The 55,608-nt window shown below is 71.2% G+C and carries 54 protein-coding genes (2 of these 54 running past the window's edge); 28 read left to right on the top strand and 26 right to left on the bottom strand.

What is annotated here, in order from left to right:
• Window positions 1-652: the 3' portion of a S8 family serine peptidase gene (locus tag BLW84_RS08875; RefSeq protein WP_093263473.1), read on the top strand. 515 nt of this gene lie to the left of the window's left edge; 652 of the gene's 1,167 nt are visible here — the last part of the coding sequence; the start codon falls outside the window, past its left edge; its stop codon occupies window positions 650-652.
• A gap of 21 nt (window positions 653-673) precedes the next feature.
• Here BLW84_RS08875 and BLW84_RS08870 read toward each other — a convergent pair whose 3' ends face one another.
• From BLW84_RS08870 to paaI, 6 genes are all read right to left on the bottom strand, one after another.
• Entirely contained in the window at window positions 674-994 is a 321-nt protein-coding gene (locus tag BLW84_RS08870; RefSeq protein WP_093263471.1) for a hypothetical protein, read from the bottom strand.
• A gap of 133 nt (window positions 995-1,127) precedes the next feature.
• Window positions 1,128-2,090, bottom strand: a complete 963-nt coding sequence (locus BLW84_RS08865) for a phytoene/squalene synthase family protein (RefSeq protein WP_093263469.1) — start codon at window positions 2,088-2,090, stop codon at window positions 1,128-1,130.
• Between the two features lie 84 nt (window positions 2,091-2,174).
• A complete protein-coding gene (locus BLW84_RS08860) occupies window positions 2,175-2,852 on the bottom strand; it encodes a hypothetical protein (protein WP_093263466.1) in 678 nt (225 codons plus the stop codon).
• Window positions 2,853-3,326: 474 nt separating this feature from the next.
• A complete protein-coding gene (locus BLW84_RS08855) occupies window positions 3,327-3,974 on the bottom strand; it encodes a TetR/AcrR family transcriptional regulator (protein ID WP_093263463.1) in 648 nt (215 codons plus the stop codon).
• Window positions 3,975-3,987: 13 nt separating this feature from the next.
• Complete coding sequence (gene paaK, locus BLW84_RS08850) at window positions 3,988-5,331, bottom strand: phenylacetate--CoA ligase PaaK (RefSeq protein WP_093263460.1); 1,344 nt, start codon at window positions 5,329-5,331, stop codon at window positions 3,988-3,990.
• Entirely contained in the window at window positions 5,328-5,729 is a 402-nt protein-coding gene (gene paaI / locus BLW84_RS08845) for a hydroxyphenylacetyl-CoA thioesterase PaaI (protein ID WP_093263750.1), read from the bottom strand. Before paaI ends, paaK begins: the two co-directional genes overlap by 4 nt.
• 245 nt (window positions 5,730-5,974) lie before the next feature.
• Between paaI and paaZ the strand changes: the two genes are divergently transcribed.
• The 6 genes from paaZ to paaE are packed head-to-tail and all read left to right on the top strand — an operon-like array spanning window position 5,975 to window position 11,826.
• Window positions 5,975-8,023 (top strand): phenylacetic acid degradation bifunctional protein PaaZ, encoded by a 2,049-nt coding sequence (gene paaZ, locus BLW84_RS08840; RefSeq protein ID WP_093263458.1) that lies wholly within the window; start codon window positions 5,975-5,977, stop codon window positions 8,021-8,023.
• Window positions 8,020-8,985, top strand: coding sequence for a 1,2-phenylacetyl-CoA epoxidase subunit PaaA (gene paaA, locus BLW84_RS08835; RefSeq protein ID WP_093263455.1), 966 nt, complete (start codon window positions 8,020-8,022; stop codon window positions 8,983-8,985). Before paaZ ends, paaA begins: the two co-directional genes overlap by 4 nt.
• Window positions 8,982-9,293, top strand: a complete 312-nt coding sequence (gene paaB, locus BLW84_RS08830) for a 1,2-phenylacetyl-CoA epoxidase subunit PaaB (RefSeq protein WP_093263452.1) — start codon at window positions 8,982-8,984, stop codon at window positions 9,291-9,293. Before paaA ends, paaB begins: the two co-directional genes overlap by 4 nt.
• A 10-nt stretch (window positions 9,294-9,303) precedes the next feature.
• Window positions 9,304-10,194 (top strand): 1,2-phenylacetyl-CoA epoxidase subunit PaaC, encoded by an 891-nt coding sequence (paaC, locus tag BLW84_RS08825; protein ID WP_093263450.1) that lies wholly within the window; start codon window positions 9,304-9,306, stop codon window positions 10,192-10,194.
• The gene (paaD, locus tag BLW84_RS08820) at window positions 10,188-10,706 is read left to right on the top strand and encodes a 1,2-phenylacetyl-CoA epoxidase subunit PaaD (RefSeq protein ID WP_093263447.1); all 519 of its coding nucleotides are present in this window, start codon (window positions 10,188-10,190) and stop codon (window positions 10,704-10,706) included. Before paaC ends, paaD begins: the two co-directional genes overlap by 7 nt.
• A gap of 1 nt (window position 10,707) precedes the next feature.
• Window positions 10,708-11,826 (top strand): 1,2-phenylacetyl-CoA epoxidase subunit PaaE, encoded by a 1,119-nt coding sequence (paaE, locus tag BLW84_RS08815; protein ID WP_093263445.1) that lies wholly within the window; start codon window positions 10,708-10,710, stop codon window positions 11,824-11,826.
• Window positions 11,827-11,878: 52 nt separating this feature from the next.
• Here paaE and ku read toward each other — a convergent pair whose 3' ends face one another.
• The 3 genes from ku to selA all read right to left on the bottom strand — a co-directional run bounded on the left by ku (window position 11,879) and on the right by selA (window position 16,005).
• On the bottom strand, window positions 11,879-12,841 hold the full coding sequence (ku, locus tag BLW84_RS08810; RefSeq protein ID WP_093263747.1) for a non-homologous end joining protein Ku: 963 nt from the start codon (window positions 12,839-12,841) through the stop codon (window positions 11,879-11,881).
• An 81-nt stretch (window positions 12,842-12,922) separates the two neighbouring features.
• Window positions 12,923-14,716, bottom strand: coding sequence for a selenocysteine-specific translation elongation factor (selB, locus tag BLW84_RS08805; protein ID WP_093263442.1), 1,794 nt, complete (start codon window positions 14,714-14,716; stop codon window positions 12,923-12,925).
• The gene (gene selA / locus BLW84_RS08800) at window positions 14,716-16,005 is read right to left on the bottom strand and encodes an L-seryl-tRNA(Sec) selenium transferase (RefSeq protein ID WP_093263440.1); all 1,290 of its coding nucleotides are present in this window, start codon (window positions 16,003-16,005) and stop codon (window positions 14,716-14,718) included. The genes selB and selA overlap by 1 nt, the downstream gene beginning before the upstream one ends.
• Before the next feature lie 214 nt (window positions 16,006-16,219).
• On the opposite strand from selA, the gene BLW84_RS08795 reads away from it, so the two are divergent.
• From BLW84_RS08795 to BLW84_RS08780, 4 genes are all read left to right on the top strand, one after another.
• On the top strand, window positions 16,220-17,989 hold the full coding sequence (locus BLW84_RS08795; RefSeq protein ID WP_177226366.1) for an SDR family oxidoreductase: 1,770 nt from the start codon (window positions 16,220-16,222) through the stop codon (window positions 17,987-17,989).
• Window positions 17,990-18,005: 16 nt separating this feature from the next.
• A complete protein-coding gene (locus tag BLW84_RS08790; protein WP_093263437.1) occupies window positions 18,006-18,887 on the top strand; it encodes a metal-dependent hydrolase in 882 nt (293 codons plus the stop codon).
• A complete protein-coding gene (locus tag BLW84_RS08785) occupies window positions 18,887-19,945 on the top strand; it encodes a PDR/VanB family oxidoreductase (RefSeq protein WP_093263435.1) in 1,059 nt (352 codons plus the stop codon). Before BLW84_RS08790 ends, BLW84_RS08785 begins: the two co-directional genes overlap by 1 nt.
• Window positions 19,946-20,032: 87 nt before the next feature.
• On the top strand, window positions 20,033-20,659 hold the full coding sequence (locus BLW84_RS08780) for a pyridoxamine 5'-phosphate oxidase family protein (RefSeq protein WP_093263432.1): 627 nt from the start codon (window positions 20,033-20,035) through the stop codon (window positions 20,657-20,659).
• 6 nt (window positions 20,660-20,665) lie between these two features.
• On the opposite strand, the gene BLW84_RS08775 is transcribed toward BLW84_RS08780, so the two are convergent.
• Entirely contained in the window at window positions 20,666-21,268 is a 603-nt protein-coding gene (locus BLW84_RS08775; protein WP_245761031.1) for a TetR/AcrR family transcriptional regulator, read from the bottom strand.
• Between the two features lie 255 nt (window positions 21,269-21,523).
• Between BLW84_RS08775 and fdh the strand changes: the two genes are divergently transcribed.
• The 6 genes from fdh to BLW84_RS08740 all read left to right on the top strand — a co-directional run bounded on the left by fdh (window position 21,524) and on the right by BLW84_RS08740 (window position 30,191).
• Entirely contained in the window at window positions 21,524-24,799 is a 3,276-nt protein-coding gene (gene fdh, locus BLW84_RS08765; protein ID WP_177226365.1) for a formate dehydrogenase, read from the top strand.
• Between the two features lie 4 nt (window positions 24,800-24,803).
• Entirely contained in the window at window positions 24,804-25,664 is an 861-nt protein-coding gene (locus tag BLW84_RS08760) for a 4Fe-4S dicluster domain-containing protein (RefSeq protein ID WP_093263423.1), read from the top strand.
• Window positions 25,661-26,560 carry an NrfD/PsrC family molybdoenzyme membrane anchor subunit gene (nrfD, locus tag BLW84_RS08755; RefSeq protein ID WP_093263420.1) on the top strand — a complete coding sequence of 300 codons (900 nt, stop codon included), beginning with the start codon at window positions 25,661-25,663 and terminating at the stop codon, window positions 26,558-26,560. The genes BLW84_RS08760 and nrfD overlap by 4 nt, the downstream gene beginning before the upstream one ends.
• Window positions 26,561-26,626: 66 nt before the next feature.
• Window positions 26,627-27,151 (top strand): PadR family transcriptional regulator, encoded by a 525-nt coding sequence (locus tag BLW84_RS08750; RefSeq protein WP_093263417.1) that lies wholly within the window; start codon window positions 26,627-26,629, stop codon window positions 27,149-27,151.
• Entirely contained in the window at window positions 27,148-27,858 is a 711-nt protein-coding gene (locus BLW84_RS08745) for an ABC transporter ATP-binding protein (RefSeq protein ID WP_245761030.1), read from the top strand. Before BLW84_RS08750 ends, BLW84_RS08745 begins: the two co-directional genes overlap by 4 nt.
• Window positions 27,855-30,191, top strand: a complete 2,337-nt coding sequence (locus tag BLW84_RS08740; RefSeq protein ID WP_093263415.1) for an ABC transporter permease — start codon at window positions 27,855-27,857, stop codon at window positions 30,189-30,191. The genes BLW84_RS08745 and BLW84_RS08740 overlap by 4 nt, the downstream gene beginning before the upstream one ends.
• Before the next feature lie 173 nt (window positions 30,192-30,364).
• Here the strand turns inward: BLW84_RS08740 and BLW84_RS08735 are convergent, their stop codons facing one another.
• On the bottom strand, window positions 30,365-31,009 hold the full coding sequence (locus BLW84_RS08735; RefSeq protein ID WP_093263739.1) for a DNA alkylation repair protein: 645 nt from the start codon (window positions 31,007-31,009) through the stop codon (window positions 30,365-30,367).
• A 611-nt stretch (window positions 31,010-31,620) separates the two neighbouring features.
• Between BLW84_RS08735 and BLW84_RS08730 the strand changes: the two genes are divergently transcribed.
• From BLW84_RS08730 to BLW84_RS08720, 4 genes are all read left to right on the top strand, one after another.
• Window positions 31,621-32,265, top strand: a complete 645-nt coding sequence (locus tag BLW84_RS08730) for a LysM peptidoglycan-binding domain-containing protein (protein WP_093263412.1) — start codon at window positions 31,621-31,623, stop codon at window positions 32,263-32,265.
• Between the two features lie 573 nt (window positions 32,266-32,838).
• A complete protein-coding gene (locus tag BLW84_RS47340; protein WP_177226364.1) occupies window positions 32,839-33,015 on the top strand; it encodes a hypothetical protein in 177 nt (58 codons plus the stop codon).
• A gap of 63 nt (window positions 33,016-33,078) precedes the next feature.
• Window positions 33,079-34,413, top strand: a complete 1,335-nt coding sequence (locus tag BLW84_RS08725; RefSeq protein WP_093263410.1) for a Mur ligase family protein — start codon at window positions 33,079-33,081, stop codon at window positions 34,411-34,413.
• The gene (locus tag BLW84_RS08720; RefSeq protein WP_425441696.1) at window positions 34,410-35,135 is read left to right on the top strand and encodes a type 1 glutamine amidotransferase; all 726 of its coding nucleotides are present in this window, start codon (window positions 34,410-34,412) and stop codon (window positions 35,133-35,135) included. Before BLW84_RS08725 ends, BLW84_RS08720 begins: the two co-directional genes overlap by 4 nt.
• A 3-nt stretch (window positions 35,136-35,138) precedes the next feature.
• On the opposite strand, the gene murJ is transcribed toward BLW84_RS08720, so the two are convergent.
• A complete protein-coding gene (gene murJ, locus BLW84_RS08715) occupies window positions 35,139-36,764 on the bottom strand; it encodes a murein biosynthesis integral membrane protein MurJ (RefSeq protein WP_093263407.1) in 1,626 nt (541 codons plus the stop codon).
• Between the two features lie 121 nt (window positions 36,765-36,885).
• On the opposite strand from murJ, the gene BLW84_RS08710 reads away from it, so the two are divergent.
• A complete protein-coding gene (locus tag BLW84_RS08710; protein ID WP_093263404.1) occupies window positions 36,886-37,359 on the top strand; it encodes a YkvA family protein in 474 nt (157 codons plus the stop codon).
• A 3-nt stretch (window positions 37,360-37,362) separates the two neighbouring features.
• Here BLW84_RS08710 and BLW84_RS08705 read toward each other — a convergent pair whose 3' ends face one another.
• Together BLW84_RS08705 and BLW84_RS08700 are read right to left on the bottom strand one after the other, a co-directional pair.
• Window positions 37,363-37,794, bottom strand: coding sequence for a DoxX family protein (locus tag BLW84_RS08705; RefSeq protein WP_093263402.1), 432 nt, complete (start codon window positions 37,792-37,794; stop codon window positions 37,363-37,365).
• A gap of 143 nt (window positions 37,795-37,937) precedes the next feature.
• A complete protein-coding gene (locus BLW84_RS08700) occupies window positions 37,938-39,095 on the bottom strand; it encodes an acyl-CoA dehydrogenase (protein ID WP_093263399.1) in 1,158 nt (385 codons plus the stop codon).
• Between the two features lie 133 nt (window positions 39,096-39,228).
• Here BLW84_RS08700 and BLW84_RS08695 point away from each other — a divergent pair, with 133 nt between their 5' ends.
• Entirely contained in the window at window positions 39,229-39,972 is a 744-nt protein-coding gene (locus BLW84_RS08695; protein WP_093263397.1) for a TetR family transcriptional regulator, read from the top strand.
• Between the two features lie 162 nt (window positions 39,973-40,134).
• On the opposite strand, the gene BLW84_RS08690 is transcribed toward BLW84_RS08695, so the two are convergent.
• Complete coding sequence (locus BLW84_RS08690; protein WP_245761028.1) at window positions 40,135-41,148, bottom strand: LLM class F420-dependent oxidoreductase; 1,014 nt, start codon at window positions 41,146-41,148, stop codon at window positions 40,135-40,137.
• Window positions 41,149-41,292: 144 nt separating this feature from the next.
• On the opposite strand from BLW84_RS08690, the gene BLW84_RS08685 reads away from it, so the two are divergent.
• Window positions 41,293-41,820, top strand: coding sequence for a GNAT family N-acetyltransferase (locus tag BLW84_RS08685; protein WP_093263394.1), 528 nt, complete (start codon window positions 41,293-41,295; stop codon window positions 41,818-41,820).
• A gap of 27 nt (window positions 41,821-41,847) precedes the next feature.
• Here the strand turns inward: BLW84_RS08685 and BLW84_RS08680 are convergent, their stop codons facing one another.
• Complete coding sequence (locus tag BLW84_RS08680; protein WP_218157243.1) at window positions 41,848-43,059, bottom strand: threonine synthase; 1,212 nt, start codon at window positions 43,057-43,059, stop codon at window positions 41,848-41,850.
• Window positions 43,060-43,103: 44 nt separating this feature from the next.
• Window positions 43,104-43,265 carry a hypothetical protein gene (locus BLW84_RS47335; protein WP_177226363.1) on the bottom strand — a complete coding sequence of 54 codons (162 nt, stop codon included), beginning with the start codon at window positions 43,263-43,265 and terminating at the stop codon, window positions 43,104-43,106.
• Window positions 43,266-43,674: 409 nt separating this feature from the next.
• Here BLW84_RS47335 and BLW84_RS08675 point away from each other — a divergent pair, with 409 nt between their 5' ends.
• Window positions 43,675-44,148, top strand: a complete 474-nt coding sequence (locus tag BLW84_RS08675; RefSeq protein ID WP_425441695.1) for an MFS transporter — start codon at window positions 43,675-43,677, stop codon at window positions 44,146-44,148.
• Between the two features lie 240 nt (window positions 44,149-44,388).
• On the opposite strand, the gene BLW84_RS08670 is transcribed toward BLW84_RS08675, so the two are convergent.
• Window positions 44,389-45,939 carry an N-acyl-D-amino-acid deacylase family protein gene (locus tag BLW84_RS08670; RefSeq protein ID WP_093263392.1) on the bottom strand — a complete coding sequence of 517 codons (1,551 nt, stop codon included), beginning with the start codon at window positions 45,937-45,939 and terminating at the stop codon, window positions 44,389-44,391.
• An 83-nt stretch (window positions 45,940-46,022) separates the two neighbouring features.
• Here BLW84_RS08670 and lplAB point away from each other — a divergent pair, with 83 nt between their 5' ends.
• Window positions 46,023-47,072 carry a lipoate-protein ligase LplAB gene (gene lplAB / locus BLW84_RS08665; RefSeq protein ID WP_093263389.1) on the top strand — a complete coding sequence of 350 codons (1,050 nt, stop codon included), beginning with the start codon at window positions 46,023-46,025 and terminating at the stop codon, window positions 47,070-47,072.
• 5 nt (window positions 47,073-47,077) lie between these two features.
• Here the strand turns inward: lplAB and BLW84_RS08660 are convergent, their stop codons facing one another.
• The 3 genes from BLW84_RS08660 to BLW84_RS08650 form a co-directional block, all read right to left on the bottom strand.
• Window positions 47,078-47,296, bottom strand: coding sequence for a DUF5703 family protein (locus BLW84_RS08660; protein ID WP_093263387.1), 219 nt, complete (start codon window positions 47,294-47,296; stop codon window positions 47,078-47,080).
• Entirely contained in the window at window positions 47,293-48,273 is a 981-nt protein-coding gene (locus BLW84_RS08655; RefSeq protein WP_093263384.1) for a YncE family protein, read from the bottom strand. Before BLW84_RS08655 ends, BLW84_RS08660 begins: the two co-directional genes overlap by 4 nt.
• A gap of 101 nt (window positions 48,274-48,374) precedes the next feature.
• Window positions 48,375-49,346 (bottom strand): aldo/keto reductase, encoded by a 972-nt coding sequence (locus tag BLW84_RS08650; RefSeq protein ID WP_093263382.1) that lies wholly within the window; start codon window positions 49,344-49,346, stop codon window positions 48,375-48,377.
• Between the two features lie 289 nt (window positions 49,347-49,635).
• Here BLW84_RS08650 and BLW84_RS08645 point away from each other — a divergent pair, with 289 nt between their 5' ends.
• Both BLW84_RS08645 and BLW84_RS08640 read left to right on the top strand, forming a co-directional pair.
• Complete coding sequence (locus tag BLW84_RS08645) at window positions 49,636-50,457, top strand: undecaprenyl-diphosphate phosphatase (RefSeq protein WP_425441700.1); 822 nt, start codon at window positions 49,636-49,638, stop codon at window positions 50,455-50,457.
• A 105-nt stretch (window positions 50,458-50,562) separates the two neighbouring features.
• Complete coding sequence (locus BLW84_RS08640; RefSeq protein WP_093263379.1) at window positions 50,563-51,243, top strand: histidine phosphatase family protein; 681 nt, start codon at window positions 50,563-50,565, stop codon at window positions 51,241-51,243.
• Window positions 51,244-51,249: 6 nt separating this feature from the next.
• Here the strand turns inward: BLW84_RS08640 and BLW84_RS08635 are convergent, their stop codons facing one another.
• The 5 genes from BLW84_RS08635 to BLW84_RS08615 all read right to left on the bottom strand — a co-directional run.
• On the bottom strand, window positions 51,250-52,185 hold the full coding sequence (locus tag BLW84_RS08635; protein WP_093263377.1) for a hypothetical protein: 936 nt from the start codon (window positions 52,183-52,185) through the stop codon (window positions 51,250-51,252).
• Entirely contained in the window at window positions 52,179-52,721 is a 543-nt protein-coding gene (locus BLW84_RS08630) for a hypothetical protein (protein ID WP_143060898.1), read from the bottom strand. Before BLW84_RS08630 ends, BLW84_RS08635 begins: the two co-directional genes overlap by 7 nt.
• 345 nt (window positions 52,722-53,066) lie before the next feature.
• Window positions 53,067-53,339, bottom strand: coding sequence for a helix-turn-helix domain-containing protein (locus tag BLW84_RS08625; protein WP_093263373.1), 273 nt, complete (start codon window positions 53,337-53,339; stop codon window positions 53,067-53,069).
• A gap of 198 nt (window positions 53,340-53,537) precedes the next feature.
• Entirely contained in the window at window positions 53,538-55,307 is a 1,770-nt protein-coding gene (locus BLW84_RS08620; RefSeq protein WP_093263371.1) for a hypothetical protein, read from the bottom strand.
• Window positions 55,308-55,347: 40 nt separating this feature from the next.
• On the bottom strand, window positions 55,348-55,608 hold the 3' portion of the coding sequence (locus BLW84_RS08615) for a hypothetical protein (RefSeq protein WP_143060897.1). Its footprint extends 54 nt past the window's final position; 261 of the gene's 315 nt are visible here — the last part of the coding sequence; the start codon falls outside the window, past its right edge; it ends in the stop codon at window positions 55,348-55,350.

Genomic DNA, 55,608 nt, shown 5'->3' with positions numbered 1-55,608 from the left:
CGGCACCTCCTGCGGGCCGCGCGCCTCGCAGGCCGGGCCCGGCTACGGCATCGCGTCCGAGGCCAGCATCTACGCGGGCAAGGTGCTCGGCGACGACGGTTCGGGCAGCGACAGCGGCATCCTCTCCGGCATCGAGTGGGCGATCTCCAACGGTGCCGCGGTGGTGTCGATGTCGCTCGGCGCGCCGACGCAGCCCGGCGAGGCGTTCTCCGCGGCCTTCGAGCGGGTCGCGCAGCGAGCGATGGAACGCGGCACGTTGATCATCGCCGCGGCCGGCAACGAGAGCGAGCGCTCGACCGGGAAGATCGCGCCGGTCGGCCACCCGGCCAACTGCCCGTCCATCCTCGCTGTCGGCGCGATCGATTCGCAGCTGCAGATCGCGGACTTCTCCAGCGGCACGGTCGACGAGATCGGGCAGGTCGACCTGGTCGGGCCCGGCGTGGACGTCTACTCGAGCTGGCCGGGAGCGGAGCGCTACCGGAAGCTCAGCGGCACCAGCATGGCCACGCCGCACGTCGCGGGTATCGCGGCGCTGTACGCGCAGCAGCACGCGGAGCGGGCGTGGGGCCTGTGGGCGCGGCTGTCGCAGACCGCCCGCCGGCTGCCGCTCGCATCGACCGACATCGGTGCGGGCGTGGTCCAGGCGCCGTAACGGCCGGAGGTCGCCGCGCGGTCATTCGTCGACGATGGCCTGCGCGGCGACCTTCGCGCAGTTGCCGAGGTCCTCCGCGGCGGCCGCGGCCTGGTCGAGCGCGACGTTCAGCTCGGACGGCTCGGCGGAGTTCGGCGCCTCGTAGGCGGCGGCCAGCATGTCGAGCTGCCGGGCCAGCCGGGCGCCCGCCGCGGTGACGGCCAGCAGCGCTTCGCGGGCCGCGGCTGTTCCGCCCGGCGCCCGGCCCTCGCGGGCGGCTTTCTCCAGTTCCCGGCCGGCCTGCGAGATCACTTCGCCTGTCGTGCCGACGTCCTGCCAGCGCGACGGCGTGTCGCTCTCCATCTGGTTTGCCCCCCACGAACACCCGTTCGTCCCGCCCGGGTCAGCTCCGCTGCAGCGCCCGCTCCAGCTCCGACTTCGTCAGCTCGCCTCCGCACGACTTCGACGTGCTTTGCGTACCCGGTGCGGGCGCCGGTCACACGTGGCGGCGGAGGCGCGCGGCGACGACGGAGCCGAGCGCTCCGGCGGCGACTTCCAGGCGGCGCGGGCCGGAAACCGCGAGCCGCCGCCGGAACACGTCGTACCCGGATTCCACGATGCGATCCAGGATCTCGCCGTACAGCGTGAAAGCGGTGCGCACGCACGGCCGGGACCAGGGCGCGAGCAGCGCGATGCCAGGCTCCGCGGCGCGGTACTTCGAGCGGGTACGCGCGACCTGGTCGGCCAGCGCCCGGCGCACCGGGCGGTCCGGGCGGCCCGATTCCCGGCACCAGGCCAGCCGGTCCCGGTCGACGCCGAACACGGCGAGCTCCTCCATCGGCAGGTAGACCCGGCCGCGGTCGAGGTCCTCGCCGACGTCGCGCAGGAAGTTGGTGAGCTGGAAAGCGCCGCCCAGCGCCGCGGCGTAGGGTTCGGCCTCGCCTGCTGGGCCGACCGTGCCGAGCACCGGGAGCAGCTGCAGGCCGATCACCGCCGCCGAGCCGTGGATGTAGGCGTCCAGCGCGGCCCGCGTCGGGTAGGCGCGGACGGTCAGGTCCATCCGCATCGAGGCCATGAAGTCGGTGAACAGCGCCGGGTCGATGCCGTGCCGGGTGACGGTGTCGATGAGCGCGGCCAGGATCGGGTCGTCGCTGGACCCGGCGCGCAGGCCCGCGCGCAGCTCGCCGTCCAGCCGGTCCAGCGCCTGCTGCCGGTCCGCCACGGTCCGCCGCCGATCGGTGTCGTCGACGATGTCGTCCACCCACCGCGCGAAGCCGTAGAGCGCGTGCACCGAAGGCCGTTGCTGCGGCGCCAGCAGCCGGGTCGCGAGGAAGTAGGTGCGCCCGTGGGCGGCGTTGAGCATCCGGCACCGCTGGTAGGCGGGGCGCAGCTGCGGCCGGACGCCCGCGGCGTCGAGCTCGCGGCGCGCCGCCACTCGCGGCCAGGTGCCCGTGTCCATACCGGGAATCTCAGCACACGGAGTGCGCGAGAGTACGCACGGTGGGCATCCGCGGTGAACCCGGTCACTACCGTCGGAGTCCTCTTAGGACGGTTCGGCCGGCCCGCTGCGCTCGCCCCGCGGGATTCCGCCGAGGCCGCTCTCGGCGAGCGCCTCGTCGAGGCCGTCGAGCAGGACCACGCCCAGGGTGTTCGCGACCGAGCCGGAGGCCAGTTCGCTGCGCAGCCGGAAGGCGAGCAGCCGCACCCGGCGCGGATCCGGCCGGTCCTGCCGCACGGCCTCGCACAGCCGCCGGGCGATGAGTTCGATCTCGACGGTGTCGCCGTAGCGCGCGTGCACCGTGGGCAGCGCCAGCAGCACGACCTTGGCCACCCGGGCCAGCCCGGTGAAGTCCAGGCGCGCCGGCGGTGCGGGCGTCGGCTGGGCGGGCACCACGGGATCCGCCGGGCGTTCGTCGAGCACCGCGACCGACTGCGCCCTGGCCCACGAGCCGATGTCGCCGCCGTGCCTGCCCGCGCAGATCAGCCCGGAGCCGGTCAGCCCGGCCCGGGCGGGCGCGCCCTGCCACCCGGTGCCGCTGGTGGCGATCAGCTCGTGCTCGCGCAGCGTCTGCACGACGTCGGCGAGCTCCGCCCACGACGGCTGCAGCGCGGCCGCCACGGCCGCCGGGCTGTTGAAGAAGTCCGCGATCTCGGGCCGGAAGCGGTCGTCCTCGTACAGGTATCGGAGGAAGGCGCGAGCAATCGACTCAAGCCTGGACACGGTTGGCCTCCAGAATGCTCGTCCAGATTGCAGGGCGACGAGGGAGGGCGGACCCGGGTCCTGCCGAAGACTGCAGAACGCACCGGCGCGCAGCCGGTTCCGGATTTGTGGTGCCGCTGTCCCCAGTTTCAGCGGATCCGCCGTGCGGCCGCGGGTCCCGGGCGGCCACATCGCAGCAGCGTAAGCGGAGTGGGGCCGTGATCGCAGGGGTCTTTCGTCACCCACAAGCTGGGGATTTCGGCGCCGCCGCGTGACTGTCCACTGTGTTCAACGCGGCCGGGAATCGCGCCGTTGCGGCGAATGTGACGGGAGTGACTCGGGGGACCGCCGGTCGCGACACACATCCAAGGCGCGACCGACGGCCGGTCGCGCGCACGAAATCCCCTCTGCGTTCCGCGCGCGCGGCGGGCGCTCCAGATCGCCCACGGGATCGAGACCCGTGGGCGAGATCATCATGACGCCAAGAACTGGAATTTATTTCGCACGTGTTCCGGGTTCCTCCGGCGCGCGGTCGTCGGCGGCGGTGCGCAGCCCGTCGAAGGCGATCTTGGTCACCGCGTCGGCGACCTGCGCGGCCCGCAGGCCGCGGCTGGGCCGGTACCACTCGATGATCGAGTTGACCATGCCGAACAGCAGGCGGCTGGTCAGCGCCGGGTCGACGTCCGGGCGGATGCTGCCCTCCGCCTCGGCCTGCCGGACCAGCTCGCTGACCACCTGGTCGAACTCGCGGCGCCGGGCCAGCGCCTGCCGCTCGACCCTGGTGTTGCCCCGCACCCGCAGCAGCAGCGTGACGAACGGCAGCTCGTCGACCAGCACCTCGATGCTGCGCCGGACCACGTGTTCGAGCCGGTCGATGGCCTTGCCGGTGGTCGACGCCGCTTCCTCGGTGACCGCGAACAGGGCGTCCAGGGCCCGGTTGACGCTCAGCCGCAGCAGCTCGTCCTTGCTGGACACGTGGTAGTAGATCGCCGACTTGGTGATGCCCAGCCGCTGGGAGAGGTCCTCCATGCTGGTGCCCTCGTAGCCGCGCTCGTTGAACACCCGGACGGAGACGTCCAGGAGCCTGCCGAGGTCGTAGCCCGGCCGACCTCGGCGATTCGCGCGACCAGCGTTCCCCGACATGGTTCGCAGTATTTCAGCCGGCCGAGCGGGGTTCGCGGCGGTCCACCACGCGGCGCAGCTTGCCCACCGAGCGCTCCAGCGTGTCCGGATCCACCACGGCGACCTCGGTGCTGACGCCGACGCCGTCCTTGATCGCGCGGACCAGCTCGGCGGCGGCGGTTTCGCGGCGGTCCGCGGGGCAGTCGGTGCGTGCTTCGACGCGCACCGCCATCTCGTCCATCCGGCCCTTGCGGGCGAGCACCAGCTGGAAGTGCGGCGACAGCCCCGGCGTGCGCAGCACCAGCTCCTCGATCTGGGTGGGGTAGACGTTGACGCCGCGCAGGATGATCATGTCGTCGCTGCGGCCGGTCACCTTCGCCATCCGGCGCATCGGCCGGGCCGTGCCGGGCAGCAGCCGTGTGAGGTCCCGGGTGCGGTAGCGGATGACCGGCATGGCCTCCTTCGTCAGCGAGGTGAACACCAGCTCGCCCTCGACGCCGTCGGGCAGCACCTCCTCGGTGAACGGGTCGATCACCTCGGGGTAGAAGTGGTCCTCCCAGATGTGCAGCCCGTCCTTGGTCTCCACGCACTCGTTGGCCACGCCGGGCCCCATCACCTCGGACAGCCCGTAGATGTCGACCGCGTCGATGTCCAGCCGCTCCTCGATCTCCTGCCGCATCTGCTCGGTCCACGGCTCGGCGCCGAAGATGCCGATCTGCAGCGACGTGCTGCGCGGGTCGATGCCCTGGCGCTCGAACTCGTCGACGAGGGTGAGCAGGTAGGACGGGGTGACCATGATGATCTCGGGCTTGAAGTCCTGGATGATCTGCACCTGCCGGGCGGTCATCCCGCCGGAGGCCGGGATCACGGTGCAGCCGAGTCGCTCGGCCCCGTAGTGCGCGCCGAGCCCGCCGGTGAACAGGCCGTACCCGTAGGCGACGTGCACCTTGTGGCCCGGCCGCCCGCCGGCGGCGCGGATGGAGCGAGCCACCACGTCGGCCCAGACGTCCAGGTCCCGCTCGGTGTAGCCGACGACGGTCGGGTTGCCGGTGGTGCCGCTGGAGGCGTGCAGCCTGCGGACCTGCTCCACCGGCACGGCGAACATGCCGAACGGGTAGTTCTCGCGCAGGTCCTGCTTGGTGGTGTGCGGGAACTTCGCCAGGTCGGCCAGGCTCCGGCAGTCGTCCGGGCGGACGCCCGCCGCGTCGAACTTGGTGCGGTACAGCGGCACGTTCTCGTAGGCGTGGCGCAGGGTGTGCTGCAGGCGCTCCAGCTGCACCGCGGCGAGCTCGTCGGCGGAGTACCGCTCGGCGGGGTCGAGATCGGCCGGATCCGGCGCGGCTCCGAGCCGGCGCGGGGCGCCCGTTGTCGCGGTCATGGCTTGGCTCCCTCGGGCTGGTTCTCGGGCGAGCCGTTCAGCGTCCGGCTGTGGCCCCGGAATTCGGCGATCGGCTCGTCGCCGCGGTGCACCGACACGTCGTAGATCCCGCTGCGGCCGAACCGGGTCCGCTCCTCGGCGCGGGCGACCAGCAGGTCGCCGGCGCGGGCCGGGCGCATGAAGGTGATGTCCGCGCGCGCCGCCACGGTCGTCGGGCCGTGGCTGTTGCAGGCGCAGGCGAAGGTCGTGTCGGCCAGCAGGAAGATGTAGCCGCCGTGCGCGATGCCGTGGCCGTTGACCATGGCGTCGGTGATCCGCATCCGGGCCAGGGCGAATCCGCCGCCGGTCTCGACGAGCTCGATGCCGAGCGCCTGCGAGGCGCGGTCGTCGTCGAACATGGCCTGGGCCGGGTTGCGCGTCGTCGCGCCGGGCTCCTGCACTGGGTTCACCGCCTCGTAACCGAACGAATAGTCGGTAATTAATACTGCGCAGCCGGACGCTGTCAAGGCTTGCCGTCGGTCGGGCGTTTCTGGCTCGGTAAAGCAGAATTTAGCTGCATCGGGTGGTGTGCGCCGCCGCTCCCCGGTGGTACTTTTTCGAACGAACGGTCAGTTAAAGAACCAGCCGGAGGAGGTCGGGCCGCATGGCTGCCCTGCGGAGCTACGTCAACGGTGCCTGGCACGAGCCAGCGGACAACGGGGTGCCGTTGCGCGATGCGGTGACCGGCGAGGAGGTCGCGCGGGTCTCCTCGGCGGGGATCGACATGGCCGCGGTGCTGGCACACGGGCGCGGCAGCGGCGGCCCGGCGCTGGCCGAGCTGACGTTCCACCAGCGCGCGGCGCTGCTGAAGAGCCTCGCGTCGCACCTGCGCGAGCACCGCGAGGAGCTGTACGCGCTGTCGGCCCGCACCGGGGCTACGCTCGGCGACTCCAAGTTCGACATCGACGGCGGCATCGGGGTGCTCTTCGGCTACTCCAGCAAGGGCCGCCGGGAGATGCCCAACAGCACCGTCTACGTCGACGGCGCGGTCGAGCCGCTGAGCAAGGGCGGCACGTTCGTCGGGCAGCACGTCTGCACGCCGCTGCAGGGCGTCGCGGTGCAGATCAACGCGTTCAACTTCCCGGTGTGGGGGCCGCTGGAGAAGTTCGCGCCCGCGTTCCTGGCCGGGGTGCCCAGCCTGATCAAGCCGGCGAGCCAGACCGCGTACCTCACGCACCGGCTGGTGGAGCTGATGATCGGCTCCGGCCTCCTGCCCGAGGGCTCGCTGCAGCTGATCTGCGGCAGCGTCGGCGACCTGTTCGAGCACCTCACCGACCAGGACCTGGTGTCGTTCACCGGTTCGGCCGCGACCGGGCAGCGGTTGCGCGCCCACCCGGTGGTGGCGGCGAACTCGGTGCGGTTCAACGTCGAGGCCGACTCGCTGAACTGCTCGATCCTGGGCCCGGACGCCGAGCCCGGCACCGCGGAGTTCGACCTGTTCGTCAAGCAGCTGGTCACCGAGATGACGGTGAAGGCCGGGCAGAAGTGCACCGCGATCCGGCGGGCGCTGGTGCCGGCGAACCGGATCGACGACGTGGTGGCGGCCGCCAAGGCGCGGCTGGAAAAGGTCGTCGTCGGCAACCCCGCCTCGCCGGACGTGCGGATGGGCGCGCTGGCGAGCCTGGAGCAGCGGGAGGAGGTCCGCCGCTCGCTCAAGGCGCTGCTGGAGGCCGGCACCCTGGTGCACGGCGACCCCGAGCGCGTCGAGGTCGTCGACGCCGACCCGGAGCGCGGCGCGTTCCTGCCGCCGCTGCTGGTCCGCTGCGACGACCCGGACCAGCCGCAGCCGCACGAGGTGGAGGCGTTCGGCCCGGTGAGCACCGTGCTGCCGTACGAGACGACGGCGCAGGCCGTGGAGCTGGCGCGGCGCGGCCTGGGCAGCCTCGTCGGATCCGTCGTGACCGCCGACGCGGAGTTCGCCCGCGAGGTGGTGCTGGGCGCGGCGTCGCGACACGGCCGGATGCTCGTGCTGAACCGGGAGAACGCAGCGGAGAACACCGGGCACGGCTCGCCGCTGCCCGCGTTGGTTCACGGTGGGCCGGGCCGGGCCGGCGGCGGCGAGGAGATGGGCGGCGTTCGCGGCGTGCTGCACCACATGCAGCGCACCGCGGTGCAGGCCGATCCGGCGACGCTGACCGCGATCACCGGGCAGTGGGTGCCCGGAACTCCGCGCAACACCACCAAGCAGCACCCGTTCCGCAAGCACCTCGACGAGCTGCGCATCGGCGACACGGTGGTCGCCGGGCCGCGCACCGTGACGCTGCAGGACGTCGAGCACTTCGCCGAGTTCACCGGCGACACCTTCTATGCGCACACCGACGAGGAGGCGGCGAAGGCCAACCCGTTCTTCGATGGCCGGGTCGCGCACGGCTACCTCGTGGTGTCCTTCGCCGCCGGGCTGTTCGTGGACCCGGACCCGGGGCCGGTGCTGGCCAACTACGGGCTGGAGAACCTCCGGTTCCTCACGCCGACCTACCCGGGCGACGAGATCACCGTGACGATGACCGCGAAGCAGATCACGCCGCGGGTCGGCGCCGAGCACGGCGAGGTCCGCTGGGACGTGGACGTGACCAACCAGGACGGCGCCTCGGTGGCCAAGTACGACGTGCTGACGCTGGTCGCGAAGCGGCCGGGGGAGCAGGGGGCATCATGACCAGCACGGTGGACCGGCTCGGCGACGCCGAGCTGCAGCAGCACTTCGACGAGCGGATCGCGCACGACCAGCGCATCGAGCCGCGGGACTGGATGCCAGAGGGCTACCGCAAGACCCTGGTGCGCCAGATCGCCCAGCACGCGCACTCCGAGATCATCGGCATGCAGCCGGAGGGCAACTGGCTGACCAGGGCGCCGAGCCTGCGGCGCAAGGCGATCCTGCTGGCGAAGGTGCAGGACGAGGCCGGGCACGGGCTCTACCTGTACTCGGCGGCCGAGACGCTCGGCGTGGACCGCTCGGAGCTGACCGAGAAACTCATCGGCCGCCGGCAGAAGTACTCGTCGATCTTCAACTACCCGACGCTGACCTTCGCCGACATCGGCGTCATCGGATGGCTGGTCGACGGGGCGGCGATCTGCAACCAGGTGCCGCTGTGCCGCAGCTCCTTCGGTCCCTACGCGCGGGCGATGGTGCGGATCTGCAAGGAGGAGTCGTTCCACCAGCGGCAGGGCTACGAGCTGCTGATGACGATGATGCGCGGCACCGACGAGCAGCGGGAGATGGTGCAGGACGCCACGAACCGCTGGTGGTGGCCGTCGCTGATGATGTTCGGCCCGCCGGACGCCGACTCGCCCAACACCCGGCAGTCCATGGTGTGGCGGATCAAGCGGCACACCAACGACGAGCTGCGGCAGAAGTTCGTGGACATGTCCGTGCCGCAGGCGGAGGCGCTGGGCGTCACGCTGCCCGATCCGGCGCTGCGCTGGAACGAGGAGCGCGGGCACTACGACTTCGGTGAGCCGGACTGGTCCGAGCTCAAGCGGGTGATCGCCGGGCACGGGCCGTGCAACGAGGAGCGGCTGGTCCGGCGCCGTGCCGCGCACGAGGAGGGGCAGTGGGTGCGCGACGCGGCAGCCACCCACGCCGCCAAGCAGGCCGCACGCGAGGAGGTCGCGCGATGAGTTCGGACGCCGAGACCGGTGCGCCGCGGTCCGCGTGGCCGCTGTTCGAGGTCTTCGTCCGCGGCAAGCGGGGTTTGAACCACGTGCACGTGGGCTCGCTGCACGCCGCGGACGAGGAGATGGCGCTGCACAACGCGCGCAACCTCTACACGCGCCGCAACGAGGGCGTGAGCATCTGGGTGGTGCGGGCGGACGCGATCACCGCGTCCAGCCCGGACGAGAAGGACCCGTTCTTCGCGCCCAGCGGCGACAAGGTGTACCGGCACCCCACGTTCTACCGCATTCCCGACAACGTCCCGCACATGTGAGGTCGGCCTGATGTCGTTCGACAACGCCTACGAGGCGCTGACCGCGGCGGAGCCGGAGGGCGAGTCCCGCTGGGCCTTCGGCACCGGCTTCGACGATCCGTTGTCCGGAGTGGACACCACGCTGCCGGAGGGCGTCGACGGCGCCGCGTTCGCCCGGTACTGCCTGATGCTCGGCGACGACGCGCTGATCGCCTCGCAGCGGCTGACCGAGTGGGTCACCCGCGCGCCGGAGCTGGAGGACGAGCTGGCGCTGGCCAACATCGCGCTCGACCTGCTGGGCCAGGCGCGGCTGCTGCTGTCCCGCGCCGGGCAGGCCGACGGCAGCGGGCGCGACGAGGACGAGCTGGCGTACTTCCGCGACGAGCGGGAGTTCCGCAACGTGCGGCTGGTCGAGCCGCCGAACGGCGACTTCGCGCAGACCATCGCCCGGCTGCTGGTGTTCGCGACGTGGCGGCTGGCGCTGTTCGCCCGGCTCGCCGAGTCCCGCGACCCGGTGCTGGCGGCGATCGCGGCCAAGGGCGTCAAGGAGCTGGCCTACCACCGCGAGTACGCGGCGCAGTGGGCGATCCGGCTCGGTGACGGAACCGAGGTGTCGCACGCGCGGATGCAGCAGGGGCTCGACGCGGTGTGGCCGCTGGTCGACGAGCTCTTCGCACCGAACGCGACCGACCGGGAGATGGTCGCGGCCGGAGTCGGCACCGATCCGGCGCAGGTGCGCGCCGAGTTCGACGACGTCCTGGACCAGGTCATCACCGCGGCCACCCTCCGGCACCCCGACGCGTCGGCGCTGGCCGGGGTGGCCGGGCGGACCGGCCGCGACGGCGTCCACACCGAGCACCTGGGCTTCCTGCTGGCCGAGCTGCAGAGCCTGGCCCGAGCGCACCCGGAGGCGACGTGGTGACGAGCACGAAGCCGGACCTCCGGCACGCCCGCACGGTCGCGGAGTCGGTCACCGACCCGGAGCTGCCGGTGCTGACGCTGGCCGACCTCGGTGTCCTGCGCGACGTCGAGATGACCGGGGACGGCACGGTGGTCGTGTCGATCACGCCCACCTACTCCGGCTGCCCGGCGATGCGCGAAATGCGCGCGGACCTCAGCGGCCGGCTGCGCGAAGCCGGCTTCGCCGACGTCGAGGTGCGCACCGTGCTGGACCCGCCGTGGACCACCGACTGGATCAGCCCGGCCGGCCGGCGGAAGCTGGCCGACTACGGCATCGCCCCACCGGGCGCCGCCCCGCAGCGCTCGCCCGGCCCGGTGCCGCTGACGCTGACGGCGCCGCGCGCCCAGGTCCGCTGCCCGCAGTGCGGTTCGCCGGACACCGAGCAGGTCTCGCAGTTCGGCGCGACGGCGTGCAAGGCGCTGCGCCGGTGCCGCTCGTGCCGCGAGCCCTTCGAGCACATCAAGGAGATCTGACGTGGTCCGTCCCGCCCCCGTCGACGCGCCCGCCCCGGCCGCCACCGAGCGGCCCGGCCGCCGTCGCACGACCTTCCACCCGCTGCGGGTCAGCCACGTGGAGCGGCTGTGCGAGGACGCGGTCGCGGTCGGCTTCGACGTTCCGCCGGAGCTCGCCGAGGAGTTCGCCTTCCGGCCGGGCCAGTCGCTGACGCTGCGCCGCCGGGTGGACGGCCGCGAGGAGCGCCGGTCGTACTCGATCTGCGCCCCGCACGGCGCGGCGCCGCGGATCGGCGTGCGCCACGTGCCGGGCGGGCTGTTCTCCAGCTGGCTGGTGCAGGAGGTGCGGCCCGGCGACGAGATCGAGGTGCTCCCGCCGGTCGGCGCCTTCAGCCCGGACCTGACCGCGCACGAACGGCACGTATGCGTCGCCGCCGGCTCGGGCATCACGCCCGTGCTGTCCATCGCCGCGTCGGTGCTGCGCGAGACGGACGCGACCGTGACGCTGCTCTACGGGAACCGGCGCAGCGACACGGTGATGTTCGCCGACGAGCTCGCCGACCTGAAGGACCGCTACCCGGCGCGGCTGGAGCTGGTGCACGTGCTCTCGCGGGAGCCGCGTGAGTCGGAGCTGTTCACCGGCCGGCTGGACGCGGCGAAGATCCGGGCGCTGCTGTCCACAGTGGTCGATGCCGAGTCGGTGGACCAGTGGTGGCTGTGCGGGCCGTACGGCATGGTCAGCGACGCCCAGGACGTGCTGCGCGAATGCGGCGTCGCCACCGCGCGGATCCACCAGGAGCTGTTCTACGTCGAGGACGTGCCGCCGGAGCCGGCGCGCCACGAGGAGCCGGTGGCCGAGGGCCCGACCAGCGAGGTCACGGTGGTGCTCGACGGCAGGTCGACGCCGATGTCGCTGCCCCGCGACGTCCCTGTCCTGGACGCGGCCCAGCGGATCCGCCCCGATCTGCCGTTCGCGTGCAAGGGCGGCGTCTGCGGCACCTGCCGGGCGAAGGTCACCTGTGGGGAGGTCCGGATGCGCCGCAACTTCGCCCTGGAGGAATCCGAGGTCGCGGAGGGCTTCGTCCTCACCTGCCAGTCGCTGCCGACCACCGACGAGGTCACGGTCGACTTCGACGCCTGACGGCTAGTCCTGCAGGGCCAGGCGGATCTCCTCGCCTGTGTGTCCACTGTGGTCAGGAGGCCTTGCGGGGACGACGCCCTTCGGTGCCGGTGGGTTTCGCGGCGGCGGCCACCGCCTCTTCGAGCTCGGCGCGCTTCATCTTGGAGCGGCCCTTGATGCTTAGCTGCTTCGCCCGGTCGTCGAGCTCGGCCTTGCTCAGCTCCGACAGGTCCTCCTCGGCCCGCGCGGGCTTGCGGCCCTTGCGGGCCTCGTCGACGCTGCGCCGCAACGCCTCGGTGAGGTCGATGACGTCCGTCGGCTTCGGCGGCTCCTCCGCCGCCGTCACCTCGCCGCCGTGCGCCTTCTCCGCCAGCAGCTCCTCGACCTTCGCGGTGTAGGTGTCCTCGTACTGCTCCGGTTCCCACGGCCCGCTCATCGACTCGATGATCGTGGTCGCCATCTGCAGTTCCTTCTCCGACGGCTTCGCCTGCTCGTCCTCGTCGCCGATCAGCTCGCCCGGATCGCGGACCTCGTCGGCGAAGAAGAGGGTGTTCAGCGCCAGCACGGTGTCGTCGGCGCGCACCGCGGTGAGGTACTGCTTGCCGCGCAGCACGAAGGTCGCGATCCCGGCCTGGCTGGTCTCGTGCATCGCCCGGCGCAGCAGGTTGTAGGGCCGGTAGTGCTCCTTGCTGTTGGGGGCCAGCCAGTAGGTCTTCTGGAAGTGCACCGGGTCGATCTCGGTGAGGTCGACGAACGTGGTGATGTCGATGGTGCGGGAGCGGCCGGGGGCGATCTCGTCGAGTTCGGACTGCTCCACGGTGATGACCCCGCCGTCGAACTCGCGGCCCTTGACGATGTCGTTGAAGCCGACTTCCTCGCCGGTGCGTTCGTTGACGCGCTTGTAGCGGATCCGGTCGGCGGTCCCGCGCTCGTACTGGTGGAACTGGACGGTGTGGTCCTCGGTCGCGGCGTAGAGCCCGACCGGGATGGTGACGAGGCCGAAGTTGATGGAGCCGGTCCAGATCTTCCGCGGCATGGTTGCCTCCCATCGCCCCGGCGCCCGAGCGCCGCCGGTGTTCACCATGCGGTGAGGGACGCAAGATCGCAGAAGTCCTGCTCATCGCCGTGGCGTCGGGTTGCCTCCGGTATTTCCCGGTGCCCGGGGTGGGGAAACAACGCGATGGGTGCCGTCGGCCAGCCGTTGCGTCCGGCCGCGGCGAGCAAGCAGTTCCAGCAAGGGAACCGCAACGCGGCGCGAGGTGTCCAGGGCCTGCTTGGCCTGGCTGAGCGTGAACGGCTCGGGCAGCCGCGCCAGCCGTGGCACGGCGGCCTCGTCGGCGTCCGGCAGGAGCACCAGGCCGGGAGCCAGGCGCAGCAGTGCGCCTGCGTGCGCGGCCGCGGCGAGTTCCTTCTCGCCGAGGCCCAGTTCGGAGAGCTCGCCGGCGGTCGGGGCTTGGAACGGGTGGTCGACGAGCGTGCGCCGGATCGTCTCCACCGCGCGCTGCACGTGCTCGGGCAACCGGCTCCGCCCCTTGTGCAGCCGCCCTTCGCGCAGCGTGATCCCGGCTGCTCGGGCGATCGGGGGCAACAGGTCCGGATCGGGCAGGTCCAGGGCGCGGCGGGCGGCTTCGGTGGGCATGCCGTCGTCCAGCGGGTGCGTCTCGTGGTGCCGCGCCAGCAGGTCGTCGAGGCGGCCGGCGAGCTCGTCGCCGTGCTTCTCGTCCAGCAGCCAGGGCCCAGACCCGGGCGGGGTGGCGCCCATCGCGCGCAGGTCGTCGGCGCGGACCAGGCGGCGGCGCCGCAGCTCGGCCGCGCCGTCGGGCTGTCCGTCCATCGCGGCGAGCTCGTCGGCTCGCTCGCGGGCGGCACCGCGCCTGGTCAACCGCGGTGGGCGGACGTCGAGAACCACCACGCCACCGCAGATGCTCCGGCTTCCCGGATCCCGGAGCAGCGCGCGGTCACCGATGCGCAGCGGCAGCCGGGCGCGCAGCGTCAGGCGCGCGGTGTCAGGGCCGAGCGGCCGGACCCGCGCCCCGACCGCCGCCGCGCCGATGTGCAGCACCAGCTCGCGGGCGGTGCCCGCGGCGGTCGCCGGGTCGATCCGGACGTCGAGCACATCGGTGGTCAGCCAGCGGTCCGGAGCCAGCAGCGCGTCGCCGCGCCGCACCTGGCCGAGCTCGACGCCGCGAAGGTTGACCGCCACCCTGGCGACGGCATCGACCTGCGGTTCCGGCGTGCCCAGCGCCTGCAGGCCGCGGATCGACGCCTCCACGCCGGCGGGATGCAAGAGCAGGCGGGCACCTTTGCGGAGACTGCCCGCCGCGAGCGTTCCGGTCACGACGGTGCCTGCGCCGCGAATGGTGAACGCGCGATCCACCCACAGCCGCACATCGGCCGCCCGGTCCGGCGGCGGCAGCCGGTGGATGAGCTGGTCGAGCCGCAGGCGCAGTTCGCCCAGGCCGGCACCGGTGCGGCCGCTGACGTGCACGACCGGGATGCCAGCGAGCGACGTGCCGCGGAGCCGTTCGCGGGCCTGCTCGGTGGCGGGGCCGGGATCGGCCAGGTCGCAGCGGGTGACGGCGAGCAGGCCGTGCCGGACGCCGAGGGCGGCCAGGGCGTCCAGGTGCTCGCCGGACTGCGGCATCCAGCCCTCGTCGGCGGCGACGACGAACAGCACCGCGGGCACCGGGCCGATCCCGGCCAGCATGTTCGGCACGAACCGCTCGTGGCCGGGCACGTCGACGAACGCGGCGGTGCAGCCGTCCGGCAGCGGGGTCCACGCGAACCCGAGGTCGACCGTCAGGCCCCGGCGGCGCTCCTCCGCCCACCGATCCGGCTCCATCCCGGTCAGCGCGCGGATCAGCGTGGACTTGCCGTGGTCCACGTGCCCCGCGGTGGCGATGACGTGCATCAGGCCACCGCCAGCACCGCGCGATGCAGCAGTTCGTCGTGCTCGGGGGCCAGCGCGGCCAGGTCGAGCAGGCAGCGGTCGCGTTCGATGCGGGCGAGGACGGGCGGGCGTCCTTCGCGCAGGAGTTTCGCGAAGCGATCGGGGAGCGCGACGGCCGCGCTGGGCAGCGCGACGTCAGGGGCTCCGCCGCCGCCGACGGTCGCCTCGCTGCGCCGGGCCGAGGCCGGGATACCTGCGGCGGTCAGCAGATCCGCGAGCCGTTCGGCGCGGCGCAACAGGTCGGCTCGGTCTTGGCGGAGCCGCTGCGCCGTCGGCGTGCTCGGTCCACGCAAGGTGGCCTCCAGCGCGGCGAGGGTGAGCTTGTCGACGCGCAGCGCACGCGCCAGCGGATGCCGCCGGAGGCGGTGCACGATCTCGGCCCCGCCCAGCAACAGCCCGGCCTGCGGCCCGCCCAGGAGCTTGTCGCCGCTGGCGATGACCAGATCCGCCCCGTCGGAAAGCGCCGTGGTCGCATCGGGTTCGCGGGGCAGGGCGGGATGCGGGTGCAGCAAGCCCGACCCGATGTCGGCGACCACGGGCACCCCGAGCTCGCGCAGTGCGGCCACCGGCACGGACGAGGTGAAACCGGTGATCACGAAGTTCGACGGGTGCACCTTGAGGACGAAGCCGGTGTCCGGCCCGAGCGCCGACCGGTAGTCGTCGAGCCGGACCCGGTTGGTGGTGCCGACCTCGCGCAGCCGGGCGCCGGTGGCGGTGAGCAGTTCGGGGATGCGGAACCCGTCGCCGATCTCGACCATTTCGCCGCGCGCCAGCACGATTTCGCGGTCCTGCGCCAGCGCGGTCGCCGCCAGGACGAGCGCTGCGGCGCCGTTGTTGACCACGTGCGCGGCTTCGGCGCGCGGCACGGCGGCCAGCAGCGCGGCGACGGCGGCCGCGCCGCGCGGGCCGCGCCGGCCGGTGTGCAGGTCGAGTTCGACGTTCGTGGTCCCGGCAGCCTGGTGCAGGGCGTGGATCGCCGCGTCCGACAGCGGCGCGCGGCCGAGGTTGGTGTGCAGCAGGACGCCGGTCGCGTTGAGCACCGGCCGGATGCTCGACGCGGATTCCGGTAGTGCGGCAAGGGTTTCCGCGACGATCCGGCCCGGCGAGATCTCGCCGGCGCGAGCCCGTTCCTGCGCCGCGTGCACCGCGTGCTTGACCAGCCGGTGACCCAGCCGCCCAGCCGCGGCGGCCACCTCGGGATCGGCCAGCACCCGGTCGGTGCCCGGCACCAGCTGCCGCGGATCGGCCATGCCCCGGACTATAGGGCCCGGCCCGGGAAATGGTGCGCCTTCGCCGGCCGGTGCGGGGCGAACGGTCCGTTCGCCACTCCGAAGGCACCTCGCGCCACCAGATCTCGAACGGCCTCGGCAGAACGGTCCGCGGTGTCCGGCGAACCCGTCGGCCAGGCGCCGGAACAAGTCGACTGTGACAATGGCTGTTGACAAGATATGTACGCTGCGGGGTATGGCTCGCACGCCGCGCGAAGCGGATTCCGGCAGGTGGATCGACACCGGCGATGGGCTGCGGTTGGCCGTGCGGGAGCACGGCGACCCGGCCGCCCCGACGCTGCTCGCGGTGCACGGCTACCCCGACGACCGCTCGATCTGGGACGGCGCGGTGGCGGCGCTGTCCGGGCGGTACCGGGTGGTCACCTACGACGTGCGCGGGGCGGGGGAGTCCGACAAGCCCCGCGGCACCGACGCCTACCTGCTGGACCGGCTCGCCGACGACCTGCGCCGCGTCGCCGACGCGGTGAGCCCGGACCGGCCGGTGCACCTGCTGGCCCACGACTGGGGCTCGGTCCAGGCCTGGCATGCGGTCACCGATCCGCGGCTGGCCCACCGGTTCGCCTCGTTCACGTCGATCTCCGGGCCCTGCCTGGACCACGTGGGCCGCTGGATGCGGGCCAAGCTGCACCGGCCCACGCCGCGCGGGCTGCGCGACCTGGTCACGCAGCTGATCTTCTCCGGCTACATCGGCTTCTTCCAGCTCCCGGTCCTGCCCGAGCTGGCCTGGCGGACCGAGGCGCTGCCCAAGCTGATCGGTGCACTGGAGCGGCTCGATCCCCGCACGGCGGCGAACCCGACGCGCCCCGCGCTGTCCGACGGCCTGCACGGCTTGCAGCTGTACCGGGCGAACATGCGGTCCCGGCTGGGCAAACCGGGGGAGCGCCGCACCGAGATCCCGGTGCAGGTCCTCGCGCCCGGTGGCGATCCGTTCGTGTCGTCGCCGCTGCAGACCGGGATCGCGCCGTGGGTGCCGAACCTGCGGGTGCGTCGGCTGCCGGGCGGCCACTGGCTGCCGCGGAGCCGGCCCGAACTCGTCGCGCGGTGCGCCGCGGAACTCGTCGACCACGTCGAAGGCGGCGCGGAGCCGCGAGCCCTGCGGGCCGCCCGGATCCGCCCGGGGCGGCACCACTTCCAGGACCGGCTGGTGGTGATCACCGGCGCGGGCGGCGGGATCGGCCGGGCGACGGCGCTGGCCTTCGCCGCGCAGGGCGCGCACGTGGTCGCCGCCGACATCGACGAGGGCGCCGCCAAGGCCACCGCGGAGCTGGTCGCGCGCACCGGCGCGGGCGCCACGCCCTACCGCGTCGACGTGTCCGACCAGGCGGGCATGGAGCGCTTCGCCGAGCACGTGCACGCCGAACTCGGCACCCCGGACGTGGTGGTGAACAACGCGGGCATCGGCGTCGCCGGGTCCTTCGTGGACACCGAGGTGGCGGACTGGGAACGCGTCATCGACATCAACCTGTGGGGCGTCATCCACGGCTGCCGGCTGTTCGCCGGGCAGATGATCGACCGCGGCGAGGGCGGGCGGATCGTCAACGTCGCCTCCGCCGCCGCGTACCTGCCGTCGAAGCTGCTCCCGGCCTACAGCACCACGAAGGCCGCGGTGCTGGCGCTCAGCGAGTGCCTGCGCGCCGAGCTGGCCGCCGACGGGATCAAGGTGACCGCGATCTGCCCCGGGCTGATCAACACCGGGATCACCGGCAGCACCCGGTTCGTCGGCGTCGCCGACGCCGAGCAGGACCGGCGCCGCCGCGCGGCCAAGCAGCTCTACCAGCGGCGGAACTTCACGCCCGAGCGCGCCGCCGCGGAGATCCTGCGCGCGGTCCGGCGCGACGCCGCGGTCGCGCCGATCACCGCCGAAGCCAAGGTCGGCCTGGTGCTGTCCCGCCTGACCCCCGGGCTGCTGCGCGCGGCGGCCCGGGCCGACCTGACACCCCGCTGATCCGAGGAGGCCGGAGATGTCGCAGATCGATCCAGGGGAGCCGGACCGCGTCGCGTTGCAGGCCCGCGACGTCGCCTTCGACTGGGCCCAGCTGCCGATGCACTGGATTCCCGGCGAGCCGTTCGCCACCCACATGATCAACTTCCTGCACCTGGTGCTGCCGGAGGGCGAGCGCTGGTTCGTGGAGGTCTTCAAGCAGGCGATGCCGCTGATCGAGGACGACCGGCTGCTGGAGGACGTCCGCGGCTTCGTCGGCCAGGAGGCGATGCACGCCGAGTCGCACCAGGGCGTGCTGGACCACTTCGACGCGCACGGCCTGGACACCAGGCCCTACGTCGCGCAGGTCGGCTGGATGTTCCGCAAGATCCTCGGCGACCGGCCGCACACCGGCAAGCGCGCCGAGTCGTGGCTGGTGCAGCGGCTGGCGATGATCGCGGCGATCGAGCACTACACGGCGTTCCTCGGCCAGTGGGTGCTGGACGCCGAGGCGCTCGACGCCGCGGGCGCCGACCCGACGATGCTCGACCTGCTGCGCTGGCACGGCGCCGAGGAGGTCGAGCACCGGTCGGTCGCCTACGACCTCTACATGCACGTCGACGGCGGCTACCTGCAGCGCTGCCGGGCGATGGCGATCGCGATCACGGTGCTGGCCATCCTGTGGGCGCGCGGCGTCCGCTTCCTGATGGCGCACGACCCGGTGCTGCGCGGCCGCAGCAAGCCGCGCTTCCGCGACATGCTGCGCACCGGGCGGCTCGGGCTGACGCCCAGCTACTGGCAGATGCTGCGCGCGATCCCGCCCTACTTCCGCCGCTCCTACCACCCGTCGCAGCACGGCTCGACCAGTCAGGCGGTGGCGTACCTGGCGAAGTCGCCCGCCGCGCAGGCGGCCGAGCACTGATGGCCGGTGTCGATCGCGCCGTGCCGCCGGCACTCACCCACGCCGGCCCGGACCGGTTCCTCTGGGCGCTCGACAAGCTGACCACCGCCGTGGAATGGCTGCACCGCAACGACCGCCGCGACCACCCGCCGGTCCGTCCGGTGGACCGTGACATCCCGCTGCTGGTGTCGGAGGTGCGCGCCGAAGCGGACGAGGTGATCAGCCTGCGGCTGACGAGCCCGGACGGCGCGCCGCTGCCGACCTGGCAGCCCGGCGCGCACCTCGACGTCGTGCTGCCCTTCGGCCGCAAGCGGCAGTACTCGCTGTGCGGAGATCCCGGCGAACGCGGGCACTACCGGATCGCGGTCCGGCGGCTGGCCGACGGCGACGGCGGATCGCGCGAGATCCACGACGAGCTCCGCTCCGGCAGCCGGATCATCGCGCGCGGGCCGCGCAATGCGTTCCCCTTCATCACCGCGCCGAGCTACCTGTTCATCGCGGGCGGCATCGGCATCACGCCGATCCTGCCGATGGTCCGCACCGCCGCGGCGCGCGGCGCGAACTGGCGGCTGGTCTACACCGGACGGTCGCGCGAGTCGATGCCGTTCCTCGGCGAGCTGGCGGCGCTGGATCCGGCGCGCGTCTGGATCCGGCCGGACACCGAGTTCGGCATCCCGGCCTCCGGCGCGGAACTGCTGGAGCACTCGCCGCCCGACGCGGCGGTGTACTGCTGCGGGCCGATCCCGATGATCACCGGCGTGCGGGTCGACCTGCCCGGCAGCGGGGCGGATTCGCTGCACTGGGAGCGGTTCTCGGCGCCGCCGATCGTCGACGGCCGCCCGTTCACCGTCGAGCTGGCCCGCACCGGCGAGACCGTCGAGGTGCCCGCGGACCGGTCGGCGCTGGACGTGATCGGCGAGGTCCTGCCGCAGGTGCCCTACTCCTGCCGCCAGGGCTTCTGCGGCACCTGCCACGTCCGGGTCCTCGCCGGGGAGGTCGACCACCGGGGCCGGGCGGAGGAGGACCGGATGGCGATCTGCACCTCCCGCGCGACGGGCCGGGTCGTGCTCGACCTCTGAACCGATCGCAGCGACGAAAACCACTCTCGGCGAGGCTTCTCGGTGCCGTACGGTCAGGGGGCGGAAGATCGATCTCGGGGAGATGCCATGGAGCTCGCTGGTCTGGTGGAGATCACGTCGGTCGACGAACTGCGCGAGATCGTCGGCGAACCGCTGCAGCGCGTCGCGGACAAGGCGCGCCCCGGCCTGCACGAGCTGGACCGGCAGTGGCTCGCGGCCTCGCCGTTCTGCCTGATCGCCACCGCCGCCGCGGACGGCACGTGCGACGTCTCGCCGAAGGGCGACCCGGCCGGGTTCACGCTGGCGCTGGACGACCGGACGATCGCGATCCCGGACCGGCCGGGCAACCGGCGCGTCGACGGCTTCCGCAACGTGCTGTCGAACCCGCACGTCGGCCTGATCTACTTCATCCCCGGCCGCGGCGACACCCTGCGCATCAACGGCCGCGCGCGGCTGGTGCGCGACGCGCCGTTCTTCGACGAGATGGTGGTCAAGGGCAAACGCCCGGCGCTGGCGCTGGTGGTGGAGATCGACGAGGTCTTCCACCACTGCTCGAAGGCGTTCCTGCGCTCCGCGCTGTGGAAGTCCGAAACGTGGGAGCCGGACGCCGTGGCCTCCCGCGCGCAGATCGCCAAGTTCCTGGAGCGCCCGGAGGACTCGCTGGCGGAGCTGGAGCGCTACTACGGCCCGTCCTACGCCAACGGCCTCTACTGACGGCCGTCAGCCCGCCGAACCCCGGATCGCCGAACGGGCCACGTCGGCGGCCTGGGCCAGGCCACCGGCGGTCTCGTCCAGGACCTGGGCGAGGATCTCGCGCAGCGGCTTGCCGCGGGTGCCGACCAGCCAGCCGTGCATGGCCGTGCCGAAGCAGCTCATCAGGGTGATCGAGTAGGCGACCGTGCGCGGGTCGTCGTCGCCGCTGCCCGTCCGTTCCGCGACCAGCGCGGCCATGTCCTGGACCCAGCGCTGCCGGATGAGGTGCATCTCGTAGTCGCCGGCGTGCTCCAGGCCGTCGAGCAGCTCGGCGCGCATCAGGTGCTGCGCGCGGTCGTGCTCGATGCGGTCGGCCGCGTCCAGCAGCGCCGCGGCCAGCGACCGCATCGGGTGCTCGCCGGCGGGCCGGGCGGCCAGCACTTCGCGCATCCGCTCGGCCTCCCGGCCCGGGTCGCCGAAGAGCACGGCGTCCTTGCTGGGGAAGTGGCGGAAGAACGTGCGCGGGGCGATGTCGGCGGCCTCGGCGATCTGCTCCACCGTGGTGTTGGCGAAGCCCTGCTCGGCGAACAGCTCCAGGGCGGCCGCCTCGATGGCCGCGCGGGTGCGCATGGTCCGGCGATGGCGGCGGTCCTGTGGTCGGGAAGCGGGATCCGGCGCCGCAGCGGCCGTCATACCTGCCAGATTCGTCCCGGCTCCGGCCCAGGTCAAGCGCCTTCGACGGGCGCCGCCGAACCCCGTCGGCGCCCGGCCTGAGCCTCCTCGCGGCGCTGATGGCCTGGACCTGGCGGCCAGGTCGGGAGCTCTGAGCTTGCACCTCCGGGCCGCCGGGTTTCTCCTGGAACCACGCGTGTGGGGAGAGCGGCTATGGCGGAGTGGTTGCGTTGGCCGGTGGTTCGCCAGCTGACCGGGACGGATCCGCTGGGCAGGGGCCCGGCGGCCCGGTCGCGGCGCACCGATGAGCTGCGGGCGCGCACCGAGGACGCCGACGCGGTGGTCCGTTCGGTGTGCCCGTACTGCGCGGTGGGCTGCGGCCAGCGGGTCTTCGCCCGGGACGGTGCGGTCACCCAGATCGAGGGCGATCCCGATTCGCCGATCAGCCGCGGCCGGCTGTGTCCCAAGGGCTCGGCGAGCCGCGAGCTCGTGACCTCGGCGCTGCGCCAGACCAAGATCCGCTACCGCCGGCCGCACGGCACCGGCTGGGAGGACCTTGACCTCGACACCGCGCTGGACATGATCGCCGACCGGGTGCTGGCCACCCGGGCCGCCACCTGGCAGGACGCCGACGCCGACGGCCGGCCGCTGCGGCGCACGATGGGCATCGCGAGCCTCGGAGGAGCGACCCTCGACAACGAGGAGAACTACCTCATGAAGAAGCTCTACACCGCCCTCGGCGCGATCCAGGTGGAGAACCAGGCCCGCATTTGACACTCCTCCACGGTGCCCGGTCTGGGCACCTCGTTCGGGCGCGGCGGCGCCACCACGTTCCAGCAGGACCTCGCCAACGCCGACTGCATCCTCATCCAGGGGTCCAACATGGCCGAGGCGCACCCGGTCGGCTTCCAGTGGGTGGTGGAGGCGAAGCGGCGCGGCGCCACGATCATCCACGTCGACCCGCGCTTCACCCGCACCTCGGCGCTGGCGCACCGGCACGTCGCGCTGCGCGCGGGCAGCGACATCGCGTTCCTCGGCGCGCTGATCAACCACGTCCTGACCAACGACGCCTACTTCCACGACTACGTCGTGGCCTACACGAACGCCCCGATGATCGTGGGCGAGGACTTCCGCGACACCGAGGACCTCGACGGCGTCTTCTCCGGCTTCGACGCCGAGGCGGGCAGCTACGACACGACGAGCTGGCAGTACGAGGGCAGTTCCGCGGTGCCGTCGGTCGGCGGCCACGGCCCGGAGACCGCGGTGCCCACGACGCCGCACGGACGCGAGCGCGACGCCAGCCGCCCGGAGAGCACCGGAGCGGGCGGCCCGGTCTACCGCGGTCGCGCCGAGACCGACCCGACGCTGCAGCATCCCCGCTGCGTGTTCCAGCTGCTCAAGCGGCACTACGCGCGCTACACGCCGGAGATGGTGGAGGAGGTGTGCGGGGTTCCGCGCGAGGAGTTCGAGTGGGTGGCCGAGCAGCTCGTGGCGAATTCCGGCCGGGATCGCACCACGGCGATCGCCTACGCGGTCGGCTGGACGCACCACACGGTGGGCGTGCAGTACATCCGCGCCGCCTCCATCCTGCAGCTGCTGCTGGGCAACATCGGCCGGCCCGGCGGCGGGATCCTGGCGCTGCGCGGGCACGCCAGCATCCAGGGCTCGACCGACATCCCGACGCTGTTCAACCTGCTGCCCGGCTACATCCCGATGCCGCACGCGCACGCCGACTTCGACCTCGACACCTTCGTCGCGGCCGGCGAGCTCGCGCGCGGCTACTGGGCGAACATGCGGTCCTACCTGGTCAGCCTGCTCAAGGCGTGGTGGGGCGAGCACGCCACGGCCGACAACGACTTCTGCTTCGGCCGGCTGCCGCGGCTGACCGGCGACCACGGCACCTTCCAGACCGCGATCGATCAGATCGAGGGGCGCTGCAAGGGCTACTTCGTCGTCGGCGAGAACCCGGCGGTGGGCACGGCGAACGCCCGCCAGCAGCGGATGGGCCTGGCGAACCTGGACTGGCTGGTGGTGCGCGACCTCAACCTGATCGAGACGGCCACCTTCTGGCTGGACGGCCCGGAGATCGAGACTGGCGAGATGCGCACCGAGGACATCGGCACCGAGGTGTTCTTCCTGCCCGCCGCGGCGCACACCGAGAAGGACGGCACCTTCACCAACACCCAGCGGCTGCTGCAGTGGCACCACAAAGCCGTTGAACCGCGGGGAGATCAGCGCAGCGACCTGTGGTTCTACTACCACCTGGGACGGCGGATCCGGGAGAAGCTCGGACCCGGCGCCGAGCGGGACCGGGCGCTGCTGGAGCTGACCTGGGACTACCCGGTCGAGGGCGACATCCAGGAGCCGAGCGCGGCGGCCGTGCTGCAGGAGATCAACGGCTTCGACGCCGCCGGCGACCCGCTGTCGTCCTACACGCAGCTGCGCCCGGACGGCTCCACCCGCTGCGGTTGCTGGATCTACTGCGGCGTTTTCGCCGACGGGATCAACCAGTCCGCGCGGCGCCGCCCGGGCCGCGAGCAGTCGTGGGTCGCGCCGGAGTGGGGCTGGGCGTGGCCGGCGAACCGGCGGCTGCTCTACAACCGGGCATCGGCCGATCCGGACGGCCGGCCGTGGAGCGACCGGAAGGCCTACGTCTGGTGGGACGACGAGCGCGGCGAGTGGACCGGCCACGACATCCCGGACTTCGACCGGGCCAAGCGGCCGGACTACCTGCCCGACCCGGACGCCACCGGGCCCGAGGGCATCGCGGGCACCGAGCCGTTCATCATGCAGAGCGACGGGCGCGGCTGGCTCTACGTCCCGGCAGGGCTGGTCGACGGCCCGCTGCCGACGCACTACGAGCCGCAGGAATCGCCGCTGGAGAACCGGATCCACACCGCCCAGCAGCGGAATCCGGCCCGGCAGGTGTGCTCGCGGCCGGAGAACCGCTACCAGCCCAGCGGCGCCGAACCCGGCAGCGAGGTGTTCCCGTACGTGTTCACCACGTTCCGGCTCACCGAGCACCACACCGCGGGCGGCATGAGCCGGTGGCTGGCGCACCTGTCCGAGCTGGCGCCGGCGATGTTCCTGGAGGTCTCCCCGGCGCTGGCGGCCGAGCGCGGGCTGAAGCACCTGGGCTGGGCGACCGTGGTCACCGCCCGCAGCGCCATCGAGGGCCGCGTCCTGGTGACCGCCCGGATGCGGCCGCTGCGCCACGGCGAGCGCACCGTCCACCAGATCGGCATCCCGTGGCACTGGGGGCCGAACGGCCTGACGGTCGGCGACGCGGCGAACGAGCTGATCAACGTGGCGCTGGACCCGAACGTGCACATCATGGAGACCAAGGCCGGTGCCTGCGACATCCGGCCGGGCCGCCGCCCGCGCGGCGCGGCGCTGATCCGCTACGTCGAGGAGTACCGGAGGCGCGCCGGGATCACCGAGCGCACCGGCACGGAGCACACCGACAACCCGAGGCGAGGAGGCGAGTGAGCGCGTGGATGCGAACCGGCTGAGCGGACCGCTGGCGGACCCGGCGGGGGAGGCCGGCTACCCGCCGGACCACCCCGATCGCGTCGGGTTCTTCACCGACACCAGCGTGTGCATCGGGTGCAAGGCGTGCGAGGTCGCCTGCAAGGAGTGGAACCTGCTGCCCGAGGACGGCCTCGACCTCACCGGGATGTCCTACGACAACACCGGCGCGCTCGGCGCGACGACGTGGCGGCACGTGGCCTTCGTCGAACAACACGGGTCCACAGTGGACCTGGGCATGCCGGGCATGGGCGAGGACCAGGTCCGCTGGCTGATGTCCTCGGACGTCTGCAAGCACTGCACCCACGCGGCATGCCTCGACGTCTGCCCGACGGGCGCGCTGATCCGCACCGAGCACGGCACGGTCCTGGTGCAGGACGACGTGTGCAACGGCTGCGGTTACTGCGTGCCCGCCTGCCCGTACGGGGTGATCGACGTGCGGCCGGACACCGGCGGCGCGGCCAAGTGCACGTTGTGCCAGGACCGGCTGGGCGCCGGGCTGATGCCCGCCTGCGCGACGGCGTGCCCGACAGAGTCCATCCAGTACGGCCCGCTCGACGAGCTCCGCGACCGCGCGCAACGGCGCGTCGACGAACTGCACGCCCAGGGCGTCCCCGAGGCCAGGCTTTACGGGCACGACCCGGCCGACGGGGTCGGCGGCGACGGCGCGTTCTTCCTGCTGCTGGATGAGCCCGAGGTGTACGGGCTGCCGCCGGACCCGGTGGTGACGACGCGGGATCTGCCGTCGATGTGGCGGCACGCGGCGGGCGCGGCGCTCACCGCGGCGGCAGTGATCGCCGGGTGCTTCCTCGGGAGCAAGCGGTGAGGCGCGGCGACCGGCTGATGGTGCCCGAGGCGGAGTTCCGGTCCTACTACGGGCGCCCGGTTCTCAAGCAGCCGGTGTGGAAGGTGCCGGACGTTCCCGCGTACCTCTACCTCGGCGGGCTCGCGGGGGCGTCGTCGGCGATGGCGCTGTGCGCGGACCTCGCCGGGTACGGGCGGCTGGCGCGCTCCGGCAGGCTGGCCGCGGCAGTCGGCGCGACGGCCAGCGTCGGGGCGCTGATCCACGACCTCGGCCGCCCGGCGCGGTTCCTGAACATGCTCCGGGTGTTGAAGCCGACCTCGCCGCTGAGCGTCGGGTCCTGGATCCTGGCGCCGTTCTCGGCGTTGTCGAGCGCGGCTGTGGCCAGCGAACTCACCGGTCGGCTCCCGGTCCTGGGGCGCGCGGCGGCCACCACGGCCGGGGTGATCGCGCCCGCGATGACGACCTACACCGCGGTGCTGCTGTCCGATACGGCGGTCCCGGGCTGGCACGAGGCGTACCGCGAGCTGCCGTTCTTGTTCGCCGGGAGCGCCGTGTCGAGTGCCGGGGCGATCGGCATGCTCGCCGCACCGGGCGAGTCCGGCCCGGCGCGGCGGATGGCGGTGGCCGGGGCGGCGCTGGAGTTCGCGGCCGCGCAGCGCATGCACCAGCGGATCGGGCTGGTCGACGAGGTCTACCGGCAGGGGCGCGCGGGCGCGGTGTGGCGCGCCGCCCGGGCGCTGACCGCGTTGGGCGCGGGTGCGGCGCTGTTCGCCGGGCGCAACCGGGCGGCCGCGATCGCCTCGGGGCTGAGCCTGACCGCGGCCGCCGCCGCGACGCGGTACGCCGTCTTCGAGGCCGGTCGCGCGTCGGTCCGGGATCCCCGGTACACCGTGGTGCCGCAACGCGAACGCGCCTGACCAGCGGTTTCGCCTGACCCAGGCATCTATACACTCGCTATATACATCGCGTGTATAGTTGCCGACATGTCGATCAGTCTCACCTTGCTGGGGCTGCTGGAAGGTGGCCCCAGCTACGGATACGACTTGAAGCGCGCCTACGACGAGAGCTTCGGGCACGCGAAGTCGCTGGCCTACGGGCAGGTCTACTCGACGCTGTCCCGGCTGCTGCGGGACGAACTGGTCGAAGTGGACGGAGTCGAGTCCGGCGGGGGACCGGACCGCAAGCGCTACTCGATCACCGAGGCCGGCAGGCGCCGGATCGAGGAGTGGCTGTCCACTCCGGAGAAGCCCGTGGCGGAACTCCACAACACGCTCTACGCCAAGGTCGTCCTCGCCGTCCGCTCCGGTCGTGACGCGACGGAGGTGCTCGACCGCCAGCGCGGCGCACACCTGGCCCGCATGCGCGAACTGACCCGTCGCAAGGTCGAAGCCGAGCCCGGCGAGCAGTTGGTGCACGACTACACCCTCTTCCACCTGGAGGCGGACCTGCGGTGGCTCGAACTCGCCGTGACCCGCCTCGAACCGCTCGCCCAGGAGGTTTCCCAGTGACCGAACCAGCGGTGACCCAGGCGCCCGCAGCCGAACCGCTGCTGCGCGGCACGGACCTGCACCTGTCCTTCGGCCCGACGCCGGCGCTGCGCGGCGTGTCCCTGTCCGTCGAGGCAGGGGAGATCGTCGCGGTGATGGGCGCGTCCGGTTCCGGAAAGTCGACCCTGCTGCACTGCCTGGCCGGCATCCGCCTGCCGGAGTCGGGCCAGGTCAGCTACCGCGGCACGGAGCTGACGACGCTGTCCGACGAGCGGCGGAGCGCCCTGCGCCGCGAGGAGTTCGGCTTCGTCTTCCAGTTCGGGCAGCTGGTGCCGGAGCTGACGGTGCGGGAGAACGTGGCGCTGCCGCTGCGGCTGTCCGGAGTGGCGCGCCGCGAAGCGGAGTCCAAGGCCGCGTTGTGGCTGGAAGAGCTGGGGATCGCCGACGTGGCCCGTTCTCGCCCCGGCGACATCTCCGGTGGTCAGGGCCAGCGCGCGGCGCTGGCCAGGGCGCTGGTCGCCGAGCCCAAGGTGATCTTCGCCGACGAGCCGACCGGGGCGCTGGACTCCGCCGGTGGCGAGCAGGTGATGAAGCTGCTGACGCGCGCCGTGCGGGGCGCCCGCGCGGCGGTGGTGCTGGTGACCCACGAACCGCGCGTCGCCGCCTACGCGGACCGGGAGATCGTGCTCCGTGACGGCAGCACCCAGGTCGCCGGGGTGGCCCGATGACGACTGCGCAGGACTGGATGCGGGACCTGGCCTTCGGGCTCCGCCTGGCGGTGACCGGCCGGCGGGCGTGGGGACGACTGGTGGTCACCGCCGCGGGTGTCGGGCTCGGCGTGGCGCTGCTGCTGGCGGCGGCCTCGATCCCGAACGTCAACGCCTCCAGCGACGCCCGATTCGACGCGCGGTGGGGTGCCGGCGCCGCCGTCGGGGACGGCGCCTCGGTGCTGGTGGCGGAGACCTCAACGCAGTTCCGGGAGGAGTGGGTGCAGGGGGTGTGGGTGCAGAACCTGCGTCCCGACGGGCCGGTTGCTCCCGGGCTGCGCCAGAACCCGCGTCCGGGAGAGGTGGTCGTCTCGCCGGCGCTGCAGGAAATCCTCTCCGGACCGGACGGTGCGTTGCTGCAGCCGAGGTTCCCCAACGTGGTCGGCGTCATCGCCGACGAGGGCCTGATCGCCCCCAACGAGCTCTTCTTCTACGCCGGAACCGACGCGCTTTCGCCGCAGAGCAGCAGCGTCAGCGGGGTGGTGGACCACTTCGGGGAGGCCCCGGGGCACAGTCGCACGACGTTCTCCACGGACGAGTGGCTCATGCTCGCCCTCGGCCTGGCCGCGCTGCTGGTGCCAATCGTGGTGTACGTGGCGGCCACCACGCGATTGGCCGAGACCGCGCGGCAGCGCCGGCTGTCGGCGATGCGGCTGGTCGGTGCCGGCGGCGAGCAGATCCGCCGGATGGCGGCGGGTGAAGCGCTGGCGGGCGCGCTGCTGGGCGTCGTGCTGGGCTGGGCGCTGTTCTTCCTCGGGAGGACGTTGGCCAGTGGGGTGACCGTCGTGCGGACCGCCGTCTTCGAATTCGACATCACCCCGGTGTGGTGGCTCGCCCTGCTCGTGACCGCAGGCATCCCGGCCGTCGCCGTCGTGGTCACGATCGGTTCCCTGGCGCAGGCCATCGCCGACCCGCTGGACGTGACCCGCCGGACGGTGTCGCGGCGGCGTCGCCTGGGCTGGCGCCTGGTGCCGCTCGGGCTGGGCCTGCTGGGATTGCTGGCCGTCGCCGCCGGTTTCGACAGCGTGGACGACCTCCCGCTGTTCGTCGTCTCCGTGGTGCTCGTGCTGGTCGGGATCCCGGTGCTGCTCCCGTGGTGCGTCGAGCGCGCGGTCGGACGCCTGCGCGGCGGCTCGACGGCGTGGCAGCTGGCGATCGGACGGCTGCAGCTGGCCAGCGGCCCCGCCGCGCGGTCGGTCAGCGCGATCGCCGTCGTGGTCGCGGGCGTGATCGCCCTGCAGACGCTGGTGGCCACGGTCGAAGCCGAACGCGCGGACCGCAACACTCCACGCGAAGCGGTGCAACCGGCGTCGGCCGAGGGACGGATCACCGGCGAACGACCCGCCGATGCCGCCGAGATCGGGCGGATCGAGCAGGAAGTGCGGTCGCTGCCCGGCATCGACGACGTGCAGGTCGCGACGACGGCCCAGGTCACGGGAAAGAAGGACCCGGCGACCGGGACGTTGCTCATCGCCGACTGCGCGCAGATCGCCCGGTTGCTCTCGGTGCCGGACTGCCGGGACGGCGACGCGTTCGTCCCGGCAGGGCGCAGCCCGCTGCGACCAGGCGAGCGCGTCGAGCTCGTGGAATCGTCGTTCGGCATGGAATTCCGCGCCAGCACGCCACCGCCGGCCTGGGACGTGCCGGAGTCGGTGCGGCCGGCGACCGTGCCGTTCAGGTTCGGCGCCGACGACATCGCGATGGTCTTGACCCCAGCCGCGGGCGTCCCGGCGGAAGCCCAGAACCTGGAGGCGTACATCCGTCTCAACCAGGCGGCCCCGAACGACCTGAGCGATCGCCTCCGCAACGTCGCCGCGGCACATTTCGCCGATTACAGCGCATGGATCACGACGACCGGAAGCAGCAGCATGGCTGCGGAGGAGGAGTCGGCCGTGGCCGCGATCCGCGCCGCGCTGCTGGCGGGCGCGCTGCTCACCTTCGCGCTCATCGGGTGCAGCCTGTTCGTCTCGGCGGCCGAGCAGATCCAGGAACGACGCAGGCCGCTGGCCGTGCTCGGGGCAGTGGGCGTCCCGAGGCGAACCCTGCGGCGGTCGCAACTCCTGCAGAACGCGGTCCCGATGCTCGTCGCAACGGCGCTGGCGACGGTGGTCGGCATGCTGCTCGGCACGCTGACGGCGGTGGCCACGAACAGCTTGAGAGGACGGATCGTCTTCGACCTGCCCGGCATGCTCGGCCTCTTCGCGTTCGCGGCAGCGGCGGTCCTGGTCGTAACGGCGCTGACCCTCCCGGCGCTCGGCCGAGCCGCCCACCCGACGGGCCTCCGCACCGAGTGACCGCACCGGACGAGTAGCCAGAAGCCGAAAGGGCGCCTCTTGCCGGCATCGCAGGAGGCGCCCTTGCAGGTTTGTAGTATCTATAAGTTCAGTCCTGAATGAAATTACACATCGTTCCGCAACAGCGGCTGGGTAGAGGCCACTGCAGGTTAAAGGCCTCAGCGCGAGGCTTCCTACTCGTCGTGCTGTCGGCGCACCATCTCGGTGATCCAGACGGGTGCGAACGGCGACGTGCAGTTCGGCGGGGTCGGGTAGTCCTTGAGCACCTCCAGGCGCTCACCGATGTCCAGGGCACGGGCGCGGTGCTCGGCGTGGCTGATCCCGATCTGGGCCAGGCAGCTGTTCATCGCCCACTGCAGGCGGTCCGGGGCGTCCTTCATCTCCGCCTCGATGACGTCGAGCAGTTCCGCGAGGTCGAGGCCCTCGGGTTTCTTCGCCACGCGTTCGGTCGTCAGCGCCCAGCCGGCGCTCGCGACCACTGGATCGGAATCGGCGAACCAGGCCAGGCGCAGCTCTTCGGCGTGCGGGTTCTTCTTCACCACGTAGTTCACGAGCCAGTCGTGCACCTTGGGGGTGCGCGCAGCACGCAACATGGCGTCCAACTCGTCGCGCTCGAAAGCCTTCGGGCGGCAGATCAGGGTCGCCAGCAGCTTCGCGGCGGTGTCATCTGTCTCCCAGAGCCGGCGCGCGAGTTCCTGCTGCGTCTTCAGCCGCTTCGCGAGCGCACGCAGCTTGCCGAGGTTCACACCGTGATCGTCACCGTGCTTCTCGTTCACCTTGCGCGCCTTCGGGTCCTCGAGCGCGGCCAGCTCGGCCATCACCTCGGCCACCGACGTCTCAGCCACCTGGGCCTCCTGTCCATCACATGTGGGGTTTCAGCCTACGAAGAAAGCGCGCCGAACAAGGTGATCAGCGAGCGCATGGCCAAGGCCGCTCACCGCTATTCGGCAATTCGGGCTCTTCGGACGAGGCGCAGAGCTTTTGCCCGGCCCGATCGACGTGTCCAGGTGAACTGATCGAATGCGGTCGCGGACGCTCTGTGAGCACTCAATTGGGTGAGTGGTGGCTCATGTCTCACCGTGGGTGATTGGTTTTCCCGGGGCGGGCTCATCGTCGATCAAGAAATGAGCTGGAAAAACCGCGCAATCGCGCCGATCTTGTCGACGTTTCTATGACGATGGCCACTCGCTGATGGTTTGGTCCTCGGTTTCCCGCTACGTAGCGTGGCCCCTCGTCGGCGCCCCCGAGCCGACGAGCAAGACCGGAAGTCCGCTTCGCCGAACCCTGCCCAGCGGGCCTTCCGACCCCCGACACGTGCATCAGGGCAGGGGCTTGACGACGACGGCGAACCCGGCGTCCGGCCGAGCAGTCTTCGGCCGCGTCGATCGCCGCCCCGGCGTCAGCGCAGGCGTCGCTGGAGACGAAGAACATGGCTAGCTCCCGAGGCAAGCACCGCAAGTCCATCACCGGCCGCAACGTCGCGCGGGTCGCCCTCGCCGGCGCGGTCGTCGCCGCCCCGTTCGCCCTGGCCCTGCCGGCCAACGCCGCGTCGCAGTCCACCTGGGACGCCGTCGCGAAGTGCGAGAGTGGTGGCAACTGGTCGATCAACACCGGCAACGGCTACTACGGTGGCCTGCAGTTCAACCAGTCCACCTGGGCCGCCTACGGTGGCACGAGCTACGCCTCGAACGCCTCGCAGGCCAGCCGCGAGCAGCAGATCGCGGTCGCCGAGCGCGTGCTGCAGAAGCAGGGCCCGGGCGCCTGGCCGGTGTGCTCGAAGAAGGCGGGTCTGACGGCCGGTGGCGGTCTGCAGAACCAGAGCGTCTCTTCGACCACCACGAAGAAGACCACTCCGAAGACGGAGACCAAGCCCAAGGTCAAGACCGAGACCAAGAAGACCGAGGTCAAGAAGACGGTCCAGGTCGAGGGCGCCTACACCGTGCAGGCCGGCGACACGCTGAGCTCGATCGGTGCCCAGTTCGGCATCAGCTGGCAGTCGATCTTCGAGAAGAACCACGACGTCATCAGCGACGCCAACCTGATCTTCCCGGGTCAGCAGCTGACCGTGAAGTGACCCGTCCGGTCCGCGAGACCGGGCGACAGCAAGGGACCCCGCCTGCCTCTCTCCGGCGGGGTTCCTTGCATTTCCGGTCGAGGCACGGGGACGGGTTCATTTCAGCTTGCGGCGGCGCAGGTCGCTGCGGATGTCCCACGCGGTCCAGCTGACGCCACCGAGGGCGAGGCCGGACATGAGGATCAGCACCAGGGCTTCGGTCACGGCGGGCTCCCCTCGAACGGGACCGTCGGAATTGCTTCCCGAGCCTAATGACCGTTCCGTTGATCGCCGAGCGTGTCGAGTTTTCAAACCCGATCGGGCGAAGTGTCCACATAGACCGATCGTCGCGGACTCTTCGAATTCCGCGTGCCTGAGGCGAATTCCGCGCGCGGTGCGAACGCGTGCCCCGTCGCTCGCCTTGCACGTTCCGTGTCTTCCGATCACCACCCGGGATGAATGCTGCCCGGCAGGGTGATTCATCGGCATGTTGGGGCCCGTCAAACCGCCCGTTGCCCCGATCATTCTCGTGATCAAGCCCGGCCGCCGCTCGGTGCGGGAAAGGACATGTGCCGCGGTTAAGGGGAGAGCAAGGTGGACGCAGGTCATTACGCCGCGCTGGTCGAGGTGACCACCCTCGGCGGCTGGGTCGGCCCGACGACGATCGTCGCCGGCGCCCTGCTGCTGATCGTCGCGCTGTTTCGCCGAACGCGCGCCACACTGGCGAAGAAGCGACGGGCGGCGCGCCCGAGTGCGGCCCATTGGTGGTGACGCGTTTTCCGGAGCTGGCCTAGGCGTTTCGCGCGTGTGCGGGCGCCGAGGGGGGAGGGACGCATGACCGACACCACGCGGGACTCGAGGGAGGCGGCGGAGCGCGCCCCGACCGAAGGCCTGCCGGCCGATCAGAGCTGGCGGGTCGTTCCGGCACTGCCGACGCGCAAGGCGCACCGCCAAGACCTGCGCACCGCCATCGCCGTCGATCTGGGGCGGCTGGCGGCGTCGATGTCGCGGCGGCTCGGCATGGGCAGCGGCGGGATGATCGGCGGCCGGCTCGCGCTGAGCGTACAACCGCGGGCCCTGCGCAGGTTGGCAACCGGGCGGCGTGTCGTGATGGTCACCGGTACGAACGGCAAGACGACGACCACGCAGATGGTGGCCGAGGCACTGCGCTCGCAGGCTCCCGCCGTCAGCAACGGCACCGGCGCGAACATGCTCGACGGACACGTCGCCGCGCTGATGACCAGGCCGGACGCCCCGTTCGCCGCGCTGGAGGTCGACGAGCTGCACCTGGCGCAGGTGACCGAGCAGTTCGAGCCGGCCGTGATCCTGCTGCTCAATCTCAGCCGGGACCAGCTCGACCGGGTCGGCGAGATCCGCACCGTCGCCGCGAGCCTGCGGCGAGCCCTGGCGCAGGCGCCGGGCGCGCAGGTGATCGCGAACCGGGACGACCCGAACATCGTCTTCGCCGCCGCCGATCATCCCGCGGTCACCTGGATCTCCGGTGGCGTGCGCTGGAAGGACGACGCGCTGAACTGCCCGAACTGCGGCGCGTTCATCGGCGACACCACCCGGGACTGGCGCTGCGCCTGCGGCCTGGCCCGTCCCGCCGCGGACTGGACGGTCAGCGGAACCGGCGTGGTGTCCGCCGACGGCTCCCACCACGAGCTCGCGCTGTCGCTGCCGGGCCACGTCAACCGGGTCAACGCGACGTTCGCGCTGGCCGCGGCGTTGCACCTGGGCTGCGACGAAGACGCGTCGCTGGCGCGGATCGGGCGGATCTCGGAGGCCGCCGGCCGGTACCAGACGGTCCGGCTCGCCGGGCGGGACGTCCGGCTGCTGCTGGCCAAGAACCCGGCCAGCTGGCTGGAGATGCTCGACCTCGTCGACGGCGGCGACGAACCGCTGGTGCTGGTGGTCAACAGCAGGGAGGCCGACGGCCACGACGTCTCCTGGCTGTGGGACGTGGATTTCGAGGTGCTGCGCGACCGGCCGGTCCGGGTGGCGGGGGACCGGGCGCTGGACCTGGCGGTGCGGCTGCGCTACGCCGAGGTGCCCTGCGCCGTGTCGTCCGATGTGGACGACGCGCTGGCCGGGTCGGCCACCGGCGTGCCGGACGTGATAGCCAACTACACCGCCTTCCGCGACCTCGTGACCAGGAGCCGGCGATGATGCGCGACCGCGTCCGGCTCGCGCTGGTGCTGCCCGACCTGCTGGGCACGTACGGCGACCGGGGCAACGTGCTCGTGCTGGCGCAGCGGCTGAAGTGGCGCAACATCGACAGCGAGACGGTGACGGTGCTCTCCGATTCCGACTCGGTGCCGGAGTCCTGCGACCTGTACATGATCGGCGGCGGTGAAGACGTCGCGCAGGTGGCTGCGGTCCGGTTCCTGCACCGCGGACCCGGGCTGCGGCGCGCGGTGGAACGCGGCTCGCCGGTGCTGGGCATCTGCGGCGGCCTGCAGGTGCTCGGGACGAGCTTCGTCACCGGCGACGGCGTGCAGCACGCCGGGCTGGGGGCGGTCGACGCGGACACCGAGCCGGGCAGCGGGCGCGCGATCGGCGAGGTGACCACGCAGTCCACCCTGGGCGGTGTCGGAATGCTCACCGGGTTCGAGAACCACCTCGGCCGCACCCGGGTCGGCCCCGGCTCCCAGCCGCTGGGGCGGGTGACACGCGGCATCGGCAACGGTCACGACGATGCCGAAGGCGCGGTCCGCGGCCACGTCGTGTGCACGTACCTGCACGGACCGGTGTTGGCGCGCAATCCGAAGCTGGCCGATCTGCTGCTGGAATGGGCGATCGGCGAACCGTTGGAGCCGCTGCCCGACCCGCCGGAGCTGCGCGCGCTTCGCGCCGAACGCACCCGGATGCACGTCCGCAACCGCAAGTGACCGTCAGCGGCGGAAGATCCTGGCCACCCGGTCGACTACGGGCCGCAGCTCCGGGGCGCGGAAGAGCGCCAGCGCGCAGAAGCTGACTGCCAGCACCACCACCGTGTGCACCACCAGCGAGAACCAGGCGTCGGAGACCGGCCCGAACGGCCCGAACGCGCTGCGCAGCCCGGCGAGGACGGCGAGCCCGCAGGCGCAGCCGAGCAAGGAGGCGGCGATCGCGCGCCCGATCCCGGCGAGGGTCCGGCGGGTCTGGACCGGGCCGACCCTGCGGTGCAACCAGATCTGGCCGGCGATCGCACCGACCACGAAGCTCACCGACATCGCGCCGGTGACTCCGACGACCAGATCGCGCGGATCCAGCAAGGCGAGCGCGACGTAGCACAGCACGCTGCGGACCAGCACCATGATCACGTTGATCCAGGTGGGCGTGCGGGCGTCCTTCATCGCGTAGAACGCGCGCAGCTGCAGCATCGTGATCGCGAACGGCACCACGCCCAGCGCGGCGGCCGCCAGTGCCCAGCCGAGCCGGTCCGCCGCCGCGACGTCGCTGGCGCCCAGCGAGAAGAACGCCACGCCGATCGCGCCGCCGGCGACCGCCAGCAGCGCGCTGATCGGCATCAGCAGCACGGCGCTCAGCCGGCTGCCCAACGACACGTCGGCGACGAACTCCGCGGTGTCCTTGGCCGCGGCTGCCCGGCTGATCCGGGGCATCAGCGCGGTGAGCAGCGATACGCCGAGCACGCCGTAGGGCACCTGCGACAGCAGCCAGGCGTAGTTGAAGGTCGCGACGCTGCCAGGGGTGCCCTGCCCGGTGACGCGGGTGATCACCACCATGCCGGCCTGGCTGATCAGGGTGTAGAGCACGACCCAGCCGGCCAGCCCGCCGAACTCCGACAGCCTGCGGTCCCAGCCCCACCGCCAGCGGAACCGGAAACCGCTGCGGCGCAGCGAAACGGCCATGATCGCGGCCTGGGCGGCGATGCCCAGCGCGGTGCCGATGCCCAGGATCAGCAGCTTCGGCTCGCCCATGCGCACCGGATGCGTCGAGATCTCGCCGGGCACCAGCGCGTACACCACGACTGTGGTGATCACGACGACGTTGTTGAGCACCGGCGCCCACGCCGGGGTGCCGAACACGCCGCGCACGTTGAGGATCGCCTGCAGCAGCGCAGACATCCCGTAGCAGATGATGCCGGGCAGCAGCAGGTAGGCGAACGCCGTGGTCAGCGCGGTATTGGCCAGGGTGTCGGGGCCCAGGTATAGCTCGGTGAGCAGCGGCGCGGTGGCCACCGCGGCGGTGGTGGCAGCGACCAGCAGCACCCCGCCCATGGTGATCATCCACTGCGCGTAGGCCTCGCCCCGCTGGGCGCCTTCCTGCTGTGCCCGCACCAGGAGAGGCACCGCGATGCTCGTAAGCACCCCACCGAGCAGCAGCTCGTTGACCACCGTCGGGAGCGTGTTCGCGACGGTGTAGGAGTCGTTGACCATGCCGAGCCCGAGAACGGCCACCAGCAGCACCTTCGCCAGCAGGCCGCTGGCCCGGCTGACGGTGGTCGCCACCGCCATCGCCGCGCTGGCCCGGGCCAGCGAAGAGCCGCGCACGCTGGAATCGGCCCGCTCGACCACGACGCTCCCCAGTTCTCGGTCTCACCTGCGCCGACCGTGCCACGAAAACCCGGCCGCCGCCTCGTGACCGCTCGTCCCATGGCAACCTGATCACACCGACGTGGACGGGGGAGGCGCTGCGATGATCGTGATCGGCGGGCTGTTGCTGGTGGCCGGGGTGGTCGTGGCGATCGTCAGCGGCGGGGACATGGCGGGCGGCTGGCTCCTGCCGGTCGGCCTGATCGCCGCGGGCCTCGGGATGCTCGTCGCCGGAATGGTCGCGGCAGCTCGCCGCCGGCTCCCGCTGCGGGCGGCGGTCCGCGCGCACCGGGTGGCGCCGGTGGGCAGCCCGCTGCGGCGGGCCCGCGCGGTTCCGTCGATGATCGCCTCCACCGCGCGGGGCCGGAATCCGGTGCTGCCGCGCTACCAGCTCGCGCTCTGGCTGCTGGCCGCGGTGTACGTGGTCTCGCCGATCGACTTCATCCCGGATTTCCTGCCGCTGCTCGGCATCGGCGACGACATCGGCGTCGGAACCTGGCTGCTGACCAGCCTGTACGCCGAAGCGGGCAACTTCCTCGCCGCCCGGGAGCAGCGGTCCGGAACGGACGCCGAGTAGTCCTCAGGTCGTCGTCTGCTCGGGTTCGGTGGACGTGCGACGGCGGCGGAAGAGGCCGTGGTCGAGCGACCAGTTGCCGCCGTTGAAGCCCAGGGCCAGCGCGGCGACGCCGATGGCCAGCGGCAGCTCGAAGCCCATGGGGGCGAACAGGCCGTAGGGCAGGTGCACGAGCAGCACCGCGCCGGCCATGTCGATGGCGACCAGGACGCCGACCAGCGGCAGCAGCAGCCCGAGGACCAGGAAGACGCCGCCGATCAGTTCGACCAGGCCCGCGTACCAGGCGGACACCTGCGGGAACGGGATCTGCATGCCGGCGAAGCTCTGCGCGACCGCGCCCAGCCCGTAGTCGACGACCTTCTGCCATCCGTGCGCGATCAGGATGATCCCGATGCCCAGCCGGCCGATGAAGGCGAAGAAATCACGAACGACGTGCATGACGTGCCTCCTGTCCTGCGTCGACTCCGCTGGCGGCGCAGCCCCACCTCAAGTCTGGTGGGTGGCCAGGGCACAGTCATCTCGGCGGAGTGCTCGCCGGGCAGGCGGGTTGGGGACCGGCCCGCGGCCCCCAACCCGGTGGTTCAGCCCTTGAGCAGGGAGCGGGCCATCACCATGCGCTGGATCTGGTTGGTGCCCTCGTAGATCTGGGTGATCTTGGCGTCGCGCATCATCCGCTCCACCGGGAAGTCCCTGGTGTAGCCGGCGCCGCCGAAGAGCTGCACCGCGTCGGTGGTGACCTCCATGGCGACGTCGGAGGCGAAGCACTTCGCGGCGGCGGAGATGAACCCGAGGTTCGCCTCGCCGCGCTCGGCGCGGGCCGCGGCGACGTAGACCATGTGCCGCGCGGCCTCGACCTTCATCGCCATGTCGGCCAGCATGAACTGGACGCCCTGGAAGTCGGAGATGGCCTTGCCGAACTGCTTGCGCTCCTTGACGTAGGCCAGCGCCTGGTCCAGCGCGCCCTGCGCGATGCCGACGGCCTGGGCGCCGATCGTGGGCCGGGTGTGGTCCAGCGTGCGCAGCGCGGTCTTGAAGCCGGTGCCAGGCTCGCCGATGATCCGGTCGGCCGGGATGGTGCAGTCCTCGAAGTACAGCTCCACGGTCGGCGAGCCCTTGATGCCGAGCTTCTTCTCCTTGGGGCCCACCACGAATCCGGGGTCGTCGGCGTGCACGACGAACGCGCTGATGCCGTTGGCGCCCTTGTCCGGGTCGGTCACCGCCATCACGGTGTACCACTTGGACTCGCCGCCGTTGGTGATCCAGCACTTGCTGCCGTTGAGCACCCAGTGGTCGCCGTCGAGGCGCGCGCGGGTCTTCATCGACGCCGCGTCCGAGCCGGCCTCGCGCTCGGACAGCGCGTAGGACGCGGTCGCCTCGCCGTTGGCGATCGAGGGCATTACCTTCTGCTTGAGCTCCTCGGAGCCGGCGAGCAGGATCGGCATGGTGCCGAGCTTGTTCACCGCCGGGATCAGCGACGACGAGGCGCAGACCCGGGCGACCTCCTCGATCACGATGCAGGTGGCGACCGAGTCGGCGCCCTGCCCGTCGTAGACCTCCGGTACGTGCACGGCGGCGAAGCCGGCCTTCGTCAGAGCGTCGCGCGCCTCGCGCGGGTACCGCTCCTGCTCGTCCACCTCGGCCGCGTGCGGCGCGATCTCCTTCTCGGCCAGGGCACGCACCGCCTCGCGCAGTGCTTCGTGCTCCTCGGCCAGCTGGTAGGTGCCGAAGCTCGGGTCCACCGGATGCCTCCTAGTTCCCCGGCGCCCCGGCCGGGGTAGTCCTCGCGGTCCGCCCCAGCGGACCCCTGTTCGTGCCGCCATCGTAACGGCACTGAGTGCCACTAGCAATCGTGGCCGGTGCTATATTCCGGCCATGTCCGAGGCAGCGACTCCGGCGCCCAGAACCCGTTCCGGCCGCACCCCGCACGGCCGCCGGCGGGTGCGCAGCTCCCTGGCACTGGCCGCGATGGGGCTGTTCGGCGAGCAGGGCTTCGAAGCGACCACTGTGGACCAGATCGCCGAAGCGGCGGGCGTCGGCCGGCGCACCTTCTTCCGGTACTTCCGGTCCAAGGAGGACGTCGTCTTCCCCGGTCACGACGAGCGGCTGGCGGAGGTGGTCGAACTGTTGGCGGCCGCCGACCCGGCGGCCGATCCGCTCGCGGTGCTCGGGCGGACCGCCGAGGTGGTGCTGGAGATGTACCTGGCGGAGCCGGAGGTGTCGCTGAAGCGCTTCGAGCTGACCCGAGAGGTTTCCGCGTTGCGGGACAAGGAGATCGCCAGCATCGATCGCTACCAGCGGGTGTTCGCGCGCTACCTGCGCGGCCGCTACGCGGGCGAGCCGGGCGGCGACCTGCGCGCCGCGGTGGTGGCCTCGGCGGTGGTCGCCGCGCACAACCACGTGCTCCGCCAGTGGCTGAAGAGCGGGGGAGAGCTGGAGGCGAAGGCGCTGCTGCGCGAAGCCCTGCAGCAGGTGACGGTCGCGATGTCGGGGCAGTGGGGTCGCGACGATTCCGCCGTCGACGCGGGGGAGAGCGTCGTGGTGGGCGTGGTGCGCACCGCGGCGCCTGCGGGCGTTGTCCTCAAGCATCTCGAAGAGGCGCTGCGGGACATCCGCTAGCGGTAGTTCGGCACTCAGTGTCAGAGAGTATGTGGGGGATGCCACGATTAAAAATTTTAGATTAGATCTATCTTTTCAGTGTTAAATGAAATCGACCTCCGATCCCACCCAGCACAGAGGCAAGAGGAGCGGCCGGTTACGAGCTTCGCCGCACGAGTCCGCTCAGCTGGTCGCCGAGCGGACTCGCTCGATAACCGGTGCGAAGGCGTCCATGTACGGGCCGTGGACGGTGTAGTAGGTGAAGCCGTAGCGCTCGCGGTTGCGCAGCACTTGGTCGGCGATCTGCTCGACGCTGCCGATGAAGGCGAACGGGGTTTCCAGGAGCTCGTCGGCGGTCATCATCGACCCGAACCGCTCCAGCAGCTTCTCGGCGGCGACCGCCCGGTCATCGGTGATCACGACCAACTGCACCAGGGCGTGCCACTGCACGCGATCGGCGCGATCTCCGGCGCGTTCGCGGGCGTAGCGGACCCGTTCGTCGGCCTCGGCCGCCGTGCCGATGCGCAGCGTTCCCGGCGGTTGCCCCTTGACCTGGAATGCCCCGGCGATGCCGACGACGTCCGCCGTTTCGGCGGCGATCTGCAGGATCCGGTCGCCGGTGCCGCCGACGATCAGCGGTGGTCCGTAGCCGCCGAAGCCGGAGCGCTGCACGGGGCGCAGGACCGGGATGTCGAAGTTCTCGCGCATGGCCGCCTGCTGTTCGTAGCCGTCCGCGGCGAACAGGCGGCCGAGCTCGTCGATGGTCGCCCGCAGCCTTTCGGCGCGACTGCCGAACGATTCCCACTCGATGCCCGCCTCGTCGAACTCCCACTTCATGTGGCCGGCGCCGAGGCCGACTTCCAGGCGTCCGCCGGTGAGGACGTCCGTGGTGGCGATCTCGCGGGCCAGCAACGCCGGGTTCCAGAACGGCGCGTTGAGCACGAGGGTGCCGACCCGGAGCCGTTCGGTGGCCTGCGCGGCGGCCACGAGGGTGGGGAAGGGGGATGCGAGGCCGAGGTGGTCGGCGGCGAACACCGCGTCGTAGCCGTACCGCTCGGCGCGGCGGCAGGTCTCGGCGAAGGCCGGAGGCTCTTCCAGGCCGAAGATGTTGTAGGAGAAGCGGAAGTCGGTCATGGGGTCATGCTGCGGCATGCCTTGGGCGATCACCAGGAGTTCAGCACTGGGCGAACGTTCCATGTCATTAAAATCTATTATTTCAGTGTTGAATGAAATAAAGCACGGCGACCGCACCCAGCGCTGCCTGCCAGAAAACCGCTAGGAAGCCGGCGCAGACGTCTCTAACCTTGCTCAGCAATGGTTTTCGTGAATCGAGGAGTGGGAATGGTCGGGTCGGTGCGTTTCGATCCGTTGTCACGGCGGGATTTCGGGTTGCTGCGGAGCTGGTTGTCGGCCCCGCACGTGCGGGAGTGGTGGCGCGGTGCGGAGCCGACCGCGGACCTGGTGGAGCAGGAGTACGGGCCGTCCGTGGACGGGGTGGATCCGGCACGCTGCTTCGTGATCAACGTGGCGGGCGAGCGGGTCGGGATGGTCCAGTGCTACCGGATGGCGGACGAACCGGAGTGGGACGCGCTCGTGGGGATCCCGGCGGCGGCCGGGGTCGACTACCTGATCGGGATGCCCGGCCGGTGCGGGCTCGGGATCGGCTCGTCGGCGATCGGGGCGTTCACGGGTCTGGTGTTCGGCCTCTACGACGACGTCGAGGCGATCGTCGCGGTGCCGCAGGCGGACAACCAGGCGTCCCGGCGGGCGCTGGAGCGGGCGGGGTTCGAACTGGTCGAGGAGCGTGATCTGGAGTCCGATGATCCGTCGGACGCGGGTGTCAGCGCGATCTACGAGTTCCGCCGCTGAGCGGGCGATCCACTGTGGATGCGCGGTTCAGCATGCGATGCCGGACGATCGCAGGTGCCGGCGCACCACGTCCCAGTGCGGATCGGTCGGTTCGGGCCCCCTTGCCCCGACGCCGATGTCCTTGAACCCGCTGGAGGTGGCGATGCACACCACTGGGCCGTCGAACTCCTCCTGGTCGCGTACCTGGCGGAAGCCGGCCAGCCCGGCGGCCGCGGACATCTCGTACCACAGGCCCGCGCGGGCCAGATCGTGTTGCGCCCGCGCCATTTCCGCGTCGTCCACCAGCAGTGCGCGCCCGTCGCTGGCCTGGATCGCCGCCACCGGTCGGTAGCCGCTGACCTTGGAGTTGATCGCGTAGGCGGCGGTCTGAGCGACTTCGACCTCCGCCGCCGGGCGTCCTTCGGCGAGGGAGTGGGCCAGCGGACCGCCTGCGGCGGCCTCGCAGGCGAACATCCGCGGCGTCGTCGTCGCTACGCCGAGGCGTACGAGCTCGGCGAATCCCTTCCACACGCCGAAGAGCAGCTCGCCGTACCCGGTGGGCGCGAACACCGCTGCGGGAACCCCGAGTTCGATGAAGATCTCGTACGCGATGGTTTTGTAGCCCTCGGGGCCGAAGGCGTGGCCGGTGTGCGTCGTCGTGACGTTGCTGACCGGGTGGAAGCCCGTTTCGGCCACGATCCGGCGCAGCAGCGGCCAGCGCGCTTCGGTGGGCACGGTCAGCACGACCGCGCCGTAGGCTCGCAGGAACGACGTGACAGCCGGCGGGGTTTCGGCCGAGGTGAGCACGACGCACTTCAGCCCGGCGCGGGTGGCGTACGCGGCGGCGGATGCGCCGTGGTTCCCCGACGATGCGACGACGATCCCGTCGGCGCCTGTGCCCAGGGCGGCGCTGACCGTGCAGCGGTTCAGCCGGTCCTTGTGGCTCCAGGTGGGGTTTCGCGCTTCGTCCTTGACGAATGCGCCGTCGGCGATCTCCACCAGCGGCGTGCCGCCTTCGGCCAGTCCCGGGGCGGTCAGGGGTGGCAGCAGCGGTGCCCAGCGGTCCAGGCCGGTGCCGGTCGCGTGCTGGAACAGTCCTGGCGGGACCCGGTCGTAGTCGTAGTCGACTTCGACCGGGTAGGCGATCTCGTCGGTGCTCGTGGTGGGGCAGCCGGCGGTCAGCGGCGGCCACAGCGGGTAGGCGATGTCCGGGTTGCCCATCGAGCGCTGGCCGATGGCCAGCGAGAGATCGGTTGCCACGCTGTCAGAGCGTAACGGCCGGTGGGGGAGGGGAGAAGCGCCGGTCAGTCGTAGCCGCGGATCAGATGGCTCTCGTCGTGGTCGTCGTGGTCCGCGGCGGGGGTGGTTTCCACTCGGTCCTGGGCGGGCAGACGGAGTTCTCCGAAGTCCGGGGTGGGGGAGGCGGTTCGCTGCTGCGGGGCGGCGAAGTGGTCGGAGAGCGTCATGCCCGGCTCCTCTCGAAGCGGAAGTTATTGCCTGATGGTGCTTCTCGGGTTGGGAGATCGCATGGCGACCCGCGATCGCTGATCGGAAATCGCCCGGTCGGGACGAGTACATGTAGAATATTAACTTCTATAATGTCAGTGTAGATTGAAATTAAATCTACGATCATGCACATCGACTTACCGTGCACGGGCAAAAACACATAGACCAGCGAGAGTTTCCCCTTGTGGGGGCGGAGATTTGGGTTCTCCGATGCCGCCGGCGAGCTCGGGGCGTCCGGGGAATCGTCGTTTGCCGCTGTGATCGCCATGTGTTCCGTCATCCACGACTGGCAGGTGATCCGCACGCGGTCGGCGTTCTGATCGTGGCATCGGCCACGAGCTCTCCGCCTCGACGACCACCCTGCAATGGGTGTCCAGCGGCCTGGTGCTCAAAGCCGCGGCAGGACTGGCGACCGCCGGGCTCGGCTACCTCGTGACACTGCAACTCCAGCTCGATCTGGGATGGACACCGGCCCAGGCGGCCATCGGGATGCTGCCCCAGGTCGTCGTCCTGATCGCCGGCGGTGCTCTCATCAGCCCTCTGATCACGCGCGTCGGCCTAACCACGGCAGCCGGGCTCAGCGCCGGCGTGGTCGTGTGCGGACTCGCCGTCTACACCGCACTCGGCAGGTTCGGCTACGTCTGGATCGCAGTCGCTCTCGTCCTCGTCGCGGTGGGCATGCGGGTGGTCGGTGTCGTGGCAGGCAACAACGTGATGCGCGGCCTGCCGGAGAACCGCACCACCATCGGAGCCGCGCTCATCGATACCGCCAGCGAAGTGACCATCGGGATCGGCATCGCCCTCAGCGGCACCATCCTGGCGGCGCTCTTCCCGATGCGTTGACTGCGGCCAGCTGGAGTGCGCAGCAGACCGTCGAGTTCCAAGAACGACATGCCCGAGAGGTAATAGCTCGTGCGCTGAGGCGCGAACGCTTCGATTATTCGCACGCCAGTCTTTGTCTTGTGGCACAACGGGTTCCGTGCGGGTGTGGGCGAAGTGCGCCACCTCGCCGTTCAGGTCGTCGATCGCCGCCACGGGCGACGGCGGTTTCGCGAACAGCCGTCGCCGGTGGCGGGGGTGGGGTCAGGCTTTCGGCGTCAGGCGGATTCCGGTGCGGGGGCCGGTGTATTCGCCGTTCTCGACGACGGTTCGGCCGGCTTGGCAGACCCAGGGGATGCCGGCCGGTGGGCGCATCGGGTCCTGGTAGTCGCCGATGTCGGTGACCGCGTCGGCGTCGAAGGCGACCAGGTCGGCGATGTGGCCGGGGGCGATCGTGCCGCGGTCCGGGATGCGGAAGCACCGGGCGGGCAGCGAGGTCATCCGGCGGATGGCTTCGGGGAGGGCCAGGACGCCGCGTTCGCGGGTGTAGCGGCCTAGGACGCGGGGGAAGGTGCCGGTCAGCCGGGGGTGGGGTTTGCCTCCGGTGCCGGGTGGCAGGCCGTCGGAGCCGATCATGGTGTGCGGGTCGGTCATGGCGAGTTCGAGGTCGTCCTCGTGCATGGAGAAGTTGATCATCGCGGCGCGGAGTTGTTCGTCGACCAGGATCTTGATCAGTGCGTCGACGGGTTCGGTGCCGTGGTGGGCGGCGAGTTCGGCGATGGTGCGGCCTTCGTGGCGGTGGCTGGCGGTGGTGGCGATGAGGATGCGGTCCCATGCGGTGCGTTCGCCGATGGTGGCGGCGAGGTCGTCGCGGCCGGTTTTGCTGCGGAGGCGGGCGAGGGTCTGTTCGGCGGTGCCGGCGAGGTACCGGGTGGGGAGTACGGCGGTGAGCATGGTGGAGGACGCGGTGTAGGGGTAGACGTCCTGGACGACGTCGTGGCCGGCGTTGCGGGCTTGGTCGATCTTGTCGAGGGCGGGGCGCATCTTGCCCCAGTTGTCCGGTTTGGTGGCTTTGAGGTGGGACAGGTGGGTGCGTCCCGCGGTGGCGCCGATGTGGAGCGCTTCGTCGATGGATTCGAGCAGGGCGTCGCCTTCGTCGCGCATGTGCGTGACGTAGAGGCCGGTGCCGCCGAGTGCTTCGGCGACGGCGGTGAGTTCGCGGGTGGTGGAGAAGACCGCGGGTGGGTAGATGAGGCCGCTGGAGAGGCCGAAGGCGCCGGCGGTCATGCCTTCGTCGAGGGCGGTGCGCATGGTGCGGAGGGCGTTGTCGTCGGGGGCGGTGTCTGCCATGCCGAGGGCGGCGATGCGGAGGGTGCCGTGGCCGATGAGGGGGCAGTAGTTGGTGACGTAGCCGGCTGCGTCGGTGGCGGCGAAGAGGTCGTGGAAGCCGGTCCAGGTGAAGTCCAGCGGTGGGAAGAGTCGTTGCAGGAAGGTGGCGAGGGTGTCGGCGTTGTGGGTGCTGCGTGGTGCGAGGCTGAAGCCGCAGTTGCCGACGATTTCGGTGGTGACGCCTTGCAGGATCTTGGTGGTGTCGTCGGTGGTGAGCAGCGGGGCGTTGTCGGCGTGGGAGTGGACGTCGATGAAGCCGGGGGCGAGGACGAGTCCGGTGAGGTCGCGGCGGGGTGTGTCGGCGGGGAGGGTGCCGGGGTGTTCGACGGCGGTGATGCGGTCGTCCTGGATGAGGATTTCGGCGGGCCGCAGGGGTGTTCCGGTGCCGTCGGCGAGGAGCGCGCCGGTGAGCAGTTCGGTGGTCACTCGGGCTGCCTTTCGGGTGCGGTGGAATAACGGTGGTCGTGTGATGTTGTCCGGTTCGTCGGTGTCTAGGTCAGGGGTGTGCGGTGCACGGTGAGTACAAGGTTCCCGGCGGGAAGCTGGTCGTGGTCGATCTGGACGTTGTGGACGGCCGGCTGGCGGATGTGCGGTTGAGCGGGGACTTCTTCCTGGAGCCGGATGAGGCTTTGGAGGACATCAACGGTGCGTTGACGGGGGCGCCGGCGGATGCCGATGGTGCTGAGTTGGCGGCGCGGATCCGGGGCGGGTTGCCCGCTGGTGCGCGGTTGGTGGGTTTCGACGCGGAGGCGGTGGGGGTCGCGGTGCGGCGGGCGTTGACGCGTGCGTCGGATTGGGCTGATCACGAGTGGCGGTTGGTCCACGATGGGCCGCAGACGCCGTTGATGCACATGGCGTTGGACCAGGTGCTGGCCGAGGAGGTGGCGGCGGGGCGGCGGGCGCCGACGTTGCGGTTCTGGGAGTGGGCGGCGCCGGCGGTGATCATCGGGAGTTTCCAGTCGGTGCGCAACGAGGTGGACGTGGCTGGTGCGCAGCGGCATGGGGTGGAGGTGGTGCGGCGGATCACCGGTGGTGGGGCGATGTTCGTGGAGCCGGGGAACACGGTGACGTATTCGCTTTATGCGCCGGGTTCGCTGGTGGCGGGGATGACGTTCGCGGAGTCGTACGCGTTCTTGGACGACTGGGTGCTGGGTGTGTTGCGGGAGTTGGGGTTGAACGTGTGGTACCAGCCGTTGAACGACATCGCGTCGGATGGCGGGAAGATCGGTGGTGCGGCGCAGAAGCGGTTGGTGTCGGGTGCGGTGCTGCACCACGTGACGATGTCTTACAGCATCGATGCGGACAAGATGGGTGAGGTGTTGCGGGTGGGGAAGGAGAAGTTGTCGGACAAGGGGATCACGAGCGCGAAGAAGCGGGTGGATCCGTTGCGGCGGCAGACGGGGTTGGCTCGTGAGGTGATCATCGAGCGGTTGATCGAGGGGTTCCGCCGGCGGTTCGGGTTGTCCGATGGTCCGGTGTCGGAGGGCGAGCGGCAGCGGGCGCGCGAGTTGGTGGAGTCGAAGTTCGCGACGCGGGAGTGGTTGCTGCGGGTGCCGTGACCGGGTCAGGTGAGCAGGCCGGGTACGCCGGGGGTGGTTCGGCGGCGGCGTAGCCAGATCTTGCGGGTTCCGTCGGCGTAGAGGAGTACGCGGGACAGTTCCCAGCCGGAGAATTCGGCGTGGATGCTGAGTTGGGTCGCTGCGCTCCAGCGGGTGACGCCTGGTGGGAGGCGCAGCGGTTGGTATTCCCAGTCTGTTTCGGTGTCGGTTCCTTCTGCGTTCACGCTCTCACCACCTGGTAGCCGGCGCCGTTGGCGGAGGCGATGTAGACGTCTCCGGTGTCTGGGTCGACTGCGACTGCGTTGGGTTGGCTGATGGTGGGCAGCCGGTGGCGTTCCTGGGGTTCGCCGCCGGCGATGTCGTAGCCGACGAGTTCGTTGGTTGCGGTCAGCGTGACCCAGGCTAGATCGCGGGTGGGGTCGTAGGCGAGGCCGTAGGGGGCGCCGGGCACGGGGTAGCGCTGTTTCATGATCAGCGGGTCGGTGCTGAAGGCGAGGAGTTCTTGGCCTCGGGTGTCGATGGTGAGGATGCGGCCGTAGCGGTCGGTGACGGCGTTGGTGGCGCCTTGTCCGGCGCGGAGGCCGGCGCCTTTGGTGCCGGTTGCGGGGTCGATGGGGGTGATCGCGGTGGTGAGGCGGTCTAGGACCGCGATGCCGTCGCGGGTGGGCAGCAGTTGCGCGGGGCCCTGGAATTTCTCGGTGGTGGCGGTGGGGTTGCCGTTGTGGAGGACGGTGACGGTGCCGCTGTCGCGGAGGATGACGGCGGTTCGGTTGCCGTCGAGGTCGATGGCGTCGATCGGGCCGCCGGGGACCTGGGTGGGTTGTGCGGTGGCGGTGCGCAGGTCGACGCGGCTGATGAGGTTGGCGTCGGGGAGTGCGGCGGTGAGTCGGCCGCGTTCGGCGCGCAGGGCGGCGGGGGCGCTGGGGAGCGTGAGGTTGCGCTGGGTGTTGGTGCGCGTGTCCACCAGGGTGAGCTGGGGGCCGCTGGCGAGCACGAGGGTGTGGGTGTCGCGGTCGTAGGCGGCGAGCTGCACGGGGGGTGCGGGGTGGACGGTCCCTGCCGGTGGGGCGGTTGCCGGTGGCGCGGTGGCGGGTGTGGCGGCCGTCAGGGTGTCGGTGACCTGGAGGGGGTCGCTGGTGGTGTCCATTCCGCAGCCGGTGAGCAGGGTTGCGGAGAGGCAGATGATGGCCAGCCGACGCAACGGGGGTCCTCCTTGGTGCCGCGTGCCCCGCGGGTTGCGGTGCGTGTTGCTGGCTCCAGCATCCCTGATTCGGTCGGTCGGGTGGTGGTTGGCCCGGGGTGTCAGGGCTGGGCGGGGTAGCTCTGTTCGGGTGCGCTGATGTCGTCGAGGGCGGCGCGGATGGCTGGGGGGAGGGTGAGGTCTTCGGCGTCGAGGGCGGTTTTGAGCTGGTTGTTGGTGCGGGCGCCGAGGATGGGGGCGGTGACGCCGGGGCGGTCGCGGACCCAGGCGAGGGCGACGTGGACGGGTGAGGTGCCGAGGCCTTCGGCGGCGGTGAGGACGGCGTGGACGATGCGGGCGGCGCGTTCGGTGCGGTGGTGTTCGACGTAGCTGGCGAGGTGGCTGGTGGCGCCGCGGGAGTCGGGTGGGGTGGCGTTGCGGTACTTGCCGGTGAGGACGCCGCGGCCGAGTGGTGCCCAGGCGAGGAGGCCGAGGCCGTGGTGGGTGGCGGCGGGGCTGACTTCGCGTTCGATGCCGCGTTCGAGGAGCGAGTACTCGGCTTGGTTGGCGATGAGGGGGGTGCGGGTGGGGTGGGCGTTTTGGTGGGTGGCGGCGGTGGCGAGTTGCCAGCCCGCGTAGTTGGAGATGCCGGCGTAGCGGACGCGGCCGCTGGTGACGGCGGTGTCGATGGCGGAGAGGGTTTCGTCGAGGGGGACGGCGGGGTCCCAGGCGTGGAGTTGCCAGAGGTCGACGTGGTCGGTGCGGAGGCGGCGCAGTGAGCCGTCGAGGGCGGTGAGGAGGGCGCCGCGGGAGGCGCCGCCGCCGAAGGGGCCGGGTGTGCGGCGGGCGACGGCTTTGGTGGCGAGGACGATTTCGTCGCGGGGGAGTTGGGTGGTGAGGAGGTCGCCGAGGATTTCTTCGGTGTGGCCGTCCTGGTAGACGTCGGCGGTGTCGACGAGGGTGCCGCCGGCTTCGTGGAAGGTGGACAGTTGCTCGGCGGCTTCGTCGGCGTCGGTGTCGAGTCCCCAGGTCATGGTGCCGAGGGCGAGTCGGGAGACGCGGAGGCCGCTGCGGCCGAGTTGTCGGTGTTCCACGGTGGGTGAGGGTATTGCCTGTGGCGGTCGTGGGCGGTGAGGCTGCTGCGGCGGGTCTGGTTCTGGGTGTTCCGGATCACAGTTCGGGGCGTGGTGCCGGTGGGTGCCGGGTTTGTTCGTTGCTCGCTGTGATCAGTCGTTCCCTGACCTGGTGGGATGTGGTTCCCCGGGGTGGGGGTGGGCGGTTGGTGGGAATGCTGCAAGATTTGGGCTTCGGGCTCGGCGGCCGGTGGCCGGTGGGCGCACAAGAGTTTCCGCGATCGTGCTGGAGTGGGTTTCGTTGTCGTGGTTGCAGACCATGGTGTTGGCCGTGGTCCAGGGGCTCACGGAGTTCCTTCCGATTTCTTCGTCCGGTCATCTGTCGATCGTGTCGAAGCTGTTCTTCGGTGACGATGCTGGTGCGTCGTTCACGGCGGTGACGCAGATCGGTACCGAGCTGGCGGTGGTGATCTTCTTCTTGAAGGACATCGTCCGGCTGGTGGGCGTGTGGTTCCGGGGTTTGGTGAACGCCGAGGTTCGGCGGACGCAGGACTACCGGCTGGCGTGGTACGTGATCATCGGTAGTTTGCCGATCGGTGTGCTGGGTTTCCTGTTCCAGGACTTCATCAGGTCGACGTTCCGGAGCCTGTGGATCACGGGTACGACGTTGATCGTGTTCGGTGTGCTGATGGGGTTGGCGGAGCGGTTCGGTCAGCAGCGGCGGTCGCAGGACCGGTTGCGGCTCAGCGATGGCGTGGTGATGGGTTTCGCGCAGGCGTTGGCGTTGATCCCGGGTGTGTCGCGGTCGGGCGGCACGATCACGGCCGGTCTGTCGTTGGGGCTGGATCGGCCGACGGCGGTGCGGTTCTCGTTCTTGCTGGCGATTCCGGCGGTGTTCGCGGCGGGGTTGTCGGAGATCCCGCACGTGTTCGAGCCGAGCCCGTACGGGCTGCAGCCGACGACGGCGCAGATGATCGTGGCGACGGTGGTGGCCGGGGTGATCGGGTATGCGGTGATCGCCTGGCTGCTGCGGTTCGTGGAGCGGCACAGCGTGTACTTGTTCGTGTGGTACCGGATCGCGTTGGGTTTGCTGGTGTTCGGGTTGTTGGGTTTCGGCGTCATGCAGCCGTGATCCGGTGATAGGGGAACGCGGTCGGCACCGTCGGGTGCCGGCCGCGTTTTCGTTTGCCGGGGGTTGTGGTGGGTGGCGCGGGGGTGGGGCCTACAGTCGGCGGGCGTGGCGACTCTCATCCTGTTGCGGCATGCGCGGTCGGCGGCCAATGGTGCCGGTACGTTGGCGGGGCGTTCGCCCGGCGTCGGGTTGGACGAGACGGGGGTGGGCCAGGCGGCCGGGTTGGTGGACCGGTTGGCGGGGGTGCCGCTGGCCGGGATCGTGGTGTCGCCGTTGCAGCGGTGCCGGGAGACCGTGGCGGGGTTGGCCGCGCAGCGCGGGCTTTCGCCGCTGGTGGAGCCGGATCTGGCCGAGGTCGACTACGGCGACTGGACCGGGCGGAAGATCACCGAGTTGACCGCGGAGCCGCTGTGGAAGGTCGTGCAGCAGCATCCGTCGGCGGCGGTGTTCCCGGGCGGCGAGGGATTGGCGCAGGTGCAGGCGCGGTCGGTGGCCGCGGTGCGGGCGCACGATCGCCGGTTCGGCCCGGATGCGGTGTGGTTGGCGTGCACCCACGGCGATGTGATCAAGTCGGTGCTGGCGGATGCGCTGGGGCTGCACCTGGACGGGTTCCAGCGGATCGTGGTGGACCCGTGCTCGGTGAGCGTGGTGCGCTACACCGAGACGAGGCCGTTCGTGCTGAAGGTCAACGACACCGGCGGCGACGTGTCGGGATTGGTGCCGCCGGTGGACGCGGCGAAGTCGGATGCGGTCGTGGGCGGGACGACGGGCTCGCCGGATCGCTGAGCCGCGCTAGTTGCGCAGTGCCACGAGGTGGCAGCGGGCGTCGGCGGGCAGGAAGCGCTGGGTGCCGCCGGTGAAGCGGACGAGGACCTGCTCGTTGGCGGCCGGGGTGACCTGGTCGACGATGCCGACGGGCCCGATCGGGCCGTAGATGCGGATCGCGTCGCCGGGGAGCAGTTCGTCGGCGTAGACCTGTTCGAGGTTGGTGGCGGCCGAGGCGGGCCGGATCCAGCGGGTGGTGGCGAACCAGAGCACGTAGGCGGCTGCGGGCAGGACCAGCGGCAGCCAGGTGTTGAGGTCGATGAGGGCGAGGCCGAGTGCGGCGCCGGCGAGCGCGGCCCACAGCCCGGAACTGATCGGGCGGGTGCCCAGCTGAAGCCAGCCGGTGGTGCGGATCGTGCCGTCGGGCTGGTGGCCGCGGGGCGGCGGCGGGACGTGGTCGAGGTCCGCCTCGTCGCCGTCGGCGTCGTCGCGGGTGTGGTGCGAGGTGATCTTGCCCAGCGGCTCGCGGGCGGTGTCTTCGAGCTGCACCCGGGGGATTTCGGTGGTGACGGCCACCAGCTCCGGGTCGTCGGTGTTGGCCTGCGCCTGGTTGTCCGTGTCGGCCGGCTCCGGGGCGTCGGTGTTGGTGACGGCGACCAAAGTCGGGTCGTCGGTGTTGGCGACGGCTCGCGCCGCCGGGTTGTCGGTGGGCGAGGTCGCCAGCGGCTGGTCGAAGTCGGCGTTCTCGGGGTTGAGCAGGGTGCGCAGCATCGTGATCTCCATGCCGCGGCGTTGTCCGCATTGCTGGCAGGCCATCGCCACACCGGTGGGCGCGGTGTGGTCGGCGATGGTGGTCAGCGGGCCGTGCCCGTGGGGGCATTGCGGGGCGTAGGGGCCGTTTTCCAGGATGCGCAGGGCGCTGGCGTGGTGGCGGTCGGTTTCGCGGCTGTTCTCGTTCACCATTGCGTGGTCCACCTCAGCTTGCCGTGGTCGTCGCGTTCGCAGCTGGCGGCGGCGCCCGAGGAGGTGCGGCCGACATCGCCTTCGCGGGAGCAGCGCTCGCCTTCGGTGACCTCCGGGACCCAGCCGTCCTCGTCGCCGGTGGAGGTGGTTGAGGTGGTGGGCCGGCCGCGGTCCCGGCCCGGCGGGGTGGGACCGCGGGTGGGCTGGGCTGGGGGAGTGGTCGTGGTGACCGGTGCCGCCGTGGTGGTGGTCGCTTTCCGGCTGCTGCTGGTCGTCGGCGACGAGACCGGTTCTGCCTCGGCGGTTTCCGCGGCCGAGGCGGTCGTGGTGACCGGTGCCGTGGTGGTGGTCGGCGCGACGTAGTCGACGGGGGTGCGCGGGGGAGGCGTGGTAGCGAGGTCCTGGCCGCCGGCGGGCAGCGCGCTGAGGGCGCCGGCGCCGGTCGCGGTCAGCAGCGCGACCGCGGGCAGCAGGCGTGCCGCCAGCGGGGTCCGCCACCACCAGCGGCGCAACGGGTCGGGGTGCTCGGCGGGCAACTGGTCTCCGTTCGTGTTCTGCCGGTTGTTGTCCTGTCCCCGACCCCGGCCGGCGAATCGTAGCGAATTCGTCATGGATTCGTGTCGGAATTTCCACGCGCCCGGCGGGTTCCCGGCCGGTTGCCGGAGCGTACGCACCACACGAGCACCCGCCTGTGATCTCCATCGCAGCGCACGCGAGATGCGGCGGGGTCAACTGGAAACGCATGCGCGGACACGAAGAGTCGCTGCCAGTGGTGTCTGATGTGGACTGTCCGAAACGGACCGGCGCCCGATGTGGAGAGGTCTGCGCGACCGGCTGCCTTCAGTCGGCCTTAAGGAAGGGTTATGTCCGGCCCTGTCGGGTCACGCCGACATGCGCTGTTGCGCTTCCTGCGTCGCCGCGACGTCCTTGCGCAGCTCGTCCAGGGACAGCCCCACCGCGTCCGCGACCGCCGCGACGGTGAAGAACGCAGGGGTGGGGATCCGGCCCTTCTCGATCTTGCGGAGGGTTTCCGTGGAAATCCCGGACGCGGCGGCGACCTCGACCATGCTGCGCGCGCCGCGGGCCTCCCGCAGCGCCTGGCCGAGCAGTTCGCCCCGTTGCCGTTCTTGCTCGTTCAGCGGCACACGCACCATGGCCGTGATGCTAATATCGGTATAGTTATATGTCGAGCACTCGCTCGGCGCACGGTCCGACACGGATGTTCCTCAAGTCCCGACTTTGCCGTGGCCGTGTTCGATGAATGACCACGTGTGGCGGGTTGGCCATGCGCAGCGTCCAGGACGCGTCACAGACCGCGACAAGCGTCTCCGGTCAGGGCTCGGCGAAAGGGCTCATCGAGGCCCATTGATTTGTTCACGGGTGAAACTTTCGGTGGACTTCAAACCGATTCGAAAGAGCCATTCTTCGAGGCCCATGTCGGGAAATGCCCGGTTGCTGGCGGAGCCAACACCAACCCCGCGCACGCCGCCGGCAAGCGCACCGAAGAGAACGTCACGCCCAGTGGTGCCCGGCTCCCGGCTGCCGTTCGCGATTCCAGCTGCCGACTGTGCGGCGGAGCCGGACGCGCCCTTGGCGATGTCGCGCACGCTTTCGTGAAAGACGATCGACTGCCAGGGCTTGGCGGTGCCGAAGGAGTCCCGCCAGTCGTTGTGCCGCCACACCTCTCGCAGCTTGTCGTCGAAGGTGCCATGCATGTTGAACTGGATCGCCGCGGCCCTGACTTCGTTCGACGCGGCCAGCATCCGCCGCAGCTCGTTGACAACGTCCTCGGCCTGCTCAACCTCGCGAAGCGCCACTCCCGCCGAGTCACGTGCCGTGTCGAGTGCCTGCACCGCCCGGTCGTACCGTTCACGCAATGCGGTCACCTGTTGGGTGGCGGCATGGTGCTCCGCTCTGGCCTCCCGGACGAAAGTCTCCGCATCGTCCTGCCAGCGCTGGTTTCCCGATCGCTGGTAGACGGCGAGGAGGCTTTCCGCACGCCACAGTCGCTGTTCGGCGTGGTCGACGCGGCTCCGCGCTGCCTGCAACGCCGTGTGGGCTTCTGCCCCGCTGGTTTCCGCGCCCTGCAGCGCAGATTGTGCGTCGGAGAGCTTCTCGCGGGCGTCGGAGGCACGTTGGTGCGCGGCGTCCGCCTCGCCGATGAGGTGGCGGTGTTCGCGCGGGTTTCCCCGCAAGCCGAGCTCGCGGGCGTTGGCCCGAGCATCATCGAGCCTCCAGATCGCCTGTTCTCGGGGTGCATCGGGGCGCGGGACGAGAGAGTTCGGCTCCGGCGGCGTTGTCCGCCGACCCGGCGAGTTCCACCGCAGCGATTGCACAGCGGCGTCGATCTGACCGCTGAAAGGCACGAAAGCGGGCCGCCCGTCCGGCCCGCGCAAGATCTCGCCCGAGCTGTCGAGCTTCCTTTTCAGTCCACTTGCGCTTACTCCGCCGAAGACGCCGCCGACGCCGAAGCTGATCGCCGCGTTGGTGAACAGATGCTCCGGGTTGATGTCCTTGCCTGTGATCCCCGTCGCCGTGCTGCTGGCGGCGATGTCGATGACGAAGTCGCGGAAACCCTCGACCAGCGCGCGACCATAGCCGAAGCTGAAGCTCTCTCCCCGCCAGCTCGCCGCCGCCAGCCGCTGAACGGCGGCCCGTACCGAGGCGAGCCAACGGGCGAGTGTGGCGAGTATCTGGGCGAGCAGGGCAAGCATGCGGTTCGACTGCGCGACCAGCGTCGCGATGTATGCTTCCGCAGTCGCAATCAGCGCCGGAAAGAATGCCGCCGCGGCAATGTAGGCGACCAGTGCCGCGATCTGAATTCCGATTTCTTTGAGAATCTCCGAAATCTGTTTTTGCTGCTGCGCGTGTTGACCCAGTGCTTGCGCCATTTCTTCGCAGAAGGTGGACAGCGCGTCGATGCGCCCGGTGAGGCCGTCGGTCGCGTCGTGAAAGGCGTCCGCTGCGGGGCCGGTCCAGCCGCCGCCGGTCTGCGAATGGGCAAGCCGGGACTGAAGGTCCGCCTCGTGGCTGCGCAGGGCTGCGGCGAGCGTGCTCCAGGCCTGCGCCTGCGCTCCGAGCGCGGCGGGGTCGCCGGTCTTCGCCGCCGCGTCGTAGGTCATGAACCCTCTCCGTTGACCGCGTTCTGCTCGCCTTCCGAACTCATTGACCGAGGCCCAGTCGGGTAGCGGCTTGCTCGGCATGGTTCTCGGCCGACCGGTAATCCGAGGCCTGCCGATCCAGCGCGTCCGCGTGCTTCAGCAGCTCGTCCGCCTGCCCGCGCACCCCATCGAGGACGGCCTGCACGACCGCCCAGGTCTGCGCTGTGGCCTCGTCGGATTCGGGCAGGTTCCCGTATCCGTTTCCCTGGAAGCCGCCTGCGAACTGATCGCCCGAACTGCGCATACCTTCGGCTACGTCGCG

Origin of the sequence: Saccharopolyspora shandongensis (assembly GCF_900106995.1) — a bacterium.
Classification (GTDB): Bacteria; Actinomycetota; Actinomycetes; order Mycobacteriales; family Pseudonocardiaceae; genus Saccharopolyspora; species Saccharopolyspora shandongensis.
This window is presented reverse-complemented; position numbering and strand designations above follow the sequence as displayed.

Excerpts from the sequence above, each read along its gene's own strand:
- BLW84_RS08780 (WP_093263432.1), top strand. The coding sequence starts at position 20,033 with ATGGAGCTCGCTGGTCTGGTGGAGATCACGTCGGTCGACGAACTGCGC.
- BLW84_RS08705 (WP_093263402.1), bottom strand. The coding sequence starts at position 37,794 with ATGCACGTCGTTCGTGATTTCTTCGCCTTCATCGGCCGGCTGGGCATC.
- BLW84_RS47335 (WP_177226363.1), bottom strand. The coding sequence starts at position 43,265 with ATGACGCTCTCCGACCACTTCGCCGCCCCGCAGCAGCGAACCGCCTCC.
- BLW84_RS08865 (WP_093263469.1), bottom strand. The coding sequence starts at position 2,090 with ATGGACACGGGCACCTGGCCGCGAGTGGCGGCGCGCCGCGAGCTCGAC.
- BLW84_RS08620 (WP_093263371.1), bottom strand. The coding sequence starts at position 55,307 with ATGACCTACGACGCGGCGGCGAAGACCGGCGACCCCGCCGCGCTCGGA.
- paaZ (WP_093263458.1), top strand. The coding sequence starts at position 5,975 with ATGGCTGCCCTGCGGAGCTACGTCAACGGTGCCTGGCACGAGCCAGCG.
- BLW84_RS08725 (WP_093263410.1), top strand. The coding sequence starts at position 33,079 with ATGACCGACACCACGCGGGACTCGAGGGAGGCGGCGGAGCGCGCCCCG.
- BLW84_RS08790 (WP_093263437.1), top strand. The coding sequence starts at position 18,006 with ATGTCGCAGATCGATCCAGGGGAGCCGGACCGCGTCGCGTTGCAGGCC.
- paaK (WP_093263460.1), bottom strand. The coding sequence starts at position 5,331 with ATGACCGCGACAACGGGCGCCCCGCGCCGGCTCGGAGCCGCGCCGGAT.
- paaC (WP_093263450.1), top strand. The coding sequence starts at position 9,304 with ATGTCGTTCGACAACGCCTACGAGGCGCTGACCGCGGCGGAGCCGGAG.
- selA (WP_093263440.1), bottom strand. The coding sequence starts at position 16,005 with ATGGCCGATCCGCGGCAGCTGGTGCCGGGCACCGACCGGGTGCTGGCC.
- paaB (WP_093263452.1), top strand. The coding sequence starts at position 8,982 with ATGAGTTCGGACGCCGAGACCGGTGCGCCGCGGTCCGCGTGGCCGCTG.
- BLW84_RS08625 (WP_093263373.1), bottom strand. The coding sequence starts at position 53,339 with ATGGTGCGTGTGCCGCTGAACGAGCAAGAACGGCAACGGGGCGAACTG.
- BLW84_RS08635 (WP_093263377.1), bottom strand. The coding sequence starts at position 52,185 with ATGGTGAACGAGAACAGCCGCGAAACCGACCGCCACCACGCCAGCGCC.
- BLW84_RS08685 (WP_093263394.1), top strand. The coding sequence starts at position 41,293 with ATGGTCGGGTCGGTGCGTTTCGATCCGTTGTCACGGCGGGATTTCGGG.
- BLW84_RS08750 (WP_093263417.1), top strand. The coding sequence starts at position 26,627 with ATGTCGATCAGTCTCACCTTGCTGGGGCTGCTGGAAGGTGGCCCCAGC.
- BLW84_RS08730 (WP_093263412.1), top strand. The coding sequence starts at position 31,621 with ATGGCTAGCTCCCGAGGCAAGCACCGCAAGTCCATCACCGGCCGCAAC.
- BLW84_RS08720 (WP_425441696.1), top strand. The coding sequence starts at position 34,410 with ATGATGCGCGACCGCGTCCGGCTCGCGCTGGTGCTGCCCGACCTGCTG.
- BLW84_RS08690 (WP_245761028.1), bottom strand. The coding sequence starts at position 41,148 with ATGGAACGTTCGCCCAGTGCTGAACTCCTGGTGATCGCCCAAGGCATG.
- paaA (WP_093263455.1), top strand. The coding sequence starts at position 8,020 with ATGACCAGCACGGTGGACCGGCTCGGCGACGCCGAGCTGCAGCAGCAC.
- BLW84_RS08740 (WP_093263415.1), top strand. The coding sequence starts at position 27,855 with ATGACGACTGCGCAGGACTGGATGCGGGACCTGGCCTTCGGGCTCCGC.
- BLW84_RS08795 (WP_177226366.1), top strand. The coding sequence starts at position 16,220 with ATGGCTCGCACGCCGCGCGAAGCGGATTCCGGCAGGTGGATCGACACC.
- BLW84_RS08735 (WP_093263739.1), bottom strand. The coding sequence starts at position 31,009 with ATGGCCGAGCTGGCCGCGCTCGAGGACCCGAAGGCGCGCAAGGTGAAC.
- BLW84_RS08710 (WP_093263404.1), top strand. The coding sequence starts at position 36,886 with ATGATCGTGATCGGCGGGCTGTTGCTGGTGGCCGGGGTGGTCGTGGCG.
- paaI (WP_093263750.1), bottom strand. The coding sequence starts at position 5,729 with ATGTTCGACGACGACCGCGCCTCGCAGGCGCTCGGCATCGAGCTCGTC.
- BLW84_RS08855 (WP_093263463.1), bottom strand. The coding sequence starts at position 3,974 with ATGTCGGGGAACGCTGGTCGCGCGAATCGCCGAGGTCGGCCGGGCTAC.
- BLW84_RS08785 (WP_093263435.1), top strand. The coding sequence starts at position 18,887 with ATGGCCGGTGTCGATCGCGCCGTGCCGCCGGCACTCACCCACGCCGGC.
- selB (WP_093263442.1), bottom strand. The coding sequence starts at position 14,716 with ATGCACGTCATCGCCACCGCGGGGCACGTGGACCACGGCAAGTCCACG.
- BLW84_RS08775 (WP_245761031.1), bottom strand. The coding sequence starts at position 21,268 with ATGCGCACCCGCGCGGCCATCGAGGCGGCCGCCCTGGAGCTGTTCGCC.
- BLW84_RS08870 (WP_093263471.1), bottom strand. The coding sequence starts at position 994 with ATGGAGAGCGACACGCCGTCGCGCTGGCAGGACGTCGGCACGACAGGC.
- ku (WP_093263747.1), bottom strand. The coding sequence starts at position 12,841 with ATGCCGCGGAAGATCTGGACCGGCTCCATCAACTTCGGCCTCGTCACC.
- BLW84_RS08695 (WP_093263397.1), top strand. The coding sequence starts at position 39,229 with ATGTCCGAGGCAGCGACTCCGGCGCCCAGAACCCGTTCCGGCCGCACC.